At 66.7% G+C, this 57,671-nt stretch carries 52 protein-coding genes and 2 tRNA genes (1 of these 54 running past the window's edge); 22 read left to right on the top strand and 32 right to left on the bottom strand.

The genetic code is table 11. The features are described from left to right. Window positions 1–930 (bottom strand): MFS transporter (locus AC1DTF_RS13100; RefSeq protein WP_477474350.1); only part of this gene is annotated, 930 nt, incomplete at its 3' end. A gap of 33 nt (window positions 931–963) precedes the next feature. On the opposite strand from AC1DTF_RS13100, the gene cmrA reads away from it, so the two are divergent. Next, entirely contained in the window at window positions 964–1,770 is an 807-nt protein-coding gene (gene cmrA / locus AC1DTF_RS13105) for a mycolate reductase (RefSeq protein ID WP_477474351.1), read from the top strand. Window positions 1,771–1,848: 78 nt separating this feature from the next. Here cmrA and AC1DTF_RS13110 read toward each other — a convergent pair whose 3' ends face one another. Next, a complete protein-coding gene (locus AC1DTF_RS13110; protein WP_477474352.1) occupies window positions 1,849–3,432 on the bottom strand; it encodes a helicase HerA-like domain-containing protein in 1,584 nt (527 codons plus the stop codon). Window positions 3,433–3,513: 81 nt separating this feature from the next. Here AC1DTF_RS13110 and orn point away from each other — a divergent pair, with 81 nt between their 5' ends. Continuing rightward, window positions 3,514–4,143: an oligoribonuclease gene (gene orn / locus AC1DTF_RS13115; protein ID WP_477474353.1), complete on the top strand. Its 630-nt coding sequence runs from the start codon at window positions 3,514–3,516 to the stop codon at window positions 4,141–4,143. Window positions 4,144–4,189: 46 nt separating this feature from the next. Next, window positions 4,190–4,262 (top strand) — tRNA-His (locus AC1DTF_RS13120). 55 nt (window positions 4,263–4,317) lie between these two features. On the opposite strand, the gene AC1DTF_RS13125 is transcribed toward AC1DTF_RS13120, so the two are convergent. Continuing rightward, entirely contained in the window at window positions 4,318–5,292 is a 975-nt protein-coding gene (locus AC1DTF_RS13125; protein ID WP_477474354.1) for an oxidoreductase, read from the bottom strand. A gap of 56 nt (window positions 5,293–5,348) precedes the next feature. On the opposite strand from AC1DTF_RS13125, the gene AC1DTF_RS13130 reads away from it, so the two are divergent. After that, a complete protein-coding gene (locus AC1DTF_RS13130) occupies window positions 5,349–5,771 on the top strand; it encodes a MerR family transcriptional regulator (protein WP_477474355.1) in 423 nt (140 codons plus the stop codon). Here AC1DTF_RS13130 and AC1DTF_RS13135 read toward each other — a convergent pair. Further along, window positions 5,768–6,523 carry an SDR family oxidoreductase gene (locus tag AC1DTF_RS13135; RefSeq protein WP_477474356.1) on the bottom strand — a complete coding sequence of 252 codons (756 nt, stop codon included), beginning with the start codon at window positions 6,521–6,523 and terminating at the stop codon, window positions 5,768–5,770. The genes AC1DTF_RS13130 and AC1DTF_RS13135 overlap by 4 nt on opposite strands. A 136-nt stretch (window positions 6,524–6,659) precedes the next feature. Here AC1DTF_RS13135 and AC1DTF_RS13140 point away from each other — a divergent pair, with 136 nt between their 5' ends. After that, window positions 6,660–7,349, top strand: a complete 690-nt coding sequence (locus AC1DTF_RS13140) for a DUF899 domain-containing protein (protein WP_477474357.1) — start codon at window positions 6,660–6,662, stop codon at window positions 7,347–7,349. Then, window positions 7,346–7,825, top strand: coding sequence for an SRPBCC family protein (locus tag AC1DTF_RS13145; RefSeq protein ID WP_477474358.1), 480 nt, complete (start codon window positions 7,346–7,348; stop codon window positions 7,823–7,825). Before AC1DTF_RS13140 ends, AC1DTF_RS13145 begins: the two co-directional genes overlap by 4 nt. Here the strand turns inward: AC1DTF_RS13145 and AC1DTF_RS13150 are convergent. Further along, window positions 7,822–9,042: a L,D-transpeptidase gene (locus tag AC1DTF_RS13150; RefSeq protein WP_057169481.1), complete on the bottom strand. Its 1,221-nt coding sequence runs from the start codon at window positions 9,040–9,042 to the stop codon at window positions 7,822–7,824. The two genes, AC1DTF_RS13145 and AC1DTF_RS13150, sit on opposite strands and share 4 nt — an antisense overlap. A 161-nt stretch (window positions 9,043–9,203) precedes the next feature. On the opposite strand from AC1DTF_RS13150, the gene AC1DTF_RS13155 reads away from it, so the two are divergent. Next, window positions 9,204–9,279, top strand: a tRNA-Lys gene (locus AC1DTF_RS13155). Window positions 9,280–9,354: 75 nt separating this feature from the next. On the opposite strand, the gene AC1DTF_RS13160 is transcribed toward AC1DTF_RS13155, so the two are convergent. Then, on the bottom strand, window positions 9,355–10,104 hold the full coding sequence (locus tag AC1DTF_RS13160) for an IclR family transcriptional regulator (protein ID WP_057169985.1): 750 nt from the start codon (window positions 10,102–10,104) through the stop codon (window positions 9,355–9,357). Window positions 10,105–10,207: 103 nt separating this feature from the next. Here AC1DTF_RS13160 and AC1DTF_RS13165 point away from each other — a divergent pair, with 103 nt between their 5' ends. The 4 genes from AC1DTF_RS13165 (at window position 10,208) to AC1DTF_RS13180 (ending at window position 14,022) form a co-directional block, all read left to right on the top strand. Next, window positions 10,208–11,548 carry an SLC13 family permease gene (locus AC1DTF_RS13165; protein ID WP_477474359.1) on the top strand — a complete coding sequence of 447 codons (1,341 nt, stop codon included), beginning with the start codon at window positions 10,208–10,210 and terminating at the stop codon, window positions 11,546–11,548. Next, window positions 11,545–12,966, top strand: coding sequence for an acyl-CoA synthetase (locus AC1DTF_RS13170; protein WP_477474360.1), 1,422 nt, complete (start codon window positions 11,545–11,547; stop codon window positions 12,964–12,966). Before AC1DTF_RS13165 ends, AC1DTF_RS13170 begins: the two co-directional genes overlap by 4 nt. Next, window positions 12,963–13,346, top strand: a complete 384-nt coding sequence (locus AC1DTF_RS13175; RefSeq protein ID WP_477474361.1) for a hotdog fold thioesterase — start codon at window positions 12,963–12,965, stop codon at window positions 13,344–13,346. Before AC1DTF_RS13170 ends, AC1DTF_RS13175 begins: the two co-directional genes overlap by 4 nt. 253 nt (window positions 13,347–13,599) lie before the next feature. Next, a complete protein-coding gene (locus AC1DTF_RS13180) occupies window positions 13,600–14,022 on the top strand; it encodes a hypothetical protein (protein WP_477474362.1) in 423 nt (140 codons plus the stop codon). Window positions 14,023–14,024: 2 nt separating this feature from the next. Here the strand turns inward: AC1DTF_RS13180 and AC1DTF_RS13185 are convergent, their stop codons facing one another. Then, a complete protein-coding gene (locus AC1DTF_RS13185; RefSeq protein ID WP_477474363.1) occupies window positions 14,025–15,707 on the bottom strand; it encodes a cellulase family glycosylhydrolase in 1,683 nt (560 codons plus the stop codon). Window positions 15,708–16,266: 559 nt separating this feature from the next. On the opposite strand from AC1DTF_RS13185, the gene AC1DTF_RS13190 reads away from it, so the two are divergent. Continuing rightward, window positions 16,267–16,446, top strand: coding sequence for a hypothetical protein (locus AC1DTF_RS13190; RefSeq protein ID WP_156409334.1), 180 nt, complete (start codon window positions 16,267–16,269; stop codon window positions 16,444–16,446). Here AC1DTF_RS13190 and AC1DTF_RS13195 read toward each other — a convergent pair. After that, window positions 16,433–16,660, bottom strand: a complete 228-nt coding sequence (locus AC1DTF_RS13195) for a DUF3618 domain-containing protein (protein ID WP_057169984.1) — start codon at window positions 16,658–16,660, stop codon at window positions 16,433–16,435. The two genes, AC1DTF_RS13190 and AC1DTF_RS13195, sit on opposite strands and share 14 nt — an antisense overlap. A 92-nt stretch (window positions 16,661–16,752) precedes the next feature. On the opposite strand from AC1DTF_RS13195, the gene bcp reads away from it, so the two are divergent. Next, window positions 16,753–17,226, top strand: coding sequence for a thioredoxin-dependent thiol peroxidase (gene bcp / locus AC1DTF_RS13200; protein WP_057169475.1), 474 nt, complete (start codon window positions 16,753–16,755; stop codon window positions 17,224–17,226). Here bcp and AC1DTF_RS13205 read toward each other — a convergent pair. From AC1DTF_RS13205 to AC1DTF_RS13220, 4 genes are all read right to left on the bottom strand, one after another. Then, a complete protein-coding gene (locus AC1DTF_RS13205; RefSeq protein ID WP_477474364.1) occupies window positions 17,215–18,555 on the bottom strand; it encodes a M20/M25/M40 family metallo-hydrolase in 1,341 nt (446 codons plus the stop codon). The genes bcp and AC1DTF_RS13205 overlap by 12 nt on opposite strands. 278 nt (window positions 18,556–18,833) lie before the next feature. Then, complete coding sequence (gene acpS, locus AC1DTF_RS13210; protein WP_057169473.1) at window positions 18,834–19,223, bottom strand: holo-ACP synthase AcpS; 390 nt, start codon at window positions 19,221–19,223, stop codon at window positions 18,834–18,836. A gap of 29 nt (window positions 19,224–19,252) precedes the next feature. Further along, window positions 19,253–28,483: a fatty acid synthase subunit beta domain-containing protein gene (locus AC1DTF_RS13215; RefSeq protein WP_477474365.1), complete on the bottom strand. Its 9,231-nt coding sequence runs from the start codon at window positions 28,481–28,483 to the stop codon at window positions 19,253–19,255. A 954-nt stretch (window positions 28,484–29,437) separates the two neighbouring features. Next, window positions 29,438–30,199, bottom strand: a complete 762-nt coding sequence (locus AC1DTF_RS13220; RefSeq protein WP_162264263.1) for a MerR family transcriptional regulator — start codon at window positions 30,197–30,199, stop codon at window positions 29,438–29,440. Between the two features lie 222 nt (window positions 30,200–30,421). Between AC1DTF_RS13220 and AC1DTF_RS13225 the strand changes: the two genes are divergently transcribed. After that, window positions 30,422–31,687, top strand: coding sequence for an MFS transporter (locus AC1DTF_RS13225; RefSeq protein ID WP_057169470.1), 1,266 nt, complete (start codon window positions 30,422–30,424; stop codon window positions 31,685–31,687). Here AC1DTF_RS13225 and AC1DTF_RS13230 read toward each other — a convergent pair. Continuing rightward, window positions 31,684–32,892, bottom strand: coding sequence for a low temperature requirement protein A (locus AC1DTF_RS13230; RefSeq protein ID WP_057169469.1), 1,209 nt, complete (start codon window positions 32,890–32,892; stop codon window positions 31,684–31,686). The genes AC1DTF_RS13225 and AC1DTF_RS13230 overlap by 4 nt on opposite strands. Before the next feature lie 127 nt (window positions 32,893–33,019). Here AC1DTF_RS13230 and AC1DTF_RS13235 point away from each other — a divergent pair, with 127 nt between their 5' ends. Continuing rightward, window positions 33,020–33,751 carry an IspD/TarI family cytidylyltransferase gene (locus tag AC1DTF_RS13235; protein WP_057169468.1) on the top strand — a complete coding sequence of 244 codons (732 nt, stop codon included), beginning with the start codon at window positions 33,020–33,022 and terminating at the stop codon, window positions 33,749–33,751. Here AC1DTF_RS13235 and AC1DTF_RS13240 read toward each other — a convergent pair. From AC1DTF_RS13240 to AC1DTF_RS13270, 7 genes are all read right to left on the bottom strand, one after another. Further along, window positions 33,732–34,358: a 2-C-methyl-D-erythritol 4-phosphate cytidylyltransferase gene (locus AC1DTF_RS13240; protein WP_057169467.1), complete on the bottom strand. Its 627-nt coding sequence runs from the start codon at window positions 34,356–34,358 to the stop codon at window positions 33,732–33,734. The genes AC1DTF_RS13235 and AC1DTF_RS13240 overlap by 20 nt on opposite strands. A gap of 5 nt (window positions 34,359–34,363) precedes the next feature. Next, window positions 34,364–35,380, bottom strand: coding sequence for a patatin-like phospholipase family protein (locus tag AC1DTF_RS13245; protein ID WP_057169466.1), 1,017 nt, complete (start codon window positions 35,378–35,380; stop codon window positions 34,364–34,366). Window positions 35,381–35,383: 3 nt separating this feature from the next. After that, a complete protein-coding gene (locus AC1DTF_RS13250; protein ID WP_057169465.1) occupies window positions 35,384–36,025 on the bottom strand; it encodes a hypothetical protein in 642 nt (213 codons plus the stop codon). Continuing rightward, window positions 36,022–36,852, bottom strand: coding sequence for a hypothetical protein (locus tag AC1DTF_RS13255; protein WP_477474366.1), 831 nt, complete (start codon window positions 36,850–36,852; stop codon window positions 36,022–36,024). Before AC1DTF_RS13255 ends, AC1DTF_RS13250 begins: the two co-directional genes overlap by 4 nt. A gap of 126 nt (window positions 36,853–36,978) precedes the next feature. Further along, complete coding sequence (locus AC1DTF_RS13260; RefSeq protein ID WP_477474367.1) at window positions 36,979–38,469, bottom strand: FadD3 family acyl-CoA ligase; 1,491 nt, start codon at window positions 38,467–38,469, stop codon at window positions 36,979–36,981. Window positions 38,470–38,478: 9 nt separating this feature from the next. Then, window positions 38,479–39,669, bottom strand: a complete 1,191-nt coding sequence (locus AC1DTF_RS13265; RefSeq protein ID WP_057169462.1) for an amidohydrolase family protein — start codon at window positions 39,667–39,669, stop codon at window positions 38,479–38,481. 35 nt (window positions 39,670–39,704) lie between these two features. After that, on the bottom strand, window positions 39,705–41,288 hold the full coding sequence (locus tag AC1DTF_RS13270) for an AMP-binding protein (protein WP_477474396.1): 1,584 nt from the start codon (window positions 41,286–41,288) through the stop codon (window positions 39,705–39,707). Window positions 41,289–41,380: 92 nt separating this feature from the next. Between AC1DTF_RS13270 and AC1DTF_RS13275 the strand changes: the two genes are divergently transcribed. Further along, window positions 41,381–42,100, top strand: coding sequence for an enoyl-CoA hydratase/isomerase family protein (locus AC1DTF_RS13275; RefSeq protein ID WP_477474368.1), 720 nt, complete (start codon window positions 41,381–41,383; stop codon window positions 42,098–42,100). 28 nt (window positions 42,101–42,128) lie between these two features. Here the strand turns inward: AC1DTF_RS13275 and AC1DTF_RS13280 are convergent, their stop codons facing one another. Then, the gene (locus AC1DTF_RS13280; RefSeq protein ID WP_477474369.1) at window positions 42,129–42,656 is read right to left on the bottom strand and encodes a VOC family protein; all 528 of its coding nucleotides are present in this window, start codon (window positions 42,654–42,656) and stop codon (window positions 42,129–42,131) included. A gap of 104 nt (window positions 42,657–42,760) precedes the next feature. On the opposite strand from AC1DTF_RS13280, the gene AC1DTF_RS13285 reads away from it, so the two are divergent. Genes AC1DTF_RS13285 through AC1DTF_RS13300 form a run of 4 tightly spaced genes read left to right on the top strand, consistent with a single transcriptional unit; the run spans window position 42,761 to window position 45,107 of the window. Further along, complete coding sequence (locus tag AC1DTF_RS13285) at window positions 42,761–43,471, top strand: hypothetical protein (protein ID WP_477474370.1); 711 nt, start codon at window positions 42,761–42,763, stop codon at window positions 43,469–43,471. Further along, window positions 43,468–44,217: a hypothetical protein gene (locus tag AC1DTF_RS13290; RefSeq protein WP_057169458.1), complete on the top strand. Its 750-nt coding sequence runs from the start codon at window positions 43,468–43,470 to the stop codon at window positions 44,215–44,217. Before AC1DTF_RS13285 ends, AC1DTF_RS13290 begins: the two co-directional genes overlap by 4 nt. Continuing rightward, window positions 44,214–44,825, top strand: a complete 612-nt coding sequence (locus AC1DTF_RS13295) for a cytochrome c oxidase subunit 3 family protein (RefSeq protein WP_477474371.1) — start codon at window positions 44,214–44,216, stop codon at window positions 44,823–44,825. The genes AC1DTF_RS13290 and AC1DTF_RS13295 overlap by 4 nt, the downstream gene beginning before the upstream one ends. 3 nt (window positions 44,826–44,828) lie before the next feature. Beyond that, window positions 44,829–45,107: a cytochrome C oxidase subunit IV family protein gene (locus tag AC1DTF_RS13300; RefSeq protein WP_477474372.1), complete on the top strand. Its 279-nt coding sequence runs from the start codon at window positions 44,829–44,831 to the stop codon at window positions 45,105–45,107. Window positions 45,108–45,109: 2 nt separating this feature from the next. Here AC1DTF_RS13300 and AC1DTF_RS13305 read toward each other — a convergent pair whose 3' ends face one another. Beyond that, window positions 45,110–45,778, bottom strand: a complete 669-nt coding sequence (locus tag AC1DTF_RS13305; RefSeq protein ID WP_477474373.1) for a TetR/AcrR family transcriptional regulator — start codon at window positions 45,776–45,778, stop codon at window positions 45,110–45,112. A gap of 215 nt (window positions 45,779–45,993) precedes the next feature. Between AC1DTF_RS13305 and AC1DTF_RS13310 the strand changes: the two genes are divergently transcribed. After that, complete coding sequence (locus tag AC1DTF_RS13310; protein ID WP_057169455.1) at window positions 45,994–47,271, top strand: cytochrome P450; 1,278 nt, start codon at window positions 45,994–45,996, stop codon at window positions 47,269–47,271. A 69-nt stretch (window positions 47,272–47,340) separates the two neighbouring features. Here the strand turns inward: AC1DTF_RS13310 and AC1DTF_RS13315 are convergent, their stop codons facing one another. Continuing rightward, window positions 47,341–47,859 carry an Rv2253/PknI dimerization domain-containing protein gene (locus AC1DTF_RS13315; RefSeq protein WP_477474374.1) on the bottom strand — a complete coding sequence of 173 codons (519 nt, stop codon included), beginning with the start codon at window positions 47,857–47,859 and terminating at the stop codon, window positions 47,341–47,343. A 190-nt stretch (window positions 47,860–48,049) separates the two neighbouring features. On the opposite strand from AC1DTF_RS13315, the gene AC1DTF_RS13320 reads away from it, so the two are divergent. After that, entirely contained in the window at window positions 48,050–48,451 is a 402-nt protein-coding gene (locus tag AC1DTF_RS13320) for a hypothetical protein (protein WP_477474375.1), read from the top strand. A gap of 8 nt (window positions 48,452–48,459) precedes the next feature. On the opposite strand, the gene AC1DTF_RS13325 is transcribed toward AC1DTF_RS13320, so the two are convergent. The 9 genes in view from AC1DTF_RS13325 to AC1DTF_RS13365 are tightly spaced (at most 17 nt apart) and all read right to left on the bottom strand, a layout consistent with a single transcriptional unit that may run on beyond the window. After that, window positions 48,460–48,891, bottom strand: coding sequence for a hypothetical protein (locus tag AC1DTF_RS13325; RefSeq protein WP_477474376.1), 432 nt, complete (start codon window positions 48,889–48,891; stop codon window positions 48,460–48,462). Between the two features lie 2 nt (window positions 48,892–48,893). After that, window positions 48,894–49,364, bottom strand: a complete 471-nt coding sequence (locus AC1DTF_RS13330; protein WP_477474377.1) for a hypothetical protein — start codon at window positions 49,362–49,364, stop codon at window positions 48,894–48,896. A 17-nt stretch (window positions 49,365–49,381) separates the two neighbouring features. Then, a complete protein-coding gene (locus tag AC1DTF_RS13335; RefSeq protein WP_477474378.1) occupies window positions 49,382–51,133 on the bottom strand; it encodes an MCE family protein in 1,752 nt (583 codons plus the stop codon). Then, complete coding sequence (locus AC1DTF_RS13340; protein ID WP_477474379.1) at window positions 51,133–52,452, bottom strand: MCE family protein; 1,320 nt, start codon at window positions 52,450–52,452, stop codon at window positions 51,133–51,135. The genes AC1DTF_RS13335 and AC1DTF_RS13340 overlap by 1 nt, the downstream gene beginning before the upstream one ends. After that, window positions 52,449–53,903: an MCE family protein gene (locus AC1DTF_RS13345; protein ID WP_477474380.1), complete on the bottom strand. Its 1,455-nt coding sequence runs from the start codon at window positions 53,901–53,903 to the stop codon at window positions 52,449–52,451. The genes AC1DTF_RS13340 and AC1DTF_RS13345 overlap by 4 nt, the downstream gene beginning before the upstream one ends. Continuing rightward, window positions 53,903–54,985, bottom strand: coding sequence for an MCE family protein (locus tag AC1DTF_RS13350; protein ID WP_477474381.1), 1,083 nt, complete (start codon window positions 54,983–54,985; stop codon window positions 53,903–53,905). Before AC1DTF_RS13350 ends, AC1DTF_RS13345 begins: the two co-directional genes overlap by 1 nt. Then, entirely contained in the window at window positions 54,985–56,010 is a 1,026-nt protein-coding gene (locus tag AC1DTF_RS13355; protein ID WP_477474382.1) for an MCE family protein, read from the bottom strand. The genes AC1DTF_RS13350 and AC1DTF_RS13355 overlap by 1 nt, the downstream gene beginning before the upstream one ends. After that, window positions 56,007–57,194 carry an MCE family protein gene (locus AC1DTF_RS13360; protein WP_477474383.1) on the bottom strand — a complete coding sequence of 396 codons (1,188 nt, stop codon included), beginning with the start codon at window positions 57,192–57,194 and terminating at the stop codon, window positions 56,007–56,009. Before AC1DTF_RS13360 ends, AC1DTF_RS13355 begins: the two co-directional genes overlap by 4 nt. 12 nt (window positions 57,195–57,206) lie before the next feature. After that, window positions 57,207–57,671 carry the 3' portion of an MlaE family ABC transporter permease gene (locus tag AC1DTF_RS13365; protein ID WP_477474384.1) on the bottom strand. 393 nt of this gene lie beyond the right edge of the window, so 465 of the gene's 858 nt are visible here — the last part of the coding sequence; the start codon falls outside the window, past its right edge; it ends in the stop codon at window positions 57,207–57,209.

Below are 57,671 nucleotides of genomic sequence, written 5' to 3' on the forward strand. Positions count from 1 at the left end.
GTCATCGAGCAGTCCGCCGGCCACCGCCCCCGCCGCCGCGACCAGACACGCGCAGACCCCGAACAGCAGCACGCTGGCCGGAGAGATGCCGTACACGCTGACACCGAGCACCGCCCCGAAGGTGAACACCCCGGTGAGCCCGTCGCGGAAGATCGCACTGGCGATCAGGTAGTAGACGACGTTGCGGTCACGGCGCCATTCGCTGCGCACCTCGCCCCACAGCTTTCCGTAGGACGCGAAGAAGCCGACCGTGCGGTGCTCGGCGTCGACGGGCACTCTGGGCGTCTTGAGCAGCAGCGGCAATGCGAAGACGACGAACCAGGCCGCGGTCAGCAGCATCGCGGCGCTCACGTTCTGCCCGTCGTCGGTCGGCAATCCGAGCAGGCCACCGTCACCGACCATGAACCCGGCGTAGACGATCAACAGCAGACCCACACTGCCGCCGTACCCGACGGCCAGACCGGCCCCGGAGATACGGCCGGCCGTCGCGGGCGTCGACAGCTGGCTGAGCATCGCGTTGTAGGGCACCGTCGCCAGGTCGTTGCAGGCCGCGGTGAACGCCAGCAGCGCCAGCCCGGCCCACAGGTAACTGTGATCGGTGCGGATGAAACTCATGCTCGCGACCATCAGCACCACCGCACCGGTCAGCAGGGTCAGAGCCCGGCGACGACGGTGCGGGGCGTTCACCCAGATGCCGGTCACCGGCGCCAGCAGCGCAACGATGATGCCGGCGGCGGTCAGCGCCCAGCCCAGCCAGGTTGACGGGGTGATCTCTCCGGGCAACCCGGCACCGACCGCGTCGGTCAGATAGACGGAGAAGACGAACGTGACCACGATGGCGTTGACCGCGGTGGCCCCGCAGTCGTAGAGAACCCACGACAGAACCTGTGACCGCCGGGCCTGATCGGGCGCCGACCCGGGGCTGCTCATGGGCGTCACCCTAATGGTCCCTACGATTTCGGCATGCCTGTACCCGCGCCCCATCCCGACGCCCGCGCAGTCGTCACCGGAGCCTCCCAGGGCATCGGTGAGGCCCTGGCCTTCGATCTGGCCGCCCGCGGCCACCACCTGATCATCACCGCACGCCGCGGCGAGGTGCTCACCGAGCTCGCCCAGCGCATCACCGAACGACACGATGTCACCGTGGAGGTGCGGGCGGTGGACCTCGCCGACCCGGCAGCCCGCGATGTGCTGTGCGACGAGCTCGCCGGCCGCAACATCTCCATCCTGTGCGCCAATGCCGGGACGGCGACCTTCGGTCCGCTGGCCAAGCTCGACCCGGCCGGCGAGAGGGCCCAGGTTCAGCTCAATGCCATTGCCGTGCATGATCTCTGCCTCGCGGTGCTGCCGGGCATGCTGGCCCGCAAGGCCGGCGGCATCCTGATCTCGGGTTCGGCGGCGGGCAACTCACCGATCCCCAACAACGCCACCTACGCCGCGACCAAGGCCTTCGCGAACACCTTCAGCGAATCGCTGCGCGGTGAGGTCAAGAAAGACGGCGTGCATGTCACGCTGCTCGCGCCGGGGCCGGTGCGCACCGAGCTGCCGGATGTCTCCGAGCAGTCGCTGGTGGAGCGGTTGATCCCGGACTTCCTCTGGATCGACACCGAGTACACCGCCAAGGTGTCCCTGGACGCGTTGGAAGCCAACAAGATGCGCATCGTGCCGGGCCTGACGTCCAAGGCGATGTCGGTGGCCAGCGGGTACGCGCCGCGGGCCATCGTCACCCCGATCGTCGGTGCGGTCTACAAGAAGCTCGGCGGCCAGTAGCCTTTTCGCGCCGAAACTGTGTTCCGGACGGCGAAGTTCGAGTAACGCCCTTCTGGAATACAGTTTCGGCGGTTCATGTCAGCGGCGGCGACGGCCGGTGCCGAAGATGCTGCGGGTGATCTCGCGGCCGATCACCGTGCCCGCCGAACGCATCGCGCTCTTGAAGGCCGGGCTGCTGGCCATCTTGTCCAGGAAACTGGGCTCGGCGGTGCCCCGCGATTTCACCGCGCCGTCGGCCTCGGCCGAACCGCCCGAGGTGGGCAGCGGCGGCGGCAACTGGTCGACGGGCTCTGGTTCGGGCGGGGCGAGGCGGGCGGTGAGCCGTTCATAGGCCGAGTCGCGGTCGACCGTCTGCCCGTAGGTCGCCTGCAGCGGGCTGGCAGCCGCGGCGGCCTTGATGGCGTCCGGGCCGATGGTGTCCATCAGCGACCGCGGCGCCCGCATCCGGGTCCACGCCACCGGCGTCGGTGCGCCCTTCTCGGAGAGCACGGTGATGATGGCCTCCCCGATGCCCAGCGAGGTCAGCGCGCTCTCCAGGTCGTAGACCTTCGTCTTGGGGTAGGTGCGCACCGTCTTGGACAGCGCCTTCTGGTCGTCGGGGGTGAACGCCCGCAACGCGTGCTGCACCCGGGCGCCGAGCTGGCTGAGCACATCGTTGGGCACGTCGGTGGGCAGCTGGGTGCAGAAGAACACCCCGACGCCCTTGGACCGGATCAGCTTCACGGTCTGCTCGACCTGCTCCAGGAACGCCTTGGACGCGTCGTTGAACAGCAGATGCGCCTCGTCGAAGAAGAACACCAGCTTGGGTTTGTCGACGTCGCCGACCTCGGGCAGCGTGGTGAACAGGTCGGCAAGCACCCACATCAGGAACGTCGAGAACATCACCGGGCGGGCGGCCTGGGCGCCCAGCTCCAGCAGCGAGATGACGCCGCGGCCCTGCGCGTCGAGGCGGATCAGGTCCTTGGGCTCCAATTCGGGCTCACCGAAGAAGGTGTCGGCGCCCTCGGCCTCCAGGTTGACCAGGGCGCGCAGGATGACCCCGGCCGTCGTCGTCGAAACCGCGCCCAGCGCTTTGAGTTCGGGCTTGCCCTCGTCACTGGTGAGGAACTGGATGACCGCGCGCAGATCTTTCAGATCCAGCAGCGCCAGCCCTTTCTGGTCGGCCCAGTGGAAGATCAACCCGAGCGTCGACTCCTGGGTGGCGTTGAGCCCCAGCACCTTTGACAGCAGGATCGGGCCGAAGCTGGTGATGGTGGCGCGCACCGGCACCCCGATGCCCTCGGTGCCCAGCGACAGGAACTCCACCGGGTAGGCGGTGCCTGCCCAGGTGTCGCCGGTGTCGGCGGCGCGCTCCAAGGTGCGCTCACTGCTCTCCCCCGGCCGCGACAGCCCGGACAGGTCGCCCTTCACGTCGGCCATCAGCACCGGCACCCCGGCCGCCGAGAGCTGCTCGGCCATCACCTGCAGGGATTTGGTCTTGCCGGTGCCGGTGGCGCCGGCGACCAGGCCGTGCCGGTTGACCATCGCCAGCGGAATCCGCACCTGGGCATTCGGGTCGACCACTCCGTCGACGACGATGGTGCCCAGCTCCAAAGCCTGGCCTTCAACGGCATAACCTGCGGCGATCTGCTGAGCCGGGGTCGCGGTCGATTCTGCGGTCATGGGTCCAGACACTACTGAACACGCACCTACAGGGCAGGTGCAGGCAGCAACTTGTCGGCGGTGGGAATACTGTGGATCTCCGTGCGTGAAGAACTGGTGTGGATCGACTGTGAGATGACCGGGCTCGACCTGAAGTCCGACAAGCTCATCGAGATTGCGGCGTTGGTGACCGACGCCGACCTGAACGTCCTCGGTGACGGTATCGACGTGGTGATCCACGCCGAACCGGAGGACCTGTCCGGCATGGTCGAGGTGGTGGCCAAGATGCACTCCAAGTCCGGGCTGGACAAGGAGGTGCTGGCATCCGACATCGATATGGCCACCGCGGAGACCATGGTGCTCGACTACATCCGCAGCCACGTCAAGTCGGCGAATACCGCTCCGCTGTGCGGCAATTCGATCGCCACCGACCGCGGTTTCATCGCCCGCGACATGCCGACGCTGGACACCTTCCTGCACTACCGGATGATCGACGTCAGCTCCATCAAGGAACTGTGCCGCCGCTGGTACCCGCGCATCTACTTCGGCCAGCCGGAGAAGGGTCTCGCGCACCGCGCGCTGGCCGACATCCATGAGTCGATCCAGGAGCTCAAGTACTACCGGCAGACCGCCTTCGTGGCCGCTCCCGGGCCGTCGACCAGCGAAATCGCCGCCGTCGCGGCCGAGCTTGGCCCGGCGGGCAGCACGCCGAAGGAAACCGATTCGGCTTAACGGCCCCGATGCGGTTAAGATCGTCAACGCCGCTGAGGCGGCAATGGTGGCTGTAGTTCAGTTGGTAGAGCACCAGGTTGTGATCCTGGCTGTCGCGGGTTCGAGTCCCGTCAGCCACCCGCGCAGGTGGGAGGGCCTCTTGGCCCTCCCACCGTTTGCGTTTCAGAGCCAGTATCAGTGTCCGATGGGCATGGCACCCGTCGCTGCGAGCGAAAGCCCCCACAACCGCTCGGCCCTGTCGGGATCAATGGCATAGGCGCGCACGCCCCCGTCGTCCATCGGTGTGTCCGGCGCCGTGACCGCGGCGATGGCGCAGTCCTCCAGGTAGCTGCCACCCCGGTCCACCAAGACCTCCGACGTCGCCGCCCACAACCCGGTGGCCGCGCCCTGGGCGGCGGTCTTGAAGCCCGGTCCGATCACCGTGCCGTGTTCGTCCACCCAGCCCCGCTCGATCTGTTCGGCGCGCAACATCTCGCGTTGCAGACCGGTGATGATCTTGCCCGGATGAAGGGCGAACGCACGCACTCCGTCATCGCGGCCGAGCGCATCGAGATGCACGGCGAACAGGGCGTTCGCAGTCTTGGCCTGCCCATAGGCCAGCCACTTGTCATAGCCGGTGCGGAAATGCGGGTCATGCCAACGGAAGTCGGTCAACGTATGTCCGGCAGAGGAATTGACCACCACACGGGCACCGCCGGCCGCAGCCAACAGTGGGTACAGCTCGCAGATGAGGGCGAAATGCCCGAAGTGGTTGGCGGCCAACTGGCTTTCCCACCCCGGTCCGACATGCCGCAGCGGGGTGGCCATCACGCCGGCGATGGCCATCAGCAGATCGAGCCTGCCGACGGACTCCACGATCTGTGCGGCCGCCGCGCGGACGCTCGCGATGTCCAGCAGGTCCATCTCGATGACGTCGCAGCCGTCGAGGCCGGCGAGGCCGGCGAGCGCGGATCGTGCGACAGCGGGCCGGCGAGCCGGGACGATGACTCGAGCTCCGGCCGCAGCCAGGCCGCGGGTGGTCTCGAGTCCCAATCCGGAGTAGCCGCCGGTCACCACCGCGGTGCGGCCGGTCAAGTCGATACCGGACAGCACGTCGGCCGCGGTGCTGGTAGCGGAGAACCGGGGAGTAGGTGTGCACCGATCAGTCATTCCCGCGACGCTAGAACCTAGAGCGAGGTCTAGATCAAGCTGGAAGAATCGACGCCATGACGGTCGACGCGGGCGCCCAGCCCCTGAGCATCGGTGAAGTCGCCGAGCGGACGGGCCTCAGCGTGCATGCCTTGCGCTTCTACGAGCGCGAGGGATTGCTCGTCGGTCCGGTCCGGCGCACCACCGGCGGGCGACGCCAGTACGCCGCCGTCGACGTGGAGTGGCTGCAGATCTGCGTGAAGCTGCGTGAGTCGGGCATGCCGCTCGCGGATCTCAGGCGATTCGCCGCGCTGGTGCGGCAGGGGCCGGGCAACGAGGCCGAGCGACTCGAGCTGCTCGACGGCCACCGCCGACGGGTGGATACGCAGATTCAGGCGCTCGTGGAGTGCCGCGAGGTCATCGTCCGCAAGGTCGATATCTACGCCGACCACCTGAATCGCGGGCAGGCCGACGGTCTGTGGGACCCGACCGACCGCTAGCCCCGCCGGACCCGCGGTGCCAACTGCACGACCTCGGGCACCACGGTTGGGTTCAGGTAGGCGGTGCCGACCAGTGAAACCAGGGTGTTGGCAACATCATTGAGCGCCGACATCTGCTCGGGCAGCTGGCCGTGCTTCGTCCACGACTTGAACAACAGGGACAGCAGTTCGCGGTCGGCGCCACGCAGGATCTCGGTGTCCTCGGTCGGGCCGATGCCGACCCGCACGATCGCCAGGTCGGGGTGCTCGCTGCGCCAGGAGTGCAGGATCTCGTTGAGCGCCGCCTTACTGGCGTTGTAGGCCGCGACCCCGGCGCGCGGCCGGCCCACATCGTGGCTGGACGTGATCAGCACGACGCCGGTGTCGGACAGGTGCGGCCGCACCGCACGCAGCACGCTGTTGGCGCCCAGGGTGTTGACATTGAAGGCGTGAATCCAGGTGGCAATATCGGTGTCCTCGATATGTGCCATCGGGGCCACCGTGCTGGTGAAGACGACCGCGTCGAATCCGCCGAGGGTCTCCGCGGCGGCGTCCACCACCCGTCCGATGGCCGCCGGGTCCTCGACGTCGAGTTCGAACGCCGTGCCGCCGATCTGCTCGGCCAGCGCCTCCAGTAGGTCCGTCCGGCGTGCGGCCACCGCCACCTTGGCGCCGCGCTCGGCGGCCCGGACTGCGACCGCATGCCCGATACCCGAGGACGCACCGACGATGAGCACACGCAATCCGGCGATGTCGGAACCTTCACCACTCATGGTCTGTAGAGCTCGCTTTCCCTCGGTCGATCCGGGCTTAGGACACCCTTTGTTGGTCGGACAGTACCGCGCGCGATGAATTCAGACCGCACAGTGGGTCTACACAGACACGAACCGCTGTGAAAGGAGACTCTCCATGACGACCGCGAAACCTCCCGTGGTGGACACCGCCACCTGGAAGACCGCCCTTGAGGACCTGCGCCGCCGCGAGAAGGCGGCCACCCGTGAACTGGACGCGATCGCTGCCCAGCGCCGCGCTCTGCCCATGGTGGAACTGCCCGAATACACCCTGATCGGCGCGGACGGGCCGGTGCGGCTGGCCGACGTGTTCGAAGGCCGCTCCCAGCTGATCACCTACAACCACATGTGGTCCGACGGCGCGGAGTGGCAGTGCGGCGGGTGCACCGGTTTCACCTCACAGTTCACCCGGCTGGAGTTCCTGGACAACTACGACGCCCGGTTCGTCATCGTCACCAACGGGCCCATCGACGAGGCGATGGCCTACAAGCGCAAGGTCGGCAACAAGATGGACTGGTACTCGTCGTCGGAGAGTTCCTTCGGCGCGGACGTGGGCGCGGCCCCTGGCACGGGTTTCGCGGTGAACGTCTTCCTGCGGGACGGCGATACCGTCTACCGCACCTGGCACACCGACGGCCGCGGCACCGAACAGCTCAGCCACAGCTTCGCGCTCATCGACCTGCTGCCCTTCGGCCGCCAGGAGGTGTGGCAGGACTCCCCCGACGGCTGGCCGCAGTCGCCGACCTACTCGAAGTGGCTCGACTCCCCCGATGTCGCCCGCGCCTACGGCGAAGGAGCCAACGCATGAGCACCCAAACGGACCAGGAGCGCTACGTCGTCACCCGCACCATCGCGGCGAGCCCGACCGCGGTGTTCGAGGTGCTGGCCGACCCGGCACGCCATCAGGACACCGAGCCCGGCGACTGGGTGCGCGACGCCGTCGACCCCGAACCCATCACCGGGACCGGTCAGATCTTCGTGATCAACATGTTCCTGGAGTTCGCGGGCGGCCATTACGTGATGCACAACCTGGTCACCGAGTTCGAGCGCGACCGCACCATCGGGTGGCTGCCGGGGCAGCTCAACGAGGCCGGCGAGCATGAGCCGGGCGGCTGGTGGTGGCGTTATGACCTGGCGCCCAACGGTGACGGCACCGATGTGACGATCACCTACGACTGGACCGRCACCCCGCAGAGCTTCCGCGATCAGGTCGGCGGCATGCCGCCGTTCCCGGAGAAATATATCCAGGAATCGCTTGCCGCACTGGAGCGTTGCGCCACCTAGGTGCTGGCGTTACCGGCTTTCCACTGGGTCCAGGGGATGTTCCAGTCGCCGAGGCCGTCGGTGCCGGGAAGCTGAGATCCCACGGTGCCGACCACCTCGACGATGTCGCCGCGCTTGGTGTTCTCGTAGAACCACAGCGCGTTGGAGGTGCTCACGTTCAGGCACCCGTGGCTGACGTTGCTGTACCCCTGGCTGCCCACCGACCACGGCGCGCCGTGCACGTAGATGCCGCTGTAGGACATCTGCGTGGCGTAGTCCACTTCGGTGCGATATCCGTTGGGCGAGTTCACCGGAACGCCGTAGGTGGACGAATCCATCACCAGCTCGGCGAACCGGTCACCGATGATGTAGACGCCGTTGTTGGTGGGTGAGCTGTCCTTGCCCATCGAGATCGGCATGGTCTTGACGACCTCGCCGTTGCGGCGGATGGTCAGCGTCTTGGTGGAGTCATCGGCGACCGCGATCACCTGATCGCCGATGGTGAAGTTGGTGCTGACGTTGTCCTGCCCGAACAGGCCGTCGCCTAGCTCCACGCCGTAGGTGTTGACCTCGACGTCGACCTTGGTGCCGGGCTTCCAGTATTCGGCTGGGCGCCAACGTACCTCGCGATTGTTGAGCCAGTAGAAGGCGCCGTCCACCTTGGGGGTGGTGGTGACCTTGATGGCCTTCTCGGCGGCCGCACGGTTGATGATGTTCTCGTCGAAACGGACCGCGATCGGCTGGCCGACGCCGACAACCTCACCCTCGTTGGGCAACAGGTAGGGCATGGTCAGGTTTTCCGGCGAGTGCGTCTCGAACGTTGCCTGGGTGGCGGCCTGGCCGCCGAGGCCCGAGGAGCGGGCGTTGAGCGTGTAGCTCGCGTTGTATTCCAGCGGGTCGGTGGTCGACCAGGTCAAGCCGTCCGCGCTGAGCTGGCCGGCGACCGGCGCACCGTCCTCGTCGATCAGGCTGACGGGCCCGAGGACACCGCCCTCGGTACTGACCTTCACGGGTTCGTCGACGGTGACGCCGACCGCACCGTTGGTCACCGATGCGGTGAGCTTGGGCACCAACAGATCGCCGTAGGGGGTGCCCTTGTCCGCGATGGTCTTCGGCTGTTCGGGGGCCTGATTGCCACTGCATGCGGCGACGGCGAACACCATGGTCAGTGCCACCGCCATCACGGTTGGCCATGCCTTGCGGCGACGCGCGCTGCCCACCGGCGAGACCTGCACCATCTGTTTTGCTCCACTTTGTTTCACAAGAACCCGCGGGATCACGGCTACTTGGCAATAGTCTAAGGGAACGACCGACAACTGGCCCCGCGCAAGCAGCCCGGACCCGGCATTGTCATGCGGATTTCACCTCTGCGCGTCGGTGCTGTTATTGTCTCCAACGCGCGCCGTTAGCTCAGTTGGTAGAGCAGCTGACTCTTAATCAGCGGGTCCGGGGTTCGAAACCCTGACGGCGCACCACCGCAAAGGCCCTGCTTCGGCAGGGCTTTTGTCGTTTGACGGCATTGTCGTTTGACGGCTTTGTCGTTTGAGGGCCTACCGTTCGCCGCGCAACCCGCGGCTGATCCTGGCCGCGGCGTCACGCACCTGCGTGCCGAGTTCCTCGAAGCGGTCCTCGGTGATACGACTGCTCGGCCCCGATATCGACAGCGCGGCCACGGCGCCGGAGGGCCCCACGATGGGCGCCCCGAGCGAGCTGATGCCGAGCGACAGACCACCGATGTTCTTCGAATAGCCGCGCTCGCGAACCTCGTTGACCACAGCGCGAATTCGGTCCGGGTCGGTGATGGTGTCCGGGGTCTGAGCCGATAGCGGTCCGGCGAGGTAGTCGTCGAGGTAGCCCGGCCCACACGCTGACAGATACGCCAGTCCCGTCGCCGAGGCATGCAGGGCGATGCGCTCACCCAGCGGCAGGAACGCGCGCAACCGGTGCGAGGTGTCGAGGCGTTCGACGAGCACCAGCGAATCACCGTCCGGTGCGGCGAGGTGGATGGTCTCCGTGGTGGCCAGCTGTAGCTCGTTCATGACCGGGACCGCGATGTCGCGCAGGCTCTCCCCGCCGCCGGCGCGCCCAACCACCGCGACGACGCGGTAGGTCAGCTGCCATCGGGTCGGTGTCGTCTCGGTGGGACGCAGCCAGCCGACCTCCTGCAGCGTCAGCAGGACGCGCTGCACGGTGCTCTTGGGCAGGCCGACCTTCCGCGCCAATTCCGACAGCCCCACCGGCTGCTCCTCGGCCACCGCTTCGAGCACCCGGAACGCCGACACCACGCTCTCTGTGGCCAAGGTTGCCTCCTCCATCGCTTGTGAGCTAGGTTACAGCACATCGGTCTATCAGACGAACCAACGGTCCATTCTGCGGACCATTCAGCACTAGGAGGTGCAACACATGACGGCGCAACTGATCGCTCTCGGGATCTTCATAGCGGTATTCGCGATCGCCGCAATCCGCAACGTCAACATCGGCATCGTGATGTTCCCGGTCGCCTGCATCGTCGGCCTCTGGCTCGCCGACCTGAGCCTCACCGAGGTCATCGGCGAGTTCCCGCTCAGCATCCTGGTGCTGCTGGTGGGCGTGACGTACTTCTTCGGGATCGCGCACAGCAACGGCACCATCGACTGGCTCATCCAGGCCTCCCTGGCCCGGGTCGGAAATCGGGACACACTGTTCCCCGCGGTCTTCTTCGCGCTCACCGCCGTCATCTCGGCCATGGGTGCACCGCTCGGCGGCCTGGTCATGGCGCCCATGGGCATGAGCATCGCGCACAAGCGCGGCATCGACCCGATGCTGATGGCGCTCGCGATGGGCGCAGGCCTGAGCGCCGGCGCGTTCGCACCCACCAGCCTGTTCGGCATCATCACCTGGGGCACCGCCAACGAGGCCGGCATCGCACTGAGCCCGCTGCTGCTCTTCGGGGTGGCCGTCGCGCTCAACCTGGTCCTGCTGGCGGTCGCCTACGTGATGTTCGGCCGCAAGAAACGGTTCCATGCCGAAGCGCCGGCCTTCAGCGAGGCAATGGTCGCCCGCGGCGCCGCGCTGCCCCAATACGGCGGCTCCACACTGGATATCGGCGACAACGACGATGAGGCACTCGTCGCGCCCGAGCGCCCGAGCGGGATGCAGATCCTGACCATCGCCATGATGCTGGTGCTGATCGCCGCGGTCGTCGTGATGTCCCTGCTCGGCATGACGCCGGACATCGGCGTGTTGGGCTACGGACTCGGCGCGATCGCCGCACTGCTCGACGCCTCCTCGGGCAAGAAGGCGATGAGCCGGATCGACTGGGGCTCGGTGCTTCTCGTCGGCGGCATCATCACCTACGTCGGTGTGCTCACCGAGATGGGCGTGGTCGACATGCTCGGCGAAGGCGCGGTTCACCTGGGCTCGCCCCTGGTGGCAGCCGTCCTGCTCTGCGCGGCCGCCGGGTTGATCTCGGCCTTCGCCTCCACTACGGGCATGCTGGCCGCCCTTGTCCCCCTGGCACTTCCGTTGATCGCCGAAGGCGGCATCCCGGGCTGGGCATTGATCTGCGCCATCGGCGTATGCGCATCCATCGTGGACGTGTCGCCGTTCTCCACCGTCGGCGCCACCTATGTGGCCACCACGGTCGACGAAGAGGCCCGCCCACGGATGACGAAGCTGCTCACGCGATGGGGACTCTCGATGGTGGTGGTCGGTCCGATTGCGCTGACGCTGGTGCTGATCCTGCCCGCGATGGCGTTCTCATGACCCGGCCCCTGCTGCACGCACTGCTCGACGATGACACCGCCGACGATGACCGATCGATCACCATCGATGGTGAGTCCTTGTCGCGCAAACGGTTACGGGCCATCGCCTCGGCATTCGGCACCGACATCCGCGCCCGCGGCGGTGTACCGGTGGTGGCCGTCAACGCCGAGCCCACGCTGAACACTGTCATCGCCGTCACCGCCTGCCTGCTGGCAGGCATACCGGTGGTGCCGGTGCCACCGGATGTCGGGCACGCCGAGGTGAGTCACATCCTCGCGGATTCCGGGGCCACCCTGTGGGTCGGTCCCGGGCGCGAGGGCGTCGAACTACCCACCGCCGCACCCGACCTCGGCATCGCCGAGGCAGCGCCGCCGAAACCGGTCGACCCACGACGGGTCGCGATGATCCTCTACACCTCGGGCACCACCGGCGCCCCCAAGGGCGTGCTGCTGAGCCAACACGCCATTGCCGCAGGCCTCGACGCACTCTCCGAGGCGTGGGGCTGGACGGCCGGGGACACCGTGGCGCACGGCCTGCCCCTGTTCCACACCCACGGCCTGATCCTCGGCATCATCGGCTCACTGCACATCGGATCCCGGCTGGTGCACACCGGTAAACCCACGGCGGAGCGCTACGCCCAGGCCGGGGCCAGCATGTACTTCGGCGTACCCACCGTGTGGACCAGGGTCACCCAGGACGAGCAGGCGGCCAAGGCGCTGTCCTCAGCGCGGCTACTGGTCAGTGGTAGTGCGCCACTGCCGGTTCCGGTGTTCGAGCGGCTGCGCGAACTGACCGGCCACGCCCCCGTGGAGCGCTACGGCATGACCGAGACCATGATCACGCTGAGCACCCGCGCCGATGGCGAACGTCGGCCGGGTTGGGTGGGACAGCCCGTCGCCGGCGCGCAGACCCGGATCCGCGCCGACGACGGCGGACCCGTGCCGCACGACGGCGAATCGATCGGCCGGCTTCAGGTGCGCGGCCAGATGCTCTTCGACGGCTACCTGAACCTTCCGGACATCACCGCGTCCTGCTGGACCGAGGACGGCTGGTTCGTCACCGGCGATCTGGCAGCCATCGACGAACACGGCTTCCACCGCATCGTCGGGCGGGAATCGGTGGACCTCATCAAATCCGGCGGCTACCGGATCGGGGCCGGTGAGATCGAGACGTCACTGCTCGCCCGCCCCGAGGTGGCCGAGGTGGCGGTGATCGGCGCACCCGACGACGACCTGGGCCAGCGCATCGTCGCGTTCGTCGTCACCGGATCCGACTCCGCCGGCGAGGATCTCGCCGAACGACTCATCACCCACGTCGCCGACGATTTGTCCTGGCACAAGCGTCCGCGCGAGATCCGTTTCGTGTCCGCCCTGCCCCGCAATGCGATGGGCAAAGTCCAGAAGAAAGCGCTGATGTGAGCACAGAGGAAAAGACCGATCACTACGCCCGCCACCTCGGCATCGCCGTGCAGAACTTCGGCGGAGGTGAGGCGACCGCCACGCTGACCGTCGGACCCGACCATCTGAACCCGCACGGCACCGCGCACGGCGCGCTGCTGTTCAGTGTGGTGGGCGCCGCGCTGGCGGCGGCGGCCAACAACGACACCCACAGCGGAGTGGTCAGCTCCATTCACATCGACTACCTGGCGCCGGCCCGTGAGGGCGATGAACTGGTGGCCGTGGCGGCGGTGGGTGAACGGCTGGCCCGCGAGGACATCTTCGTCGTCCGGCTCACCAGGGCCGGCGAGGACGCCGCGATCGCGCGCGCCACCGGCAGAGCGACCCGGCGCGCCCGCTGATGCGGCACTGAACAGTCGAAGATAAGCCACCCGAAAAGCCGCCATTGCACGACACGCTGTGCCATGATCACAATTTGCTCAGCAAATACATATCCATCGCATTGAATTAGCCATCGCGTCAATTAATACCGCCTTTTCCTCATAGCCGCACAACACGCTGAATACAAGGAATCAGGACGCGCTCCGCGGGGAGGGTGCCAGGGTGGGAGGACCTGCGATGGCACACGGCCGACTTGTCACGTTCCGATCTGCAGTGCCTTGTCTGCTGGTAGGGGTGTGGACGCTGAGCGGATGCGGCATTCAGATTCAGACGCTGGCCCAGTCCCCGCTGGTGCCGGCCACGCCCGCGACGGCCTTCGGCCCGACAGAATCCGCCCTGCACATATTCACTCCGTGCATTGCCGGCACGGCCGAACTCGCCGGTGCCGCGTCGGCCGTCAGCGAACTCCTGTTGGGCAAAGATCGCTTCCGCACGGAATGCGCACACAACCCCGAACCCATTCCGGGTTTCGACACCGTCGTCGAACGGGACCCTCGGGCGCTGGCGCCACAACCGGTGGTGTCCGCGCCGGCCGATCCCCCGGCCCCCGGCGTCCTGGTCACCGACGAACTCGTCGGCGCGGTGCTGACCGGCACCAGTGAGTACTGGTACCAGCCGGTCATCGGCCCGGCCTGAGGTTACGCCGCGGCCGGTGCAGATTCGCCAGCGTCCGCCGATGAGCTTTCCCGCTCCGTTCCGGCGGACTCGGGGTCGGGTGTGTCGGATTCCCCCGGCGCGTTCTCATGCGCCGGCTCGTCGTCCTCGGGAGCAGTCTCCAGGTCCGCAGGGCCGGAAAGATCCTCAGCGGCAGGCTCTTCGAGGTCGCGATCGGGCTCATCGGCCTGCCGCGCGGTTCTCGCCGAGACGACTGCGGGCCCGCTGCTCTCCGAGCGCGACGTCGCCACACCGGCATCCGGCTCCGCTGCGGTCACGTCATCTGCATCTGCCGCGAGGGCCGGCGTTACCCGACCCGACGCGGCGCGCAGCGCCGTGGGGCCGTGGGCGGCGGCCGGCGGGTCAGCCGCCGCCACCCGGGCATTGCTCGCTGCCCCGGCCACACCACCCACCGCACCCTTGACGACGCCGGCGACGCCGCGCACCGCGTTAGCCACCGCCTGCACGATGCCGGTGACCACCGCACCCGCCAGCCGCACACCACCGGAGATGACCGAAGCCGTCGCCCGAGCCAAGCTCTTGACCACGTTCCCGACGACATCGGCGACGTTGACGACGGCGTTGGCAGTGGTGCGGAGGACCGTCCTGGTCGCTGCGCCCACCCACTGCACGGCGGCCTTGATCGCGGCGATGAGCGGGTTGGTCGGTGACGTCGGTTCGTTGGGCCCGGGGATGGCGTTGATGTAGTCGATGATCGCCTGGACGGCCTGCTTCGCCGTCAGATCCGAGTAGTAGACGCCGAGGTTGTCCTGCTTGTTGGAGCTGCCCGAATCGGTGTCCACCAGCGTGTAGAGGAACATCGGACCGGTACCGGCGATCGTCGGCCAGGTGGCCAGGAAGTCCTGGATGAAATCGAATTGTTGTTGCTCGGAGTACTGCGGAGTGGTCGGCTCGCCGTACTCGGTGGCCCATACCTTGAGATCCTGGTCGCCGTTCTCGGCCATGATGGCAAGGATCTGCTGGAGCTGCTTCAGCGGCGAGCCGGCCTGATTCGCACCGTCGGAGAAATCCAACGTGTAGTCATACGGGTGAAATGCCAGCGCGTCGAAGAAACCTTTGGCGTCGGCGTCGTACATGCCCTGAATGAAATCCACCGGGTTCATCGAGACGTTTCCCTCGGTGAGACCCGCCCCGACCACACCACCGATCACGGTGATTTCTGCGCCGTTGTCGACGCCGACCTGCTTGATGAGCGGATAAGCCGCCTGAAGCAGCGTCGTGTACGCCGCCGGATCCACCGGATCCAGGGAATTCACCGCATTCGGTTCGTTCCAGATCGAATAGGCGAAGATTTCGTCCGCGTAGCGTTGCGCGACCAATTGTGCGAACTGACCGAAGACCTGTGGATTGGGCATTCCGGCCAGCACCGGGGTGCCGGCCCAGGCCGGGGTCTCGTTGAGCACACCGAGTATGCCCATGCCCCGTTCGTGCGCGGAATTGATGACGTAGTCGGTGGCAGTCCAGTTGTACTGCCCCTGCTGCGCCTCGACGGACGCCCAGGCGATGCTGATGCGCACGTTCTGGACACCGAGCGCCTGCATCATGTCGAGTTGCTGGTCGATCTCGCTCGTCGACAGCTGGTACAGATCGGAATCCGCGAAACCGAGGGTCGATGACGATTCGACAATGGCTGCCGTCGGCTGCACGTGATACACCGCCGGCCGAGGCGCAGGGACGTAAAGAGTGCCCGCGCCGCCGCACACCAAGGCAGAAACCACGCCACCGATGACAATTCTGTTGGCGACGTGCCGAAATCCGATGTCATGGCGATTCATCAGGGCGTCCCGTCAATCCCGGCGTCTCCCCCGACAGGGACGCTGAGTCATGACTCTATTCGCTACCCGTATCAAGATCGCAAGAATTCGCCACTCGGCAGATCTCTTGGTGCTGGTTCCGGTAACGCGATCTTCACCTGTAATCGCCGCCAGCGTCTCGGCGCCGGTGCTACGGTTGCCACCAACGCCGACGTCAATTAGTCCTGCAAACACCACGAAAAGCCTGGCAGATGTGCTGGAACAGACCCTCACGGTGGTTTTCTTGCGGATGACGCGGGACGAAAAAGTAGCTGCGAAACGCAAATATGCAGGTAGATGCGCGATGAGAAGTGCAGCCGAGGGCCCGTCGGCGTGCTAGGGTCAAGTTAGCTGCACAGCATCGTGAGCCGGATGCAGCGCACCACCGAAGTGCGAAACGAGGTATTAGCTGATGTCAGTCGAGAGCGCACCGAGCTCCTCGGCCGCCATGCCGGAGGGCGCGCCGCCGGAGGGCGTCGCCACGGTCATCAGCTGCAGTCGCCTCGGCCGGACCGCGAACCCGCCCACCGTGTCGCTGCCCAACTGGCTGCGACCGCGTCGCCGCCGCTACAACAGCGTCAGCGGCGCCTGATCCGGCGGATCACCAACACCACGACGACAGTGCCTACGCCCGCCAGCGACACCAGCACCGGCGGCTTCGTCACAAACGCCACGACCTTTGCCTTGGCATCGTCGGCGAGGCGCTGAGGATTCGCGCGTACGGCGAGGGTGTCCACCGTCGCGGCCAGCTGATCACGAGCCTGGTCGATGTCCTTCTTGATCGCCTCGGGATCCCGATCAGCCACTGTGTCCTCCATGTTGTCGGCGTACCGAATTACCCTAGAGCAGCCGGAGCCGACCACGCTGCCCCGGTCGACGAGAAAGGCGTATACGACGCATGGCACAGACCCCGCGGCTGGCAGTCGGCGACAAGGCACCCGCCTTCAGCCTCCCCGATGCAGACGGCAACACCGTCAAGCTGTCCGACTTCACAGGCCGCAAGGTGATCGTGTACTTCTACCCGGCGGCGTCGACCCCGGGTTGCACCAAGCAGGCCTGCGATTTCCGCGACAGTCTCGCCGAGCTCAACGACGCCGGCCTCGACGTCATCGGCATCTCCCCCGACAAGCCGGAGAAGCTGGCAAAATTCCGCGACGCCGAGGGCCTGACGTTCCCGCTGCTGTCCGACCCGGACAAGAAGGTGCTGACCGCCTGGGGCGCCTTCGGTGAGAAGTCCATGTACGGCAAGACGGTGCAGGGTGTCATCCGGTCGACCTTCCTGGTCGACGAGAAGGGTGTCGTGGAGGTCGCGCAGTACAACGTGAAGGCCACCGGCCACGTGGCCAAGCTGCGCCGCGACCTATCGGTCTGAGGCCTTCCCCAGCGCCTCCAGGAACAGCGCCTCCGAGGTCGCCGCCCGCTCCAGCACCCCAAGGTGCAGGCTCTCGTTGATGCTGTGCGCCTGGGTGCCCGGATCCTCCACCCCGGTGACGAGGATCTTGGCGTCCGGGAACGCGGCGGCGAACTCGGCGATGAACGGGATCGACCCGCCCATCCCCATGTCGATCGGCTCGCGGCCCCAAGCGATCTGAAAGGCCTGCCGGGCAGCGTCATACACCGGGCCGGTCGCGTCGATGGCGTACGGCTGCCCCACATCGCCGGGTGTGACGGTGACCTTCGCGCCCCACGGCGCGTGCGCCTCCAGATGCCGTGTCAGTGCCGCGAGGTGCGCCCGGGCGTCGCCGCCGGGGGCCACCCGCATGCTCACCTTGGCCCGGGCACTGGGCACCAGGGTGTTCGACGCCTTGTCGATGGGCGTGGTGTCGATACCGATGACGGTGATGGCCGGGCGCGCCCACATCCGTTGCACCACCGGCCCGGAGCCGATCTGCTGGACACCGTCGAGCAGACCGGAGTCGGCCCGCACCCGCTCCTCGCTGAACTCGACGTCGGCGGCGCTCGCCTGGTACAGGCCGGCGACGGCGACGTTGCCTTCGTCATCGTGCAGGCTGGCCAGTAGCCGGATCAGCGCGCTCAGCGCGTCGGGCACCACACCGCCCCACAGCCCGGAGTGCAGCCCGTGGTCCAGGGTGGCGACCTCCACCACACAATCGGCCAGACCGCGCAATGACACTGTCAGCGCGGGGATGTCGACACCCCAGTTGTCCGAGTCGGCAATGATGATGACGTCCGCGGCCAGCAGGTCGCGGTGGGCGTCCAGCAGCGCGGGCAACGACGGTGAACCGGATTCTTCCTCGCCTTCGACGAAGACGGTCACGCCCACCGGCGGATTGCCGTCGAACGCCCGGAACGCCGCCAGATGCGTTGCGATACCGGCCTTGTCGTCGGCGGTGCCGCGGCCGTACAGCCGGCCGTCACGTTCGGTCGGCTCGAACGGGGGTGAGTGCCACTGCGCACTGTTGCCCTCGGGCTGCACATCGTGATGGGCGTACAGCAGCACCGTCGGGGCGCCCTCGGGGGCCGGGTGGCGGGCGATGACCGCGGGCGCTCCGCCTTCGGACACCGTGCGGACATCACCGAAACCGGCCTGCGACAACAACTTCGCCGTCAGCTCCGCGCTGCGCTGCACCTCGGGCCGGCGCGCTGGGTCGGCCCACACGGATTCGATGCGCACCAGCTCTTCGAGATCGGCACGCACCGAGGGCAGCAGTTCCTGGACACGCGCGGCAACATCGGTCATGGCTCAAGGCTAGCCCGCGGCGCACACCTGGCCGGGCGCCAACCAGGTTTCAGTCAGTTCGCGCTCCACCGTTCGAAACTGAAACCGTGTAYGTCTCACCGCCGGATCACGTACACCGCTTCAGCTTCACACGGTCCACCCGTGGCCAGACTGAAGCCACGTAGGAACGTGTGACCATGCAGCAGGTCCGAGCTCCCGGCATGGCCGCTGACTCACGAGCGTGCGCAAACTCCTGCACGAGCGTGCGTGTCCAGCCTCGGACACGCACGCTCGCGGGATCAAGCTTCGAGAACGGCGACCGCGGCGGCGGTATCGGCCTCGTGGGTCAGCGACAGGTGGATCGTCACATCCTTGAGGTGCTCGGCGATGGCGCCGGACAACCGCACCTTCGGACGACCCCACATATCGGTGACCACCTCGATGTCGCGGTGGATCCCCTCCGGCAGCATCGGCCGCTTCGAGAAGCGCGACCCCGACCAGGCCTTGATCACCGCTTCCTTGGCCGCCCACCGCGCCGCGAGGTGACGCGCCGCCGACGAACTCTTGTCCGCGGCGTCGCGCCTCTCCCCCGGCGTGAAGGTCTCGGCGAAAACGGTGCCAGGCTGGTCAACTTGCTCGGCGAAATCCGGAATCGACACCAGGTCGATCCCTACCCCAACAATGCCCATTCCGGAGACGCTATCCGACTCGCTTTCCGTCACTTCGAGTAGTGGTCGTCAGCACCCAGGCGGGCGTCGGGATTGAGCAGCATGGCCGCTTCCTGACGCTTCTCCGGGGTGTCGCTGCCGAACCGGCGATCGGCGGGCTTTTCGTACAGCGCGGGACCACCGGCGATCGCCGAGGCGAGCCGCCGCTGACCGTCCAGCACACGGGTGTTGGCCCGGGCCTGGTAGTCGGCACGCTGATCGGCCGGCAGTGCGGCCAGCAGCGCCTGCGGATGCACCAAGGCCACCAGACCGGACACGTGGCCGAACCCGAGGCTGGTCACCAGACCGGCCTTGAGCGGGAACTTCTCCCCCAGCTGCAGGGGCTCCCGCACCCAGACGAAGTGCTTGGCATGGTTCAGCTCATCGTCGACGCAGTCCAGGCTGCGGTTGGGCGGGATGACGCCGTCGCGCAGGATCTGGCACAGACCCATCATCTGGAAGGCCGCGGCACCGCCCTTGGCGTGACCGGTGAGGCTCTTCTGGCTGACCACGAACAGCGGGGCACCCTTCGAGCGTCCCAGCGAGGCCGCGAGCCGCTCGTGCAGCTCGGTCTCGTTGGGGTCATTGGCCAGCGTCGAGGTGTCGTGCTTGGAGATCACCGCGATGTCATCGGCACCGACACCCAGCTTGGCCAGCGAACGGGCCAGGCGGGACTGGCTGCCACCGCGACCCGCGCTCAGGGCACCGAGACCCGGAGCCGGGATCGAGGTGTGCACACCGTCGCCGAAGGACGAGGCGTAGGCCACCACGGCCAGCACCGGCAGACCCATCTGCACCGCGAGGTCACCGCGGGTCAGCAGAATCGTTCCGCCGCCCTGGGATTCGACGAACCCGAGCCGGCGACGGTCGTTGGCGCGGGAGAACTTCGAATCGCTGATGCCCTTGGCCCGCATGGCCTCGGTGTCGGCGGTGGCCGACATGTCGCCGAAGCCGGTGATGGCCTCCAGCGTCAGGTCGTCGTAGCCGCCGGCGATCACGAACTCGGCCTTGCCCAGCTGGATCTTGTCGACACCCTCCTCGACCGACACCGCCGCCGTGGCGCACGCCGCGACCGGGTGGATCATCGAGCCGTAGCTGCCGATGTAGGACTGCACGACGTGGCCTGCGAAGACGTTCGGCAGCACCTCCTGCAGGATGTCGTTCGGCTTGCTCCGGCCCAGCAGGTTGCCGTGGTACATGGTCTGCATCGACGTCATGCCGCCCATGCCGGTGCCCTGCGTGCTGGCCACCAGGCTCGGGTGCACCCACCGCATCAGCTCGGCCGGGCTGAAGCCCGCCGACAGGAATGCATCCACCGTCGTCACCAGGTTCCACAGCGCCACCCGGTCGATCGAGCTGGCCATGTCCGGCGTGACGCCGTAGACCTGCGGGTCGAAGCCGGTCGGGATCTGGGCACCGACGGTGCGCGACAGCTTCACCTTGCGCGGCACCCGGATCTCGGTGCCGGCCTTGCGGGTGACCTGCCAGTCCGCACTGTCGGGGACCGGTGCGATCAGGGTGTGCTCCGGGTCGTACTTCACGAACTCGCGGGCATCGGTCTCCGACGACACCACGAAGGTGAAGTCCTTGTCCAGGAACACCGACACCAGCAGCGGCGCCGAGTGATCGGCGTCGAGGAAGCCGTCGCCGACCCACTCGCGGATGCCGACCTTGGCGACCACGGCATCGTGGTAGCGCTCGACCAGTTCGGCCTCATCGACCAGATCACCGGTCTCGGTGTCGTACCAGCCCGGCTTGGGATCGTCCTCCCACTTGACCAGCCCGGTGGTCCACGCCAGCTCCAGGACGCCGGCGGCCGACAGCTCGCCGGACACCTCCATCTCGAAGCGGGTCCGCGACGAACCGTACGGTCCGAGCTCGGCGCCACCGACGATCACGACCAGATCAGCGGGGTCGACGTCGAGGTCGTCCCATGCCGGCGGTGGTGCGGCGGCGTACCCGCGCGGCGGCGAGGGCAGGGCGCGGATCTTTCCGGCCTCGTCATCGTCGTCGTCATCGGTTGCCGCGGCGGACATCTCCTCGCGGGCCTTGGCGGCCAGCTCGGCCATGTCGATCTCGATCTCACCGAGGCCACCGGTCATATCGACCTCGATCGGCGCACGGGCGGCGGCGACCTTGGATTCGATATTGCACAGCGCCAACAGCTTCGAGGCCATCTCGGCGGTGGTGTAGGTGGTCAGACCGGCCTCTTCGACGGCGCCGACGATGGCGTCGTTGTGACCCATCAGACCGGTGCCCTTGGTCCAGCCGATCAGCGCGTGCGCCAGCGAAACACGCTGGCTCCACGAGGATTCGGCCTTCCAGCGGGTGACCACGGCATCGAGCGCGGCCTTGGCCTCGCCGTAGGCGCCGTCACCACCGAACATGCCCCGGTTGGGCGAGCCCGGCAGCACCACGTGCAGACGCGAGGCGATGTCACGCTCGGCGCCCAGGTGCGACAGGCCGGCGATGAGCCGCTGCACGGCCCACAGCAGGACCTTCATCTCCATCTCGGAGCGCGCACCCGCATCGGAGAGATCCCCACCCACACGCGGTGCGGCGAAGGGGAACAGCAGCGTCGGGTTCTGCGCGTCCTTGAGGTGAATGGCCTTGGGGCCCAGGTTCTCGGTCTGCTCGTTGCCGACCCACTCGACGAGTGCGTCGATATCCGAGTAGGACGCCATGTTGGCCGGAACCACCCACAGGGTGGCGTTGAACCGGGCGTGATCGCGGTAGAGCGTGCGGTAGAACGCCAGCCGGTCGTCATCGAGCCGCGAGGTGGTGGCGATGACGGTCGCGCCACCCTCCAGCAGCTGAGCGGCCACCGATGCGGCGATGGAGCCCTTCGAGGCACCCGTCACCACGGCGACTTCGTTGGCGTAGCCACCCTTGTCCGGGTTCTCCGCACCGGCGGCGGCGCGGCCGTACAGCGCGGCGTGCACGTTGCGACCGGACGCCAGCGCCCGGCCCTGCCACCAGCTGGCCTGGGTGCCGACGATGTTGCCCGCACCTTCGAAGCTCTGCGACAGGCGCTCCCAGTCGGCGTCGATCTCGCTCTCTTCGAGCAGCCAGAACCGGGCCAGATCCTCACGGGCACTTGCCCACCGGTCGTCGAACACCACGGCCTTGCGGGCGTCGAACACCGGGGACACCAGACGCGGCCAGTCCGAGCCGAGCTCGGTGGTGACCAGATCGATCAGATCGGCATCGCTGACGGTTTCCTCGGCGCTGACCGGGTTGTCCAGCCCGAGCTGACCCAGGATGGTGCGCGCGGCGTTGGCCAGCACACCGTTGGGTCCGGTGACCTGCTCGGCGAACTCGCCGAGGGCCGCCGAGTCCACCACGCCGCCACCGGCTGCACCGGAGGACGGCAGGCTCACCGCGACACCCTTGCGGGCGCCGACCGCCTGCACCGCCGCGTCGATCACCTTGTCGACGGAAGCGGCGTCGGCCAGCGCACCCTCGTGCAGGCCGCCCATGTTGCCGCCGCGGACACTGGAACCCTCACGGGTACCCAGCGCCACCTCGGCGGTCACGTGCTTGGCCCAGCCGGGGCCCAGTTCCCATGTCTTGGAGACGCGTTCGGTGATGTAGGCCGGCCGCTTGCCCGACGGTCCGAAGACGGTCCGCAACTGATCGTTGATCGAGTCGGACAGCACCGGGCCGAACGGCTTGTAGGTACGGGCCAGCTTGGTCACCTGTGACTTGAGACCGGCCAGATCGGCTTCGGCCGCACCGTCGATGGCGCCGAGGTTGAGCTCGGAACCCAGGTCCACCAGCATCTGGTTGCGTCGCGAGGACGCACCGTCGGTGATGGATTCGATGGAATCCAGCGCCTCGATCTGGTCGGGGCGCATCTTGGCCGCCAGGGCGATCAGCACCAAAGTGGCGTCGGCAGCATCGAATCCGATGTCATCGGGCCGCGGGCCACCCGACGGTGCCGCCGCGGGTGCGGGAGCGGCCGCGGGAGCCGCGGCTGCCGGTGCCGCCGCTGCGGACGGCTCTGGTGCCGAAACGTCCTCTTCGGGCTCCGGGTCGGTGTCGGTGGCGAACAGCACCGCGGCGTCGCGTTCGGCGTTGAGCACCTCGGTGGTGTTGTGCGAGTACTCGGGCAGCTTCAGCGTGTTGGTCGCCAGCCCCGCCACGGTCGGCGCGGTCTTGACGCCGATCTCGACGAACCGCTCCACCCCGAGGCCACCGGCGGCCTCTTCGATGAACAGCAGGTCCTGGGTCTCGATCCAGCGCACCGGGCTGGCGAACTGCCATGCCAGCAGCTCGATCACGATCTTGCGCATCAGCTCACGCGGACGCTCGTTACGCCAGGTGTCGTAGTCGGCGAGGATCTCGTCGAGCGGCTCGGCGGGCACCAGGTCGCGGATCTCCTGGATGAAGTCGCGGTCCAGGGTGAACGGCCGCGGCACCAGGTTCGGGATGTACTTGCCCACGAGCAGGTCCGGGTCGGCGTCGGTCGGCATGACGCGCTCCAGGGAGCGGCGGAAGTCGGCGACACCGACGCGCAGCACCTCGGAGTGGAACGGCACGTCGATACCGGGCACCAGGATGAACGAGCGCTTGCCACCGCTGATCTCGCGGCGCCGCTCGATCTCCTCCTCCAGGGCCTCCAGACCGCGCACGGTGCCGGCGATGGCGTACTGCGAGCCACGCAGGTTGAAGTTCACGATCTGCAGGAATTCACCGGTGCGAACGCTGATTTCCTCGACGAAGGCCGTGACATCGTCGTCGGGCAGGTCGATCTGGGACGGACGGATCGCGGCCAACCGGTAGTTGGAGCGGCCCTTCTCGTCACGCGGGACGATGTCGTGCATCTTGGAGCCGCGGTGGAAGACCACCTCGAGCAGCGCGGGCAGCTCGTAGACGCCGGAAACACAGGCCAGCGCGGTGTATTCACCGACGGAGTGCCCGCAGGCGATGGCGCCTTCGACGAAGGCACCCTGCTCGCGCATCTCGGCGACCTGCGCGGCGGCCACCGTCGCCATGGCGACCTGGGTGAACTGCGTCAGGTACAGCACGCCCTCGGGGTGGTGGTAGTGCACACCGGAGGCGATCAGGCTGGTCGGGTTGTCCTTGACCACGTGCAGCACCGAGAAGCCCAGCGTGTCGCGGGTGAACTTGTCGGCGATGTCCCACACCTTGCGGGCGGCCTTGGAACGGGCCCGGACCTCCATGCCCATGCCCTTGTGCTGGATGCCCTGGCCGGGGAAGGCGTACACCGTCTTCGGCGCGGCCAGCTGTGCGGTTGCGGCCATCACCAGATCGCCGGCGACCTTCGCGGTGACCTCGATGATCTCCGCGCCGCGGTCGATGCCGACCCGGTCGACGCGGAACTCGATCTCGTCACCGGGCAGCACCATGCCCAGGAAACGCGAGGTCCAGCCCACCAGGCGGGCCGGCGGGGTGGCGCGGCCGTCGGTGGCGGTCACCACGTGCTGCGCGGCGGCCGAGAGCCACATGCCGTGCACGATCGGACCCTTGAGCCCGGCCAGAAGTGCTGCGGCACGGTCGGTGTGGATGGGGTTGTGGTCACCGGACACCACGGCGAACGCGCTCATATCGGTGGGCGCGGTCAGGGTGACGTCACGACGGCGTCGACGCGGGGTGTCGGTGGCGTTGTCGGTCATCGCGCCACCGGCACGGACCGGGTCCTCGAGCTCGACGGCACCGGTGCGGCCGCGGATGGCGAAACGCTCTTCCAGGCGCGCCAGTTCGGTGCCCTCGGCGTCGGTGATCAGCACGCTGACCGGTACGACGCGTCCAACCTCGGTGTCGACTGCTTCCGAAGCCGTTGCGGTGACGGTCAATTCGGATTCCGTCGTGGGCATCGGGGCGAGCAGGTGCGCGGCGTGGTCCAGGTGCACCAGGCTGAGCAGACCTTCGATGACGGGGAAACCGGCATCGGTGGCGGCGGATCCGATGGTGGCGAACACCGCGGGCCAGCAGCGGCCGACCAGGGCGTCGGGCACCAGGGTCAGGCCCGGGGCCAGCGGGGCGCCGAAGGTGGCGGTGACGCCGGTGTGATCGGCGACCTCCTCGGGGTCCCAGTCGACGGTGACGGTCGCGGTGCCCTCGACGACGGTGGGCAGTGCGTCCACTCCGTCGACGCCGGCGGCGATGGCCAGCACCGCGCGCATCGCGGCGGCGGCGTCCTCGGTGGTGACGACGGGCATGCCGCCGTTGACCGTGGCGGCCGGCAGCGTCAGCTTGATCTCGATCCAGATATCGGACAGCGGCACGCTCAGCGTCACGCCCGCCTCGGTGAGCTCAAGACGCGAACCGGTGGACGGGTGTACCGCGGAACGGTTCTCGTTGACCTGCCACTCGCTGGGGGCGCCGATGCGGTGCACCGGGTTGATCGCGGTCCGGCCGGCCCACAGCACGTCGGGTGAATCCAGCACCACGGCAATGGGTCCGGTGACCGCGGCGTTGGCCTGGCGGCGCGACACCACCGGGACGGCAACGGCGCCGCTCGCCACGACCTCGTCGATGGCGGCCTGCTCGAAACGGTCCAGCAGGTCACCGACGGGCTCGTCGACGCGGGTGATACCGGCGACGGCAGCGGTGCCGGGGATGATGCAGACCTGGTCCGCGGTGTAGCGGGCATCGTGGGCCTGCCACAGCGAATCGCTGCGCCACCAGCGGCGCACGTCCTTGTCGATGACGGGCACGAAGTTGACCGGCTTGCCGGGGGTCTTGCACAGGGTGGTGAAGAACGGCACGTCGGCCGGGTGCAGCTTGATGTCCTCGGCGTCCGGGTACCGGTTCAGCAGGGTGTCGACGGCAGCGGCCGGATGCTCCAGCAGCGCTTCGCTTTCGGCGTCGCCGGCGAACAGGGTGTCGATCGGGCCCGAGTCGCTGGGGTGCAGGCGGGCCTCGGCGCGCTTGAGCATCTCCTCGAAACGGTCCCGCCAGGTGATGTCCAGCCACGGCGAATCGGTGGCCTTGGTGTCGGCGGTGGAATCACCCTCACCGATGGCCAGTTCGACGTAGCGGTCCAGCCACTGCAGGTAGGTCATGTCGGAGACATCGCCGAAGTAGGGCTTGGCGGTGTCGGCCATGGCGGCGATGATCTCGTCACGGCGTTCGGCGACCGCGTCGGCGTCACCGGCGACCTCGTCGAGCAGACGGCCGCAGCGCGAGGCGGTGTTGTCGATCTCGTGGATGTCGGCGCCGAGCTGGCTGCGCCCAGACGCCATGCCGCCCTGGGCTTTTCCGGCTCCGACCCACACGTCGGTGCCCGTGGTGTCCACGAGCAGCTGCTTGACCGCGGGCGAGGTGGTGGCCTCAAGGGTGGCCATCGCGGCGGTGCCGACCAGGATGCCGTCGACCGGCATCAGCGGGAAGCCGTAGTCCTCTGCCCAGCGACCGGCCAGGTAGTCGGCCGCACGCTCGGGCGTGCCGATACCGCCGCCGACGCAGATGGTGATGTTGGACAGCTTGCGCAGGTCCGCGTAGGTGGCCAGGAGCAGATCGTCGAGGTCCTCCCACGAGTGGTGGCCACCGGCGCGGCCGCCCTCGATATGGGCGATGACGTCCTTGCCCGGAACCTCGGCCGCGATCTTGATCACGGACTTGATCTGGTCCACGGTGCCCGGCTTGAACACCACGTGGGTGATGCCGATCTCGTTGAGTTCCTCGATGAGCGCCACGGCCTCGTCGAGTTCCGGGATACCGGCGGTGACGACGACACCGTCGATGGGGGCGCCGGACTGACGGGCCTTCTGCACCAGTCGCTTTCCGCCCAGCTGCAGCTTCCACAGGTACGGGTCCAGGAACAGCGAGTTGAACTGGATCGCGCGACCCGGCTCGAGTAGCTCGGTGAGCTCGGCGACGCGGTCGTCGAAGATCTTCTCGGTGACCTGGCCGCCACCGGCGAGCTCGGACCAGTGTCCGGCGTTCGCGGCCGCGGCGACGATCTTGGCGTCGACGGTGGTCGGGGTCATACCGGCGAGCAGGATGGGCGAACGACCGGTGAGGCGGGTGAACTTGGTCGACAGCTTCACCGAGCCGTCGGGCAGGGTGACCGTCGACGGCGCGTAGCTCGTCCACGGCGCGGGCACCTCGGGCACGGCTCCGACGGTGAACAGGCTGCGCTGACCGGAACGGGTGGCGGCCGGCACGATGCCGATGCCCAGCCCGCGGATCACCGGGGCGGTCAGTCGGGTGACGGTGTCGGCGGGGCCGAGGTCGATGATCCAGCGGGCGCCCGCGGTGTGCAGGGCCTCGATGTCGGCGACCCAGTCGATGGGGCTGACGAAGATGGACTCGGTCATGCGGTGGGCCAGTTCGGTGTCGATACCGCACTGCGCGGCCCAACGGTCCACGAGCGCGACACCGTCGGCCAGGCGCGGGGTGTGGAAGCCGACCTCGACCTGGACGGGGTTGAACACCGGCGAGAACACCGCGCCGCCGCGCAGCTTGTTCTTGCGCTCGGCTTCTTCCTTCTCGGTGATCTTCGAGCAGTACAGCTCGAAGCGGCCGAGCTGTTCGGGGGTTCCGGTGATGACCACCGAGCGACGGCCGTTGCGGATGGACAGCACCGGGGGCAACACGGTGCGGACATCGGTGGAGAACTCTTCGAGCAGTTCGGCGATCCGGTCGGGGTCGACGTTGGTGACCGACACCATCGGGGTCTTGTCACCGCGGCCGACCATGCCGCGACGGCGGGAGATCAGCGATCCGGCGGCGCCGATCAGCTGGAGCAGCGCGAGCAGCTCGGCGTCGCGGGTGCCCTTGGCCTTCAGGGACTCGACGCCCAGGATGCCCTGGGAGTGTCCGGCCATCGCGACCGGCGGGGTTCCCATCAGGTCCAGGCCCTGACGCGTGAGCGCGCGGATGGCGGCCATCTGGGTGAGCAGGATGCCGGGGCCGGAGATGGCGGCGGTGGTGAGCTGCTTGGTGTCGGGCAACGGCTCCTCGGCGGCCAGCGCGCGCACCCACTGCAGCGGCTCGAAGCCGATCGGACGCACCACGACGAGTTCGCGTGCCACCGGCTCCAGCAGCAACGCCGCCTCGCCGACCAGCTCGCTGAGCTCGGACTCGATACCGGCGGAGCTGACCAGCTCCTCCAGGCTCTCCAACCAGGCGCCGCCCTGACCACCGAACGCGACTGCATACGGCTCACCGGCGTTCAGCAGATCGACGAGCGCGTGCGCGCCCGACAAGGACCCCTCGTTCAGGCTGTTCCTGCTCCCGGCTGTCACCCTGTCGTGTTCGTTGATCGTCACGTTGTGTATCTCCCTCGGTGCAGTCTTTTTCGCGCAATATCGCTGGTCGTACCGGTGTGCCGCGTCGTCGCGGCGAGGATGCGTACGGGATCCCCGACGGCCCCGTCGTCCTGTTGGTCCTGGTGATTCAGCTTTGAATCTCCGTCGGGCTGGTACTCGTCCGGGAGAGTCGGGATCATCTGAACCCGGTCCCGGACGCACCCAGAAGGCAGCCCTACCCCACTAAGAGTGTCATAAGAGCTAGGGCCATTTTCCGCCCTTAAATGGTTACTGGCGAGTTCTACGGACGGGTAACCATACGTTGGGTAACAACGGCCTCTGCACGGGTGAAACTTCTGCGGGACAAACGTCCTGCTTGCAGGTGGTTACGGTCGAGTAGCTATAACTTCCCAGATCAGCGCGATGCCGTTATGAAATCGTTATCTAAGAATTTGGTGTTCTCCGCCACTCCCCGCGGCGCCGGGAACGACGCCCACGAATGGACACATCCCTCAAAACTGTCCACCCGATGGCCGGCGGCGACAAAATTCGTTTGCTGGCAATTATTACTGATCGGTAAGTTTTGGCCCACTCCCCGCGCCGGGGGTTGGGGGTGTGGCCGATAGGCACGCCCATGCCGCCGGCTTCGCGGCTGGCGATCTCGACCTGCTGGGTACGAGCGGCCTGACACGTCGCCGTTCCGGCGAGCCCGGTTGCGCTGCCGTGAGCAGGTCCCGATCCCGTCCTGCAGAGCCCTTTCGACCGTTTCGGAGTGGGCGTGCACGCCCCCGCGCCGGCGGCCGAGCACCCGCTCCCAGCCGGGCAGGTCCGGCACCGCCGGCCACGTGCTGCCGTGGATGCAATCGTCGTCGATGGATGCGTAGACCGGCTCGCCGGACGCAAGCCGGTTGCGACGTGTAGTTGCCAGCCACGGTCTGGCATGTGTGGCACCGGCGCGGTGAACGCTCAGCGGCGTCAGCGTGCTCCACCCTCGGCGGACGGTGTCCAGTCTCCGCGAGCGACCAGTCCGGTGTTGAAATCGGACACCGCCGTCACCGAGCGCTTGAGCAGTGCCCGCTGCAGATGGTCGGCGATGACGGCATGGCTGAACCCGGCACAGTCGGTGATCCACCGGCTCATGTCGTCGATGTTGTCCTTGTTCGGGAGCGCGGATCCATAGCGCGCGACCACCTCGCGCTCGAGCACCGAGATCACGTCATCGGCCAGTGCCTCCACGCCGTCCCGGCTCGCATCCAGCAACGCCAGCACGATGCGGGCGTACACCAGCGGGTCCGCAGAGCGCGCCACCACCCGGCCGATGACGGGATTGGTGAACACCAGTGCGGTCCCAGAGCGGTGCGCAAGTCCCAACTCCAGCAGCCGGGCGCCCTCCGCGCTCGCCGGATCGATCTTGACGCGCAGCCCGTCGGGCGTCGTTTCGTCACCCGGCTCGGCACGCGGGCGCAGGATCGCCCGTTGCAGTCCCAGCAGCTCGGCGACGCTTCCGCCGGCCCGCATGGTCTCGAAGAACTCCGCGACGTGTGCGGAGGTGAACCCGCGGCCCAACAATTCGTCGATGGTCTGCAACTGGGCCAGGTGATAGTCGTCGTAGATGGCAGAGCGGCCCTGCCGGCGCGGCGGATCCAGCAGGCCCCGCTCGCGGTAGGCGCGGATGTTCCTGGCGGTGACACCGGAGATCCGGGCCAGATCGTCGAGGTGGTATTCGTTCAGCGCCACGCGCATCTCCCCACACCGGGTCGAGAGGTCAGCGCGCGCATCTCTCCAGTCTAGCCCGGTTCGTGCAAAACGAGCGAAGCACCAAATACCCACGAAACTGCACAGATGTAAATTGTGGCAACGTCGGTGAGCGAACTCACCGAAAAATGATTGGCGATTCATCCCACCAATTTGGGACGATGAACGCACTGTCCCTACTCAGCCCGAGGAATCGAGGTCCGCGTGCGTCCCTGGATCATCTGGGCGACCGGACTACTCGCCTACATCGTGGCGGTGCTCAACCGCACCACGCTCGGAGTCTCCGGGCTGGAGGCCGGCGACCGCTTCCACGCGGGCCCGAGCATGCTGTCGACATTCGTGGTGCTGCAGATCATCGTCTACGCGGGCGCCCAGGTGCCTGCCGGTGTGCTGCTGGACCGCTACGGCTCCAAGATCCTCATCGTCTCGGGCGCGGCGTTGATGGTGACCGGGCAGCTCGCGATCGCGCTCACCGATTCACTACCGCTGGCGCTGGCCGCGCGCGCCGTCGTCGGGCTCGGGGATGCGGTCACCTTCATCTCCGTCCTGCGACTGGTGCCGCACTGGTTCCCGGCCCGGCGGGTTCCGCTACTGACCCAGCTCACCGGCATCAGCGGCCAGCTCGGCCAGGTGCTCTCCGCCGTGCCGTTCCTGGCATTGCTGGGTGTCAACGGCTGGACCTCGGCCTATCTCACGGTGACCGCGTTCGGCGTGCTCACCATGGTGCTGGCGGCCGCAGTCCTGCAGAACACCCCGAACGGCCGGGTGGTCGCCACCGAGACCATGTCCGTCCACGACACCATGGCGAGCCTGCGCACGGTCTGGATGCGCCCGGGCACCCGGCTCGGCTTCTTCACCCACATGGGCACCCAGTTCTCGGTCACCGCCTTCGCGTTGATGTGGGGTGTCCCCTACATCACCACCGCGCAGGGCCAGACCCGGGGCGTGGCCGGCATGTTGCTGACCATCTCGGTGGTGACGGCGATCTCGGCCGGGGTCGTGCTCGGCATCCTCACCGGCCGCTACCCGCACAAGCGGTCGATGATGGTGCTGGCCATCATCGGCAGCAATGCGCTCATCTGGACAATCGTGCTGGCCCTCCCCGGCCGGGCACCGCTGTGGCTGCTGGTGCTGCTCGTCGTGATCATCTCCGTCGGCGGTCCGGGCTCGATGGTCGGCTTCGATTTCGCCCGCACGTTCAATCCGAGCGCGACCCTTGGCACCGCGCAGGGCTTCGTCAACATGGGCGGCTTCCTGGCCTCACTGCTGCTGATGCAGGCGATGGGCTGGATCCTCGACGCCGCCGGCGGCTACTCGACGGACTCGTTCCGGCTGGCGTGGACGCTGCAGTACGTGGTGTGGGTGCTGGCCGTCATCGGCATCCTGATCACCCGGCGCAAGGCCCGGCGCCTGATGAAGGCCGAGCAGCAACGTTCGCTGCTGGAGACCTTCGAGCCTGCCGGACGCTAAGCCCCGATCCGGGCGGCGACCGCGGCCGCCGTCCGCCGGTGACCGACCCACTCGTCACCGATCACCGCCACCGCGGGCGCCGCCGTGACGACGACCAGGCAGATCGCCATCGAGACACCCGAGAGCGCCAGCAGCACCGCACCCACCAGAACGGCCGCCGTCAGCGCCGCGAGCAGCAGGTGCACCGCATTGACGCTGCGCAGCAACAGCGAGTGCAGCAGGTAGATCAGTCCGATATAGCCCGCCACCGGTATCGCCACCGACAGCACCGTGCCCACCGACCCGAGTTCGGAATGCTCTTCCAGGTAGTAGGCCGCCACGTGCAGGCCGGCACCGGTGCCGACGATCGCACCGAACAACACGATCGCCAGATAGCCGAACCAGAACGACGTCTCGCGGTGGGCGTGCAGCAGCTCGGCCGAGGGCACCATGAAGAACAGCCACCACATGCCGAAGGTCAGTCCGGTACCGGCCAGCGCCACCAGGATCGCGTCCGTCGTCCAGCCATGGTCGTGGACCACCGCCGACAGGGTCGCCACGGTGCCGACCACCCCCTCGCCCAGCGCGATGATCGCCATCAGGCCGTAGCGCTCGGAGATGTGGTGGGCATGCCAGGGGGTACCGCCGGCCCGGCGCTCCGCGATCACCGGTCCGAGCATCTCCACGCCGATCAGCACGACCACGATCAACAGCGTCACCAAAACCGACGTGTGTGCGAAAATCGCTGCGATCCAACCAAGTTGGGCGACAAGGATGGCTGCGACGTAGGTGAGGCAGGCGCGGCGCCGCGGCGGGTCCTGCCGAGCGGCGCGCAGCCACTGCCCCACCATGGCGACCCGCATCACGACATACCCGGCCACCATCACGGTGTTGTCGACGTGCCCGCCGTGTTCCAGCGAGGCGTACATGTCCGGAATGCCGAGCGCCAGGATCAGCACGCCGACCATCTGCAGCATGGTCATCAGCCGGTACACCCAGTCATCGGTGTCGTACGCCGAGGCGAACCAGGTGAAGTTGATCCAGGCCCAGCAGACCGCGAACATCGCAAACCCGAACCCGGCCAGTCCCACCACCACATGCCCCGCCGCCATCGCGTGCGCGAACTCCGATGCGGCCACGCCGAACGCCACCACGAAGGTGAGGTCGAAGAGCAGTTCCAGGGGGCTGGACACCCGGTGCGGTTCGTGCGGATCGCGGCCGGCCATCTTGGTCAGGCGGTGCGCCCGGGCAGGAACCGAAGGTTGTGGTGCCGAAATGCTCACCTGGTGAATCCTCTCCCCCGTCGGTGCCGCGCGGCGCCGACATGCCGACCAGACAGGCTAGCGTGAGCGGGTGCCTTCAGCAGCGGACTCCCGGACCGCGGTCGGTGTCGTGCTGGCGGCCGGGATCGGTTCGCGGGTCGGAGCCGACGGCAACAAGGCCTATCTGAGGCTGGCCGGCAGATCGATGTTGTCCTGGTCGGTGCGGGCGGTGGCCGACACCGCGGAGATCGGCCGGGTCATCCTGGTGCACCGGCGCGGCGAGCGCGAGGTGGCGGCCCGCGCGCTGAGCGACGACCTGCCCGGTGTCCCGGTGGAACTCGTCGAGGGCGGCGACACCCGCCACGAGTCCGAGTTCAACGTGCTGCGCCACATCGCCGCAGATATCGAGGACGGTGCCGTGGACGTCGTGCTCATCCACGATGCTGCGCGGCCGCTGGCGGGCCCGGATCTGATGCGGGCCGCACTCGACACCGCCCGCAGCCACGGCGGCGCGGTGCCCGCGGTGGCGGCGACGGCCCTGGCCCGGCCGCGCCGGGGCGGCGGGTTCGACCCGTTGACCCAGCACCTGGTACGCGTGCAGACCCCGCAGGCCTTTCGCGCCGCCCCGTTGCTCGAGGCCTATCGGCGCGCCGCCGACGAGGCGTTCGACGGCACCGACACCTCGGCGTGCGTACAGCATTTCACCGATCTTGAGGTGCGGGTGTTCCCCGGCGCCGCAACCAATCTCAAGGTGACCTACCCGCCGGACATTCGGCTGGCCGAGCACCTGCTGGCGGGAACGGTCAACGCCGACAGGCGATGACCGCTTCCAGCAGCGGCGCATCGTCGGGCAGGTCGAACGAGATCGCGTCCGCATCGCCGGCGACGCACACCAGGTCGGCTCCGGCGCTCAACACCGCGGGCAGATCGCCCAGCCTGGCCACCGCGGCACCGTACGGATACTGGGTGATCTTCAGCTCGGAGCGGTCCACCGTGGATCGGATGACGCCTTGCCCGTCAACACTTTTCACGGTGTCGGTGACCGGAAGCACCGGGACGACCAGTTCTGCGCCGTCTGCCAGTGCCGCGATGACACGGGCGACCAGATCGCCCGACAGCACCGGATGCCGGTGATCAGCCACCAGCACATGGGTCGCGCCCGACGCCGACAGGTGGGACACCGTCGCCGTCAGACAATCTGCGGTGCTGCGGTTTTCGCCTGCCGCGAGCACGCGAGCCGGTAACCCTGCCAGCACGGCGCGCACCTGCTCGAACAGGGCATCGTCGGTCGGCACCAGCACCGCGCCGACCTCTGCGGTCAGCGCGCGCACGATCCGCACCAGTACCGGTTCCCCCTCGACGGGGGTGAACACCGATTCCGGGTGCCGGGCCACCGACACCGGTAGCGGCAGGATCGCTGAGAGTTTCACCGTGGTCAATGTAACGGGCGGGCCGACCGGAAGCGCGTGAGGTAGGCCTCCCAGTTCCAGCCGTCCAGGAAATCCTGCGCGGCGGAGTATCCGTTCGCGTACAGCGCCTCGACCTCGGTATCGCTGATACCGAAATCGAGGAACCCCACCTCGGTCGAGTCGACACGCACCGTCCTGGCGCTCACCCAGGGCTGGTTCAGATAGGCCTGATCGCGGCCCACCAGCACGGTGGTGATGACGTCGTCGAGCATCCGTGACGGCAGCAGACGGCGCAACGGGCCCCAGGCCGGCAGCAGATGATCGGTGTCATTCGGCAGATTCGGCAGCACCGTGACGCCGAAGCTCGGCCACCGCGGGGCACCGCCGTCGATACGGTCCAGCGAGTCGATCGGGAAGTTGGACAGCAGACCGCCGTCGACCAGGGTCGAGGTGCGCCCGGCGGCGTCGGTCAGCGTCACCGGCCGGAAGTAGAACGGGATCGACATCGAGGCGCGGACCGCGTCGGCCACCGACTGCTCATCCGGGTCCATGCCGTAGACCCTGCGGTAGTCCCAGGGCAGTCGCACCAGCTGGCCGGTCGTGACATCGGCGACGGTGACCACCAGCGCGTAGCGCTGCTCGGGCGGCAGTTCGGCGTCCGCGATGGCAAGGTCACCGAAGGTGCGGACCCCGAGATTCGCGAGTTGCCCGCGTAGCCAGTCGTGGGCGTAATCGCCCTTGTAGATACCGCGGCCCCGCACCAGCGCCAGTGGCTGCCCGATGACGGGTAGCCGCCCGACGAGCCCAGGGTCCCGGAACTTCCGGTATTTCAGTTCCAGCGCAAGGTCTTTGAATTCCGGACCGGAGAGCCGCCCACCCGCAGCGGCCACGATCGCCCCCACGATGGAACCCGCAGAGGTCCCCGAGACGCGTTGCGCCCGGTAGCCCGCGTCCATCAGCGCGACCACGGCGCCGATCAGACCGACCCCCTTGACCCCGCCGCCGGAGAGCACCAGGTCGGCAGGAGAGGTCGGTGCGGGCAACGGCTACACCGGGTCGAAGGACGAGATCAACCAGTCATCGTTCACCCGGGTCAGGCCGACCTTGACGGCGCTGGTGGAAAAAGATCCGTCTGGGTTCTCGGTGCTGGTGGTGGTCTGGTTCAGGAACACCAGTACCACTGCCGACTCGGGATGCAGTTCGGCCACTGCGGCATTGACGATCGCCGCGCTCGTCTTGACCGATTTCTTGGTGGCCGCGGGCGTGACGATCTGCTCGGTGAACTGGTTGTAGTAGTTCAGGAAATCGCCGGTGAGATGGGTCTTGGCGTTGGTGAAGTCGTCGTTGAGCGTCTCCGGCGAGTACGACAGCAGCGCAACGGTTCCGTCTTTGGCGGCGATGAGCGCGGTGTCGGCTGCGGCGGTCCCGGTGGCCTGATCGGGCTTGTACTGGGTGAAGTACAGCCACGCGGTCACGCCTCCGGTGATTGCGAGCAAGACCACCAATGTGATGGCCACCCAGAAGCGCGCGGCACCCTGCAACACGCGGCGGGCGGGTCCGGCCGGTCGATCGGGCGGTCCGCCGGCCGTCGCCACTGCCGGCTCATCAACGGTGAGGGCGTCCTCGGGACTGTCCTCGGTGTCGATCTCGACAGCGGTCAACAGTTCTTCTTCGTTCTTCACGGTCACGGCGCAAACTCAACTTTCGCCATCTTGATCTGATCGCCGTCGCGGGCCACGCTCACGATGAGCCGCCAGCTGCGAGGGTCTTCCTTGGCGCCCTGGGCGTTGGTGATGGTCGAGGCCGCCGCGACGAGCACGTCGGCGGTGTCCTCGGTCATCGTCTGCACCGCGGTGGCGGTGACGTTCGCCGCGGTGACGACCTTCGAGGATTCGGCAACCTTCGCGAACTCTTCGGCCTGGTTCTGGAAATCCTCGCGGAACTGACCGGTGGAATTGTCGACGATGCGCTGCACATCTTCCTTGGCGCGGTTGAAGTCCAGCGACATCAACGACACCACACCCTGACGGGCGGCGGCCGAGAACTGGGCGCTGAGGTCGCGCTGATGCTCGGCTTGGCGGTGCTTGACCACGATCCAGGCACTGGTACTGGCCAGTGCGGCGATGCCGATGACCGCCAGGATCACCGCGGCGTACTTCGCGATCGTCGCGATTCGTCCGCGGCGGCGCCCGGGCGTCGTTTCCCCGTCGAGATCGTCCGCGGCCTCGGCATCGTCGATGTCCTCGACGTCCTCGACAGCGACGTCCTCGACAGCGGCATCCTCGGCGCCGTCATCCGCGGCCACCTCGGCCGCGGCCTCAGACTCCTGTCGGGCTTGAGTCTGTTCGGCTTTGGCCTGCTGCACCCTGAGCACATTGGCCCGGGCACGGGCAGCAGCCGCTTCGGCCTCGGCGGCAGCGGCCAGCGCCTCCGCCTCCTCGGCGGACAAATCCGCGACGTCCGCCTGATCGGCGTCCGGCGACGACGCTTGCCCACGCTTCCGGGTCGGCATCATGACCTCCTGCGCCAAACGAGAATGGCGTTATCAAATTCGACTATTCACTCGACGATACCGCATCGCCGATTCGCCCAGAAACAACGCTTTTCCTGCGGAAACGATATTTCCGTGCTGTGCGTCCGCTCAGCGGGCGAGATCCTGAAGGCGATCCTTCATCACCTTGCCCGTGGCATTCAAGGGCAGCTCATCCAGAAACTCTACGTACCGCGGCACCTTATACCCGGCCATCCGGTCCCGGCTCCAGGCGATCAGATCGGTCTCGGCGAAGCCGTCACCGTCGCCTGCCCCCGTCGCTTCGCTCGCTCCGGTGCCCAACACCACGAAGGCCTTGCCCACCTGGCCCATCCGCTCGTCGGGCACGCCGATGACCGCGACCTGGCGCACTGCCGGGTGCTCGAGCAGGAAGCCCTCGATCTCGGCCGGATAGGCGTTGAAGCCGCCCACGATGAACATGTCCTTCTTGCGGCCGACGATCTTGAGCCGTCCGGCCTCGTCGAAGGTGCCCAGATCCCCGGTGTGCAGCCACCCGTCCGCGTCGATCGTCTCCGCGGTGGCCACCGGATCATCCAGGTAGCCCTGCATCACGGTGTATCCGCGCACCAGCACCTCTTCGTCCTCGGCGATACGCACCTCGACACCGTCGCAGGGCTTGCCCGCCGTGGTCGCGATGTCCTCGAACGAGTCGCCGGGACGCGACAGGGTGACCGTGCCGGCCTCGGTCAACCCGTAGCCGGTCGCCAGGGTCTGGAACGGCAGTTCCTCGTGCACCCGGCGGATGAGCTCCACCGGGATGTCGGCGGCTCCGGTGACCCCGGCGCGCAGGGTCGCCAGCCGATGCTTGTCGGGCACCGCCAGCAGTGAGTGATACAGCGTCGGCGCGCCCGGCAGCATGGTGATTCGTTCGGTCTCGATGAGGTCCACGACGGCCGGAATGTCGAACAYCGGCACCGGCAGGATGGTGGCGCCGCGGATCAGCGAGGAGATGCAGCCGGCCTTGTAGCCGAAGGTGTGGAAGAACGGGTTGACGATCAGGTAGCGGTCGCCTTCGCGCAGGTCGGCCAGATCGCACCACTCGGTGTAGAGCCGCAGCGTCTGTTCGTGATTCATCATCACGCCCTTGGCCCGGCCGGTGGTGCCGGAGGTGTAGATGATGTCGGCGATATCGGTGCCCAGCAGGCCCTGCGCCTCGTAGGGCTGCCCGCTCTCCAGGAAGTCCGAGGTGATCTCGATCGCCGGGACGCCCTCGGGGACGCTGAAATCCTGTCCCAGGAAGCCGTTTTGGACCAGGACCGCCTTGGCGCCGCTACGGGTGATGATGTCGGCGGCCTCTTCGGCCTTGAACCGGGTGTTCACCGGGACCACCACTGCGCCGGCGGTGACGACGCCGAACGCGGCGATCAGCCAGGCCGCGGAGTTGGGCGCCCAGATCGCAACCCGGTCGCCCTTGGTGACGCCGAACTCGGCGAAGGCACCGGCAGCGCGCCGAACCCGCTGCGCCAATTCGACATAGCTGAGTCGCAACGATCCGTCGACGACCGCTTCGGAATCACCGAAGCGGTCGCCGACGCTCAAGACCATCTCAGGGATGGTCTGCCACTTCTGCGTGTAAGTCACTCGCGAGAGCTACGTGGTGATGAGGCGTCCGAGGTTGCCGCCCATGATCTTTGCCTGGTCCTCGATGGAGAGGTGCTCCAGAGCCGTCACGTAGTGCGTCGGTTCCGCCAGGCCCTCCGGGTGCGGCCAGTCCGAGCCGTACAGCACCTGGTCGACACCGATCAGGTTGATCAGGTCATCGATGCCCTCTTCGTAGAACGGGCTGACGTAGATCCGGTTCTTGATCTCTTCCATCGGGTTTCCGAGGAACGCCTCGGGTGCCTTCTTGTACACCTCGGCCATCGAATCCAGCAGCGGGAACATCCACTTGGAGCCGGCCTCGACGATGCCGACCTTCAGCTTCGGGTGCCGGAACAGCGCGCCGTGGATGACCCAGGAGGCCACCGCATCCTGAATCGGACGCCATTCGTTGAGGATGGACATCGCGTTGGTCTGGAACGGCAGCATCTCCTGCGCGCCGCCATCCCATTCGGAGGTGTAGCGCGAGTAGCCGCTGTCCGAGGAGTGCATGCCGACGAAGATGTCATGGTGCACGCAGCGCTCCCAGAAGGGATCGAACTCCGGCAGCGCGAACGAGCGCGGACCACGGAAGCCGGGGACCGGTGCCGGACGGATCAGGATGGCCCGGGCGCCGCGCTTGACGGCCCACTCCAGTTCCTCGATCGCCTTGTCCAGGATCGGCAGGGTGATCACCGGCGTGGTGAAGATGCGGCCCTGGTAGTTGAAGCCCCACACCTCGTGCAGCCACTCGTTGAGCGCATGGACGATGACGTGGATGGCGACCGGATCATCGGCCAGACGTTCTTCGATGAGGCTGGCCAGCGTCGGGAACATCAGCGAGCGGTCCAGGCCGAGCTCGTCCATCACCTTGATGCGCGGCTCGGGCTCGAAGAACGCCGGAATGGCCTTCATCGGCTCGCCGAACAGTTCGCGCTTGCTCTTGCCGTCCGGGTTACCGAACTTGAAGTACTCCTCCCAGGCGCCGGGCTTGGCGACGACGGAGAAGGTGGGGTTCGGGATGTAGTTGCTGATCTGGCCCTTGAGCGCAATCTTGGTGCGGCCGTTGATCTCCACGTACTGGACGACGTCCTTGTACTCCTTGGGGAGGTACTTGGTCATCGCCTCCGGAGGCTCGTAGAGGTGGTTGTCCGCATCGAACAGCGGAAACGGTATGTCGACCCGATGCGACAGTTGACCCATGAGATGCTCCTTTTCGGTTCGTGAGAATCATATTCTCATGATGTGGATGCCGCAATGCCCCGGGGGGCGGCGTCGGCGATTTCCTGGCGGACCCGGAACTTCTGCACCTTGCCGCTCGCGGTCCGCGGAAAGTCCTGGCCATCGGGCACCGCGAGCAGTTCCTCGGGCCATTTCTGCCGGGCCACGCCGGCCTGCTCGAAGTGCGCGCGCACCTGCTCTTGCGTCGGCATCACCGCACCGGGCCGGATCCGCAGCACGGCCGCGACGTGCTCCCCCAGCCGCGCATCCGGGGCGGCCACCACGACGGCCTCGAGGACGGCGGGCATGCTCAACAGCACTTCCTCGACCTCCAGGGCGCTGATGTTCTCGCCGCCCCGGATGATCAGGTCGGCCGTGCGGTCGGTGATGGTGAGGTATCCGTCCGCGTCGAGGACGCCGATATCCCCGGTGCGGTACCAACCGTCGTCATCGAAGGATTTCGCGGTCAGCGCCGCATCGGTGTAGCCCAGGCACAGGTCGGGGCCCCGGCTGAAGATCTCGCCGTCGGGCCCGAGCCGGATCTCCACACCGGGACGGACATTGCCGTCGGTGAACAGCCGTTTGTCTTCCGGCGCGCCTGCGCCCGAACCGGTGATCGAGGGATGTTCGGTGCTGCCGTAGGAACGGAACACGAAAAGTCCGAGGTCGGCGAGGCGCCGGGTGACCGCCGAGGGGACCGTCGACCCACCCAGGCCCACGGTCGAGAACCGGGCCAGGTGGGCGTCGGTGAACCCCGGATGGTCCATCAGGCTGGTGACGAAATAGGGCGGTCCGCCGCCGATCGACAGTCCGTCGTGCTCGATGATCTCCAGCACCCGGCCCGGGTCCCACACATCGCACAGATCGATGGGCGCACCTTCCAGCACCGGGATCAGGAAGGCGCCGAGCATGCCGATGAAGTGCCCGACCGGGGTGGCGGTGAGCTGGCGTCCGCGGTTGGGCGGGTAGTTGTCCAGCAGCTGGCGCGTCTCGCAGTTCAGCGTCTGATGGCTGTGAATGACGCCCTTGGGTTCGCGGGTGGTGCCCGAGGTGAACGCGATGAGCGCCGGAGCGGCCGGATCGGCGTCGACGGTCCCGGTCATCGGTTCGGCGGCCAGCAGCCGGTCGAAGGCCAGCTCACCGTCGGCGCCGACCAGCCCGACAATCGGCACCTCCGCGCACAGGTCGGCGTGGAAGGTCATCCGGCCGAACTCGGAGGTGCTGAGGAAGACCTTCGGCCGTGCGGTCGCGATGATGTGCCCGAGTTCCTTGCGGCCGTAGAAATGCACGATCGGGACCGTCACGGCACCGAGGAACGCCGAGGCCCAGAACGCGACGGCGGCCTCCATCCAGTTCGGCAGCTGCAGGGCGACCACGTCGCCCGCTCCCACACCGCGTTCGCGCAGGCCGGCCGCCAGCCGTCGGGCGCGGTGCTCGACGTCGGCGAAGGTTCCGCTGAAGGGCCGGGTAGCGGAGTGCACGACAAAACCGGCGTCGGGACTGGCCTGCAGTCCGTCGGCCAGCAGTTGGCCGAGCGTTTCCGGTGTCCACCACCCCTGCTCCACGTACCGTTTACTCAGCTCAGCAGGGATATTTCGGATCGAAATGACAGCACCTCCGCAACGCCGGGCAGATGTTGGTGATGCTATTCTCACCAGCCGAGAATGCCAATACCGAAATTGGAGAACGTTTGATGGTCGACCTCGAACTGGACGGCGAACTGGCGGTCATCACCATCGACCGCCCGCATGCCCGCAATGCCATCTCGCTGGACACGATGGACGAATTGAACAAGGCCCTCGACGGTGCGGCCCGTGCGTCCGCGCTGGCGATCACCGGGGCCGGCGACCGGGCCTTCGTCTCCGGCGGCGACCTCAAGGAACTGGCTCTGCTGCGCACCGAACTGGAGGCGTCGTCGATGGCCTGGCGGATGCGCTCGATCTGCGATCGGATCGCGGGCTTCCCCGGTCCGGTGATCGCCGCATTGAACGGGCATGCGCTGGGTGGTGGCGCCGAAGTCGCAGTCGCCGCCGACATCCGGATCGCCGCCGACGACATCAAGATCGGCTTCAACCAGATCTCGCTGGCGATCATGCCGGCCTGGGGCGGCGCCGAGCGGCTGGGCGTTCTGGTGGGGCGCAGCCAGGCGCTGCTGTTGGCGGGCACCGGGCGGATCCTGGATGCCGCGGCCGCCGAGCGGGTCGGGCTGATCGATCAGGTGGTGCCACGCGCCGACTTCGACACCGTTTGGCGCGAAACGGCGCAGCTGCTGGCCCGCCGCCCAGCCGGCGAGATCAAACGGGTCATCAAGGGCGCGACCACCACCACCGAGGCCGTCGCGGCCTTCGCCGGGCTGTGGGTGTCCCAGGAGCACTGGGATGCCGCCGACAAGGTGATGAACCGGGCGAAATAACCGCTGCCCGGTGGTCGCTGGGCGGGGCTCAGCCGCCGAGTTCGCGGACCGGGTCGCTGCCGTCCCAGTCCTGGCCGGCCTGACGCACGAAGGCCGCCATCCCGGCCGAGGCGTCGGTGAGTTCCATGATTTCGATGATGGCCGCCGGCACGCCGCCGGGTTCGGCGTAGGCGAAGCGCACTCCCCCGTCCTCGCCACCGGACCACACCACCGGCCAGCCCGCCGCCGCGACGGCGGCCATGGTGGCGTCGAAGTCCTCTGTCCAGTACGCGAGTTGGTGAAAGCCAGGCCCTGATCGGAGAAACTCCCCAAAGATGCTCGGCGTCTCGTCGGTCTGCTGGATGAGCTCGATCTGCAGTTCACCGCTGTTAGCCAGCGCGAGGGACAGGGTCACCTCGCACGGCTCACCGCGRTAGGTCACCTGCTGGGCCAATCCCCGCATGACGAACCACGGCCCGACGCCGAGTTTCACCCAGTCGGCGAGTGCCGAGTCCAGATCGTCGACCACATAACCGATCTGGCGTAGCGGACCCGGCAGAACACGTTGACTGTCCACGCCACGACACTAGCCCTGCGCCTCTTGAAGCAGAGTAGCCGATCGGCTACTCTGAGGATCCTGGATAGCCGAACGGCTAGCAACCAGGTGATGGGCAGGTGTCGATGAATACCCGGGGTCAACGAATTCTGCTGTGGACGGCGCYGCCGGCCATGGTCCTGTTCGCACTTGCCTTTCTGCTGTTCCCGATCTTCTCGCCGCCGCTGTCACCGACCATGACGCCCGAGGAGGTCGCGGCGTTCTTCCGCGACCACAACACCGGGATCCTCGGCGTGGTCATCCTGTGCAATCTGATCGCCGGTTCCCTGGTGCCGCTCTTCGCGGTGATCGCGGTGCAGATATCGCGCACCGCCACGTCCAGCAGTGTCTTCACCTATGCCTACATCATCTGCGTCGGAGTAGGCACCACGGCATTCATCCTGGCCGACTACTGCTGGGGGGTGGCGGCTTTCAGGCCCGACCGCGACCCGCAGTTGATCAGCCTGCTCAACGACATGGCGTGGTTCTTCTTCATCGCACCGGTCGGCACCATCGTGGTGCAGAACCTCTGCTTCGCGGCGAGCGTCTATCTCGACGAGAAGCCGCAGCCCGTCTTTCCGCGCTGGGTGGCACATTTCAACGTCGCGACCGCCGCGCTCCTGATTCCCGGCGCGTTCTCGGTCCTGTTCACCTCCGGTCCCCTCGCCTGGGACGGGTCGGTGTCCTTCACGCTGCGGATCGCGGTTCTGGCGGCCTATCTGGTGGTGATGTTCCCGGTACTGCAGCGCGTCGTGAATCGTCAAGGGAGCGAACAGGACCAGGAGGTGCTGGTGTGAGCGATGTCGCTACGGCACCGCCTGCGGCCGCGCCCTCGCCACCGAGACGCCGGAACCGCAAGCTCGATCAGTGGATCGCCTTCTGCATCGTGCCGTTCTTCTTCACCCTGTTCGGCATCGTGTTCGTCCCGCTGAGCTGGATGATGCCGCCACGATCTCCGAGCAGCTCCTCGTCGCAGATCGTCGAGTTCATGCAGTCCCACAACCTGCTGATCGCCTGCGCGATCCTGACCGCATCCTTCGGCCTGGCGCCACTGTCCAACGCGGTGTACCTGATCCAGATCAAGCGCATGTCGGTGAGCCCGGTGTTCCGGTACTCCCTGATGGTCGGCGCCATGTCCGGTGCCATCGTCGGCATGCTGTTCCCGATGTTCTGCTTCGGTCTGGGGTCGTTCCGGGCCGGCTACGACCCGGCGGTGCTGGCCATGCTCTACGACTTCGGCTACCTCGCCTACATCGGGTCGCTGGGGTGTTTCTGCGTGATGTGGATGGCGTTCGGGCTGGCCATCATCCTGGACAAGAACAACGTGCTGCCGAAATGGCTTGGCTACTACACCGTCTGGCAGTACGTCACCGAGCTGATGGCGGCGCCGGTCTGGATCTCCACATCGGGACCGTTCGCGTGGAACGGGTTGATGACGTTCTGGTTCGCCATGGTCATCTACGTGCCGTGGCAGATCATCGTCTACGTCTGCATCTACCGGTCCATCAAGAATCAGCCCGACCACGAACTCGAGAACGCATGACCGAGGTCGTAAACGGCCCGGCCGGACGCGTCGGCAACACACAACGAGTCAGCGGGCGGCGCAACCACCTTCCCGGTGAATCAAGCATGTGGTTCTTTGTCATCGGCGACCTGATCATCTTCGGTGCGTACTTCGTCGCCTATGTGTACTACCGCGGGCAGCAACCGGAGCTGTTCCTCGAAAGCCAGGCGCGGCTGAACCTGGACATCGGTGCGGCCAACACCGTCGTGCTGCTCACCAGTTCGCTGTTCGTCGCGCTGGGCACCTCGGCCGCGCGGTCCGGCAAGACCGCCGATGGTGTGCGGCTCTTCGGAATTGCGCTCGGCCTCGGCGCGGCATTCCCCGTCCTGAAACTCTTCGAATACGTTCCCGAGATCGTCGCGGGCGTCACTCCCGGTACGAATCTGTTCTTCATGTACTACTTCGTCATGACGGGACTGCACCTGTGCCACGTCATGCTCGGCCTGGTGATCCTGTCCTTCGTCCTCCGGAATCTGAGAGGGCCTGCGGCACCGAAGATCTCGTTCGTCGAGACCGCCGCCACCTATTGGCACATGGTCGACGTGCTGTGGCTCGTCCTGTTCGCACTGCTCTACGTGATGAGGTGACCGATGACGTCATATCTGCGGAACCCGCTGACCATCGCGTGGGCACTGCTCACCGCGATCACCCTGGTGTCCTGGCTGGCGGCACGCGACACCGGTTCCGCGCACGTCCTCAACGCGGCGGTGACGGTGGTGGTGCTGGTCATCGCCGCGGTGAAATCGCAGTTGGTGATCTGGTATTTCATGGAGGTCCGGCACGCACCGCCGTGGCTGAAGGCGGCCACCACCGGTTGGGTGATGACCCTCTTCGCACTGCTACTGGGGCTGTACTTCGCCGGGGTGTGACGCTAGTCGCCGGGGCCGGACAACAACTTCCCGGCAGCCGCCTCGAAACCACTGCCCGCGAGGTCGCCGAAGATCTGCTCCAGGGGCAGCGCCTCGCCCTCCAATTCGCGTAGCCAGCGCTCCACGAACTCCAGCGTCTCGGCATGCCCGGCCGACATCCCCAGCGCCTGTTCCATCACCAGCGCCCAGGACAGGCTGGTGCCGATGACGGCCCACACCACCGGCGGGACATCGCCGGGGTCCACTCCGTAGCGCTCCAGTGCTGCGGACATGGCGACCCGCTGGTCCTCGCGGAAACGCTCGGCGTAGTAGCTGATCTCCGCGCGCAGCTCCTTGCGGTGGTTGGCCAGCCCCATGAATTCCATGGTCAGCCGAGTGGACTCCTGATCGGCGCTGAACAGCCAGATGGCCCGCAGTGGCTGCGCCGATTTCAGTGCGGCCTCCAGCACCACCAGTCCCTGCTCGGCGCGGCGACGGAACACCGCCAGGAACAGGTCGTCCATGGTCCGGAAGTAGTAATGCACCAACTGGGGTTTGAGGCCGGCCCGCTCGGCAACCCGCCGCGAGGTGACCGCGGCGTAGCTCTCGTCGATCATCAGCGCCTGCGCTGCGTCGAGCAGCACTCCCCGGTTCTTGGCATCCGGCGCCCCGATCCTGCGCGCTGTGGACATCACACTCCACCTTCAGCTCGACACTTCTCCGGTACGTCCGCACGGCCGCCCACCGGATCGTATCGACTCGCCGGTTGTGACCTTGACCACGACTCTATCCACATGCTAAGCAGGTGCACAGCACTTTCAACGGCATTGCTTCCGCCGGAGTTTTCCACCCGCCGCAAGACAACGCCGAAACACCACCCCACCCACAGCCCGGGAGATCGACCTACATGAGTGAATACGCGACGCTGGACTTCCTCACCGACCAGTCGCTGGTTCCGAACCCATATCCGTACTTCGACTACCTGCGCGAACAGAATCCGGTACTGCAGGTGCCGCCGTGGGGTTGTTACGCCGTCACCGGGTACGAGGAAGCCGTCGCGGTCTACAAGAACACCGATGCCTTCTCAAATGCGGTCGCGCTGGGCGGGCCGTTCCCGCCGCTGCCGTTCACGCCCGAGGGCGATGACATCTCCGAGCAGCTCGAGGCGCACCGCCACCTGCTGCCGATGTTCGAGCACATGGTCACCATGGACCCGCCCGATCACACTAAGGCCCGTTCGCTGCTCAACCGACTGCTCACGCCGCGGCGTTTGAAGGAGAACGAGGACTTCATGTGGAAGCTGGCCGACGTCCAGCTCGATGAATTCCTCGACAACGGCCGGTGCGAGTTCCTGGCCGAATACGCAAAGCCTTTCTCGCTGTTGGTGATCGCCGACCTGCTCGGCGTCCCCGAGGAGGACCACAAGCAGTTCCGCACGGTGCTCGGTGCCGACCGCCCCGGTGCCCGAGTGGGTTCCCTGGAGCAGGAGACCGTCGCGGAGAACCCGCTGCAGTTCCTGGACGACAAGTTCATCGCCTACCTCGAGGATCGGCGCGCCACCCCGCGCGAGGATGTGCTGACGTCCCTGGCAACTGCGCTCTACCCCGACGGCTCGGTTCCTCCGGTCATCGAGCCGGTGCGGTCGGCGACCTTCCTCTTCGCCGCGGGCCAGGAGACCACCACCAAGCTGCTCAGCGCCGCGATGCGGGTGCTGGCCGAGAATCCCGAAGTACAGCAGCAGCTGCGCAACGACCGCAGTCTGATCCCGACGTTCATCGAGGAATCGCTGCGACTGGAGAGTCCGGTGAAGTGCGATTTCCGGTTGGCGCGCAAGACAACCGAAGTCGGTGGTGTGGTGATCAAGGCGGGCGCCCCGGTGATGGTGCTCCCCGGCGCGGTCAACCGCGACCCGAAACGCTTCGAGAATCCGCACGAGTTGCGCCTGGACCGCAAGAACGTGCGCGAGCACATGGCCTTCGGTCGCGGCGTGCACTCCTGCCCGGGTGGACCGCTGGCCCGGGTCGAAGGCCGCGTCTCGATCGAGCGCCTGCTGGACCGGATGGGCGATATCACCGTGGACCCGGAGAAGCACGGTCCCGTCGGCGATCAGAACTTCAACTACGAGCCGACCTTCGTGCTGCGCGGGCTCACCGAGCTCAACATCAACTACACGCCACTGCGGTAGTCCCCCTCACGACTTCGGCGCGTTCCCGTAGTTAAGGGAACGCGCCGAAGTCGCTTCTGGAGGGTGAGGCTATCCGGCGGGCTTCATGTAGAACGGCATCTCGATGACCGGCCACTGGTTGCGCCCACAGGAGCCGCTCGGCCCAATCGTCTTGTCGAATCCGGTGTACTCCTTGGCATCCCCATCGACGTGGCCGTTGGCACCGACTGGGTAGAACTTGTAGGTCTGGAAGCCTTCCACGGGAACACCGTCGGCACAGAACCGCCAGTTCGGTACCTTGCGCTTGACGTACCAGAGTCCGTTCGTGGTGTAGATCGGGGCGCTCCAGCCGGCGTCACTGTTCACCGTGCCGGTGCAGTCCGATGGGGAGACACACTGCGTCGAGATGGTCCAGGTGCTGCGCGTGGAGGGCTGGTCCTCATAGCGCTGATTCAACTGTGCCCAGTCACCGTTGGACGATGTGAGGAACGTTCCGTTGATCCCCCACTGCGGTTCGGGACCCAGCGGGTCGGCACTGACCGGCGATGCCCCTCCGAGCGCGATGAACGTCGCGGAGGCAATGACCGCGCAGACCTTACTGGCCGACATTGAACCGCTCCTCTACTGCGATAGTGGCATTCTCTGTTTTGGAGAATAACAGCGACGGATGCTCCGGCCTCACGTATCCAGCAGATCCCGAGGACGCGACCGCTCGCGGCCAAGCGAGCCGAGATCCCTTGTTGGAGCAATCTTCTCCAGATAGAAGAATTTCGTTTCCAAGTGTGCAAGAGTAGGAACTGTGCGCGTGACAGTTTGGGCGACCAGTGCGCTGATCGCCGCCGGAGTGATGGTGACTCCGCAGGCCAATGCCCCGCAGGCGATTGCACAACCGCAAACCTGCAACGACGCCTTTTGCACGCCCGGAATCAATCCCAACGCCATCCTCGGCAACACCTGCTCCAACACGACGTACTTCGTCTTTGGTGTCGACGCCCGAAACGGCTGGGGCCGACTGGTGTTCTGCGGTTCGCCGCGCCGCTACGAGCCGCGCTGGTTCCGCTCGCCGCCGATGATGGGCATCCGTGACGAGAACAGCCTGTGCATCAACGAGAACAACGCTGTGGCCCAGGCGCCCGATGGCCTGTTCCTGAGCTGCGTGGCGATGAACGGCGACACGCGCTGGCGGCGCGGGGATTCCTGACACGCGCCCTACCAACTCCGCAGTGAGCACAGCGCGCCCTTGGGGCCGCTATTGGTCTTGAGCACCACACCGTCGACGGCCAGCGTGCAATAGATGGTGGGCGGTTCCAGATTTGGGGACTCGCCGCTCTGGGCGGTGACCATCGCCCACATGTCCGGATCGGCCAGCATCGCATCGAACACCCACGGGTGCTCGGGTGCGACCTCGACCTGCGCGCGGGGACTGAACTCATACGGATTGTGGCTGTAGTCCGACCAGGTCGGCGGATCGGCCTCTCGGTAGTAGATGTCCACGAAGAACGGCGAATCCGCCGTCACGATGTACTGCACGTGCCGCAACGGTGGCGGCGGAGGTGGCGGTTCGGCCGCTGCCGGCGCAGCGGTGACGACGGCACCGCACAACATCGTCAGCGCGCCCCAGATCGGCAATTCACGACGCATCGTCACATCCTCGTCAGGTTGAACGGATAGGTCAGCGACCCGCCGGGTGCGCCGTCGCAGCCCGCGGCGAAGCTGGAAACCATCTCACCGGCCAAAGTCGTTGCATCCCAGGAATACACATCGTGTGTCGGGACCGTCGGGCCGTAGTAGATGTTCCCGCAACGCAGACCGAACGGGTCATCGATGGTCATCGTCCACCGACCGTCCACCAGGGTGGCGTTGGYGTGGGTGTACTCCGCCTTGGCCACCGGCTGCGGGATGGTGAGGATGTTGATGCAGTCCGGTATGAGGGTGCGATCTTCTTCCTCACAGGGAGTAAGCGCCGACCATATCCAAGTGTGGAAATCGCGCCGGTCCGGGATGTTGACCCCGTAGTTTCCCAGATACATCGTCGCCGACGCCGGCGGTGCGACACCGACGGCGAGGGCAACGCCCACTGCGCCGACCACGGCGCCGGCCTTCATCGAAGTCATCGGATGCCTCCTACCCCTCATGTCGGCATCAGGTCCTGCCACGACGATGCGGTGTTCACCAGGTCGGTCTGCCGGTACAGGTGACCGTCGGCGCCCATGTACTCGCCGGTGCGCGGGTTGTACTTGGCCACGGCCATCGACGGACCCTGTGCGCCTGCACCGTCGAAGGCACTCGGCGCAGCGGCGGGCGCGGGGACATCCGGTGGTGGCGGCTGAGCTCCGCCCTCGGGCACCTTGACGTAGGTATCTGGGAATTGCGGAACTTGGGTGGCCTGTGGCAGGTCACCGGGAGCCAGCGGCACGGCGCTGTAGTCCGGTTCCGGCGGCGGCAATTGACCGACCACCGGCGGCTCGGTGTAGAGCGGCCGGCCGGGCAGCAACGGTCCGGGCGGCATACCCGGGTAGCTGGCAGGTGGCTCAGCCGCCGGGGGCGGCCCCGGAAGTGACATGTTGACACCCGGAGGTAGCGGAGTGCCCTGCAGCGGCCCGTAGATGTTCTCGTCCGGCAGCACGCGGTTGTCCGGCGGCACACCCTGCGAGATCAGGTTGGGATCGATCGGGTACGGCCCCAGCGCGTGCTGGCGCTGTGCGAGCGGCACGAATCCACGTGGGTCGTTGCACAGTTCGACGGTGGGTGCGCGCTTGCCGGGGTACGCCTGGCACGGATAGTTCCGGGCACCGCGGACCGCGATCGGCGAGTCCTGGGGCAGCTTGCAGTAGATGTTGTCCGGTGTGTCGATGGTGGTGGTGTCGGCGGGAGAACGCCAGGCAGACGGCGGCAGGAACCCGACKGTGCACGACGGCGGGTCGCCGAGCCCCAGCGAGAAGTCGCCGTTGGGCAGGCCGGTGGGGTTGTTGGTCGGCGCGTACGTCTGAATCTGGGAGACGTACGGGGGCAACAACACCAGCAGCTGCTCCAGGGACTTGTTGTAGGTGACGCCGATCTGCCCGATGGTGGTCAGGTTGGCCAGCAGCACCGGTAGCGTCGGCTTCAGATCGTTGAGCAGCATCGATGTCTCGGACGCGAACCCCGGTCCGTTCTGCAGGATCGACCGGACATGGATGTCGTTGTCCGCCAACTGATCCGTGATTCCGGCCAGGCTGGACGCCCAGGTTCTGGTCTGCTCGGTGGTTTGCGCCTGAGCCTGCAGGAAGGGTCCGGAGTCGTCGACCAGGGCGCGGAACTGATCGGAGACCCCGTTGAAGTCCTTGGTGATGGTTTCCGCGGAGTCCAGCAGCGAGCCGAACGCATACCCGGTGCCGTTGAAGGCATCGTACGTCGAGTCGAGCAGCTGGCTGAACTTGTCCTGCGGGATCGTGTCCAACAACTCGCTGACCTGATCGAGCATCGGGCCGACCTTCTGCGGCAAAACGGTGTTGTCCTGGGTGATGACCGAACCGTTCTTCAGAAACGGTCCGGAATCTGTGCGGGGCAACAGCTCGACGAACTGCTCACCGACGGCCGACATGCTGCGCACCTCCGCCTTGAGGTCCGCCGGGATCTCCGGCGAGGTCTCGAGCGACAGTGTGGCTTCCGCTCCCCTGTCGGTCAGCTCCACGGCGGTGACCTTGCCGATCTCCGAACCACGATAGGTGACGTTGCTGAAGCGGTACAGACCTCCGGTGGCCGGCAGCTCCACCTTGACGGTGATGCGTCCCAAGCCCAACAGGGTGGGTACCTGCATGTAGGAGAAGACCATCACCGAAACGCCGATCACCGACGCGATGGTGAACAGGATCAGCTGGATTCGAACGAACCGGGTCAACATCAGCGACCTCCAGCAGACGGCGTGACAGGTGGATTACCTTGTGGCCCATACGGTCCCGCGAAGATGGGCGCAGCACCGCCGGACATCGGCACGGCGACCTGCAACGGTCCACCCACCGTGCTCACCGGCGGGGTGAACGGCAATACCGGCCCCGTCGGCAGCGGCGGCGGTGGCGGCGCGGCCGGCGGCTCGCCCGGATTGATGATCTGCGCCGGCGGCGGTTCGATGCCGGTCTTGAGCGGATCGTAGGTGTAGTTCAGGTACGGCGGATCACCCGGCGCCGGAACCAGTTGCAGACCAGACTCGCCCCAGCGCGTGCCCAGGAACGTCGTGCGCTTCAGACGCGGCACCGTCAGGTCGATGGTGGCGAACAGGTTGTAGTAGTCGCCGCGGATCGCGCGGTCGATGAAGCTCTGGGTGAAGGGGAAGTGCACCGCGTACTCAAGAACGTCGGGAAGCTGCTTGCCCACATCGGCGAGCGCCTTGATGGCGGGTTCCAGATTCTTCAGGTTCCGCACCAGATCGGCCTGCGACTCGTTGGCGAGCCGGCTCGCCGTCGTACCGAAGGTGCCGAGCTTCTCCAACGCAGTCACCAGCCTCGGACGTTCCTTGATCAGCACATCCATCGCGGGCGGGATCTTGTCCAGGGCCCGGGTGATGACATCACGCTGCCCGGCGAAGGTGGACGACAGCCGATTCAGCGACTCGATTGAGGCCACGATGTTGCCGCGCTGTGCGTCCAGCACGCCGACGAAGGTGTCCAACCGGGTGATCAGGCTCCGGATTTCGGTCTCGCGCCCGCTGACCGCGGCGCTGAAATTGTGGATCACATCGCCGATCTGGCCCAGCCCGCCACCGTTGACGACGGCCGCCAACGATGCCAGCGTCTGCTCGGTCGACGGATAGGTCGACGAATCGGCCAAAGCCACAGTGGAACCCGGGGGCAACTTGCCCTCGGGCGACTCACCGATCGGCGGATTCAGTGCCACGTGCATGGAACCCAGCAGGCTGGTCTGGCCCACACTGGCGACAGCGTTGGCAGGTATGACCACGTCGGGCTTCACCGACACCTCGATGACGGCGTGCCAGTCCCTCACCGAAAGGCTGCGGATGCTGCCGACCACGACGTCGTCGAGCATCACGGGCGAATTCGGCTCCAGCGTAGCCACATTGGCGATTTCCACCTGGTACACGTGCGCGTCCGCCCCTCTACCGACGGCACCGGGCAGCGGCAGCGAGTTCACACCCTGGAAGGCGCAGCCGGAGCTGGTGATGGCCACGCACACTCCGACGGCCACGATCGATCGTCTGCCTCTCATGCCGGTGGCATTCCTTCCGCTGGCAGCAACGGTGCATCCGCTGCCGGTGGCGGCGGCGCATCGGGTGCAGGACCGGGTAGCGCCCCTGCCGGATTGAGCATGTCGCGCAATGACGACGGCACATTGGGCGGCAGCACCGACACCGGTGGAGCACCCGGCAGCATCTGCTGCGCACCCGGCGGCGGGGTTCCTGGCGGCCGGCCGGTGAAGGGTGGCGGCGGCGGAGGCCCACCGTTGTACGCCGACAGGGTCGGCGGCAGATCCGGTGCTTCCGGAGACCCACCGCCGCCACCGGGCGCCAGTCCGGGCTCGGAGTACATGATGTCTTCCGGTGCGGCCGAGGGCATCAGGTAGGGCGCGATCGGGAACGGCAGATGATTGAAGTTCAGCAACCGCAGCGCGGGGCCCAGATACTCCGCGCACAACTTCCCTGTCTCCGGTGCGGTCACATTCTCCACCGCGCCGATTGCCGCGCAGATGAACTGGACCGGGTCGGAGAAGTTGTTCAACACGAACTGGCCGACGGCACTGCCGGTGGACGGGTTGTAGATGTTGTAGCCGTTCAGGAACGCGTTCGGCGCGATGTGCAGCACGTTCTCCAGATTGATCTTGTTGTCGACCAGGTTCTGGGTGACGTTGGACAACCGCTGGACCTGCTCGGAGGTCTGGTTGCGGCTACCTGCGACGAAACGCTGCACCTCGGTGATGGCCACCGAGAGTTCTTTCACCAACGCATCGATATCGTCCCCGCTGCCGTTGACGACGCTGGTCAAGGTGGCGAGCCGGTTCTGGAATTGCACCACCTGCTGGTCACTGTTCTTCAATGCGGTGACGAACTTCTGCAAGTTCGTGACGATGTCGACGATGTCACCGCTGCCCTCGGCGAGAACCCGTGCCACCCCGGACAGTTCGTTGATGGTGTCGCGCAGCTTCGGGCCGTTGCCCTCCAAAGCGTTTGCGGCACTGTCGATGAACCGGGACACCGAGGTGCCGTCGACCCCGCTCTGCGGACCGAGGTCGGTCGCCAGCCGGGTGAGCTGCGTCTTGACCTCGTCCCATTCGACGGGAACCGCGGTGCGCTCCAACGGGATCACCGCGTCATCGGGCAATGTCGGCCCGTTGGACCGATAGGCCGGGGCCAGCTGGACATAACGCGCCGCGACCAAGTTGGGCGCCACGAGCACCGCTTTCGCGTCTGCGGGAATCTCGACGCCGTGATCGACTTTCAGCGTCAACCTGGTCTGGGTGCCTTCCGGCTCGATCGACTCGATGGTACCCACGACGACACCGGAGACCCGGACCTCGTCGCCCGGGTAGACGCCGGTGGCGGTCGTGAACAAGGCCGAGATGGTGCGAGGCCCGAAGTACAACTCACGCGCCAGGAAACCTGCACCCACCACCAGCGCTGCCACGACAGCAACGGCCAGGATTGCCGAACGTTTGCGGTTCATCAGCGCGAACCTCCCGGAATTCCGTTGTAGGGCAGCGGTAGCTCGGCACGCGGACCCGCATTGTCCGGCGGCTGTCCCGCGTTGACGCCGCGCCGGAACCCGAACGCGTAGTCGATGAAGGGCTGCAGGATTTGGGCTGGGTTCAGGTTCGGCACGAAGGCGTTGTAATAGGGGCCGTTGGCCAATGTCTCGGCCTGGGACAACATGAACTTCTTGATGTTGGGCAGTGAGCTGGAAATGTTGTCACGGTTCTTCTCCAGCACCTCGGTGACCGCGTTCAGCCGCTCCAGGGTGGGTGCCAGCTGTGCCTCGTTGTCGGCGACCAGCCCGGTCAGCTGCTGCGAGACCGCCGTCGTGCTGGCCAGCAGGTCCACGATGGCCCCGCGGCGCTCGTCCAGAACTCCGAGCAGGTCATTGGCGTTGAGGATCAACGAATTCAGCTGTGTGCTGCGCTCACCGAGCACCACGGACACCTCGCTCGCGCTCTTGAGCAGGGCGGCCAGATCCTCGTTGCGACCGTTGATCGACTTCGACAGTCTGCTCAGACCGTCGAAGGTGGGGCCCAATTGCGGGGCGAGCTGGTCGATGGTCGCCGACAAGGTGTCCAGCGACTGGTTGAGCTGACCCGTGTCTGTGCCGGCCGTATTGATGGTGAGATCGCTGACCGCATCGGTGAGCGAATACGGCGAGGAGGTGCGCGATGTCGGAATGACATCGTTCTGGCTGAGTGTGCCGCTCCCCGCCGACTCGAGGGTCAATACCCGCTCGCCCAGCAGCGAACCGGTCCGGATGTGCGCCGTGGTCTGCGAACCCACCGGGTACTTGCCCGCAGTCGTGAACTTGACCAGTGCGTCCCCGTTCTCCAGCGACACATCGGTGACCGACCCGATCTTGATACCCGACATGGTCACGTCGTTGCCGACGGCGATGCCACCGGCCTCGGTGAACAGCGCCTGGTAGCGCACCGACGTGGCCCACTGGATCAGCTTCTCGGGCTGCAGCCCGACCGAGATGACGAGCACGATCAAGACCACGCCCATGACGCCGGCCTTGATGAGATTGGCTCCGCGGTATTTCAGCATCAGGGCTCCCCGCACCTTCCGGATTCTTGTTTGAGCACAGGGAACACCGCAGTACGGCCTTGTAGGTCGGTGACGCGGACCGACATCCCGCAGATGTAGTACATGATCCAGCTGCCGTAGGAGCCCAGACGCGCGAGCTTCTTGTAGTTATCGGGGGCCTTCTGCAGTCCGGCATCGAGGGTCGCCCGGCCGTCATAGAGCAACGGAGCCATCCGATTGAGCTGGTCGACAGTGCCTTTCAGCGGCGGTCGGGCCTCGGTCAGCAGGCTGGCGATCGACGATGTCCCGTTGTCCAGGGCGGAGATGGCGTCACCGATCGGGTCGCGGTCCTGCGACAGTCCAGTGATCAGTTGTTCGAGCCGGTCGATGGTCGCCGAAAACTTGTCACCGTCCTTGGCCAGCGTGTCCACCACACTGTTCAGGTTGGTGATCAGCTCCTGGATGACCTCGTTGTTGTCGGCCAACGTATTCGAGAATGACGAGGTCTTGGTCATCAACGAGCTCAACGAGTCGCCCTGACCCTGCAGGATCTGGATCAGCGATGTCGTCAGCGCATTGACATCCTGCGGGTTGAGTCCCTGGATCACCGGGCGCAGGCCGCCCAGCAGCAGATCGAGATCCAGTGCGCCCGCGGTGCGGTCCTTCGGGATCTGTGAGCCCGCCGGGAGCGGCTGGGTGGATCCCGGGCCGTCGATGAGCTCCAGGTAGCGATCGCCCACCAGGTTCAGGTAGCGCACCGCCGCCTTGGTGCCGGTGGTCAGCCCGATGGTCCGGTCGGAGTCGAAGGACACCAGCACCGACCGGTCGGGCTGCAGCGCCACCTCGTTGACGGTGCCGACCCGGACACCGGCGACGCGCACCGAATCACCGGCCTCCAGCCGGGACGCGTCGTTGAACACCGCCGAATAGCCGTTGGTGGAACCGCTGCGGTACTGACCGAATGCCATGAACAGGAACGCGGTGAGGAGCACCATCACGGTGGCGAACACCGCGAACTTGATGAGAGTGCTGGTCGCGCGCGTCATCCCGGCTGTCCTACCTGTGTGGTGTTGCGCGGCGGACCGTCCAGCGGGCCGAACAACATCTGCTTGAGTCCGTCGGAGTTGAGCAGGATGCCCTGGTTGCCGTACTGCCACGGGTTGGCATCGGTGTCGGTGACGAGATACTTCGCGCGGTTTCCGAATCCGATGTAGGGCAGCCCCATGCAGTTCGGTCCGCCCTTGGCGGCCACCTTGGGCAGGTTCTGCGGGTAGCGGTAGCGCTCGATTCCCAAGGTGAAGGCCACGTTGACCAGCACACCCGGATCGGGCAGCGGCGGTTGGTTGTGCACGAACAACATGCCTTCGAGCGCACAGTTGAGCCCGGGTGCGTACTCGTTGAGCAGGTCGGTGGTCGGGGCCAGCAGCCGCAGCACCTCGCTCAGTGCGGGTTGGTTGCCGCCCAGCACCTCGTTGCCGATATCGGCCAGCCCGATCATGCTGACCAGGAAGGCGTCGAGGTTCTGCTCCTCGTCGACGATGCTCTGGCTGATCTGCGTCGTATTGTCCAGCGTCCGAAGAAGGTCCGGGGCCGCGTCGGCGTAGCCGCCGGCGACGACAGCGGTGTTCTCGATATCGCGCGCCATGTTGGGCAGGCTGGGTTCCAGCTTGGCCAGCAGCGCCTCGAAATCGCTGAGCGTCTGCCCCATCTTCTCGCCGCGGCCGCCGAAGGCCTCCGACATGGCTCCGAGCGTCTCGTTCAGCTTGGTCGGGTCGATCTTGTCGAGCACCCGAGTGAGCTGCTGGAAGACCGTGTTGATCTCGACCGTGACGTGCTGGCCCTCCAGCACCTGTCCGGCATACATCCTTGCCGCGGACGGGTTCTCGGGGGGCAACAGCTCCACGAATTTCGCCCCGAAAACGGTCGAGGACGCGATGTCGGCGGTGACGTTGGACGGGATCAGCTTCAGCTGCGCGGGGTTGATCTCCAGTTTGAGTTCGGCTCGTCCATCCGGGAGCGCCTCGATCGCGGCGACCTTGCCCACCTCGACACCATGCATCTTGACCTTGGCGTCGGGGTTCATCACCAGACCGGCGCGGTCCGAGATCAGCGTGACGGGTTCACTCTTGGTGAAGTCTCCCCGGAACAGCGCGACCGACAGCCCGATGATCAGCCCGATCACCACCACCGTGACCAGGCCGGCCACGGCACTCTTGTTGGTTTGCTTCATCGACCGTTGCCCCTAGCCCGACAGGTTGAAGTTGCCGTTGGAGCCGTAGATGGCCAGGGACACCAACAGCGTCACCGATACCACCACGACCAGTGAGGTCCGCACCGCGTTGCCGACGGCCACACCGACCCCGGACGGTCCGCCGGTGGCGAAGAACCCGAAGTAGGTGTGGATGAACAGCACCGCCAGCGCCATCAGAATCGCTTGCAGGAACGACCACAACAGGTCGATCGGGTTGAGGAACGTGTTGAAGTAGTGCGAGTACAGCCCGCCGGACTGACCGAAGAGCACCGTGGTGGTGAACTCACTGGCCAGGAACGACAGCACCACCGCGATCGAGTACAGCGGGGTGATCGCGATCATGCCCGCCACGATCCGCGTCGACACCAGGTATTCGACCGGCCGGATCGCCATGGCCTCCAGCGCGTCGATCTCCTCGTTGATCCGCATCGCGCCCAGTTGCGCGGTCACACCGGC

This window comes from Mycobacterium sp. P4_H6 (genome assembly GCF_056400845.1).

Coding starts and splice junctions, on each gene's coding strand:
- cmrA (WP_477474351.1), top strand. CDS start 964: ATGCCTGTACCCGCGCCCCATCCCGACGCCCGCGCAGTCGTCACCGGA.
- AC1DTF_RS13110 (WP_477474352.1), bottom strand. CDS start 3,432: ATGACCGCAGAATCGACCGCGACCCCGGCTCAGCAGATCGCCGCAGGT.
- AC1DTF_RS13125 (WP_477474354.1), bottom strand. CDS start 5,292: ATGACTGATCGGTGCACACCTACTCCCCGGTTCTCCGCTACCAGCACC.
- AC1DTF_RS13130 (WP_477474355.1), top strand. CDS start 5,349: ATGACGGTCGACGCGGGCGCCCAGCCCCTGAGCATCGGTGAAGTCGCC.
- AC1DTF_RS13135 (WP_477474356.1), bottom strand. CDS start 6,523: ATGAGTGGTGAAGGTTCCGACATCGCCGGATTGCGTGTGCTCATCGTC.
- AC1DTF_RS13140 (WP_477474357.1), top strand. CDS start 6,660: ATGACGACCGCGAAACCTCCCGTGGTGGACACCGCCACCTGGAAGACC.
- AC1DTF_RS13150 (WP_057169481.1), bottom strand. CDS start 9,042: ATGGTGCAGGTCTCGCCGGTGGGCAGCGCGCGTCGCCGCAAGGCATGG.
- AC1DTF_RS13165 (WP_477474359.1), top strand. CDS start 10,208: ATGACGGCGCAACTGATCGCTCTCGGGATCTTCATAGCGGTATTCGCG.
- AC1DTF_RS13170 (WP_477474360.1), top strand. CDS start 11,545: ATGACCCGGCCCCTGCTGCACGCACTGCTCGACGATGACACCGCCGAC.
- AC1DTF_RS13190 (WP_156409334.1), top strand. CDS start 16,267: ATGTCAGTCGAGAGCGCACCGAGCTCCTCGGCCGCCATGCCGGAGGGC.
- bcp (WP_057169475.1), top strand. CDS start 16,753: ATGGCACAGACCCCGCGGCTGGCAGTCGGCGACAAGGCACCCGCCTTC.
- AC1DTF_RS13205 (WP_477474364.1), bottom strand. CDS start 18,555: ATGACCGATGTTGCCGCGCGTGTCCAGGAACTGCTGCCCTCGGTGCGT.
- acpS (WP_057169473.1), bottom strand. CDS start 19,223: ATGGGCATTGTTGGGGTAGGGATCGACCTGGTGTCGATTCCGGATTTC.
- AC1DTF_RS13230 (WP_057169469.1), bottom strand. CDS start 32,892: ATGGCCGGCCGCGATCCGCACGAACCGCACCGGGTGTCCAGCCCCCTG.
- AC1DTF_RS13255 (WP_477474366.1), bottom strand. CDS start 36,852: ATGATGCCGACCCGGAAGCGTGGGCAAGCGTCGTCGCCGGACGCCGAT.
- AC1DTF_RS13265 (WP_057169462.1), bottom strand. CDS start 39,669: ATGGGTCAACTGTCGCATCGGGTCGACATACCGTTTCCGCTGTTCGAT.
- AC1DTF_RS13275 (WP_477474368.1), top strand. CDS start 41,381: ATGGTCGACCTCGAACTGGACGGCGAACTGGCGGTCATCACCATCGAC.
- AC1DTF_RS13295 (WP_477474371.1), top strand. CDS start 44,214: ATGACCGAGGTCGTAAACGGCCCGGCCGGACGCGTCGGCAACACACAA.
- AC1DTF_RS13300 (WP_477474372.1), top strand. CDS start 44,829: ATGACGTCATATCTGCGGAACCCGCTGACCATCGCGTGGGCACTGCTC.
- AC1DTF_RS13305 (WP_477474373.1), bottom strand. CDS start 45,778: ATGTCCACAGCGCGCAGGATCGGGGCGCCGGATGCCAAGAACCGGGGA.
- AC1DTF_RS13310 (WP_057169455.1), top strand. CDS start 45,994: ATGAGTGAATACGCGACGCTGGACTTCCTCACCGACCAGTCGCTGGTT.
- AC1DTF_RS13315 (WP_477474374.1), bottom strand. CDS start 47,859: ATGTCGGCCAGTAAGGTCTGCGCGGTCATTGCCTCCGCGACGTTCATC.
- AC1DTF_RS13325 (WP_477474376.1), bottom strand. CDS start 48,891: ATGCGTCGTGAATTGCCGATCTGGGGCGCGCTGACGATGTTGTGCGGT.
- AC1DTF_RS13340 (WP_477474379.1), bottom strand. CDS start 52,452: ATGAGAGGCAGACGATCGATCGTGGCCGTCGGAGTGTGCGTGGCCATC.
- AC1DTF_RS13345 (WP_477474380.1), bottom strand. CDS start 53,903: ATGAACCGCAAACGTTCGGCAATCCTGGCCGTTGCTGTCGTGGCAGCG.
- AC1DTF_RS13350 (WP_477474381.1), bottom strand. CDS start 54,985: ATGCTGAAATACCGCGGAGCCAATCTCATCAAGGCCGGCGTCATGGGC.
- AC1DTF_RS13355 (WP_477474382.1), bottom strand. CDS start 56,010: ATGACGCGCGCGACCAGCACTCTCATCAAGTTCGCGGTGTTCGCCACC.
- AC1DTF_RS13360 (WP_477474383.1), bottom strand. CDS start 57,194: ATGAAGCAAACCAACAAGAGTGCCGTGGCCGGCCTGGTCACGGTGGTG.